The organism is Cycloclasticus sp., from assembly GCA_040743155.1.
Lineage (GTDB): Bacteria > Pseudomonadota > Gammaproteobacteria > Methylococcales > Cycloclasticaceae > Cycloclasticus.
This window is the reverse complement of record JBFLJU010000001.1, coordinates 402,448-460,118: the sequence shown is the minus strand read 5'-3', so window position 1 is coordinate 460,118 and position 57,671 is coordinate 402,448. Positions and strand designations below refer to the sequence as shown.

The 57,671-nt window shown below is 42.8% G+C and carries 50 protein-coding genes (1 of these 50 running past the window's edge); 16 read left to right on the top strand and 34 right to left on the bottom strand.

Features of this window, described 5'->3' with window-relative positions:
- From dmpE to AB1Y31_02220, 14 genes are all read right to left on the bottom strand, one after another.
- Positions 1-159, bottom strand: partial view of a 2-oxopent-4-enoate hydratase gene (dmpE, locus tag AB1Y31_02285; protein ID MEW4981995.1) — the start only. It extends 627 nt beyond the left edge of the window; 159 of the gene's 786 nt are visible here — the first part of the coding sequence; it begins with the start codon at positions 157-159; its stop codon lies beyond the left edge, outside the window.
- A 9-nt stretch (positions 160-168) separates the two neighbouring features.
- A complete protein-coding gene (locus tag AB1Y31_02280) occupies positions 169-1,620 on the bottom strand; it encodes a 2-hydroxymuconic semialdehyde dehydrogenase (protein ID MEW4981994.1) in 1,452 nt (483 codons plus the stop codon).
- 39 nt (positions 1,621-1,659) lie between these two features.
- Complete coding sequence (locus AB1Y31_02275; protein ID MEW4981993.1) at positions 1,660-2,079, bottom strand: heme-binding protein; 420 nt, start codon at positions 2,077-2,079, stop codon at positions 1,660-1,662.
- A 4-nt stretch (positions 2,080-2,083) separates the two neighbouring features.
- The gene (locus AB1Y31_02270; GenBank protein ID MEW4981992.1) at positions 2,084-3,004 is read right to left on the bottom strand and encodes a catechol 2,3-dioxygenase; all 921 of its coding nucleotides are present in this window, start codon (positions 3,002-3,004) and stop codon (positions 2,084-2,086) included.
- Between the two features lie 73 nt (positions 3,005-3,077).
- On the bottom strand, positions 3,078-3,380 hold the full coding sequence (locus tag AB1Y31_02265; GenBank protein ID MEW4981991.1) for a 2Fe-2S iron-sulfur cluster-binding protein: 303 nt from the start codon (positions 3,378-3,380) through the stop codon (positions 3,078-3,080).
- An 8-nt stretch (positions 3,381-3,388) separates the two neighbouring features.
- Positions 3,389-4,456 (bottom strand): 2Fe-2S iron-sulfur cluster binding domain-containing protein, encoded by a 1,068-nt coding sequence (locus AB1Y31_02260; GenBank protein MEW4981990.1) that lies wholly within the window; start codon positions 4,454-4,456, stop codon positions 3,389-3,391.
- Positions 4,457-4,459: 3 nt separating this feature from the next.
- The gene (locus tag AB1Y31_02255) at positions 4,460-4,819 is read right to left on the bottom strand and encodes a phenol hydroxylase subunit P4 (protein MEW4981989.1); all 360 of its coding nucleotides are present in this window, start codon (positions 4,817-4,819) and stop codon (positions 4,460-4,462) included.
- Between the two features lie 41 nt (positions 4,820-4,860).
- Complete coding sequence (locus tag AB1Y31_02250) at positions 4,861-6,378, bottom strand: aromatic/alkene/methane monooxygenase hydroxylase/oxygenase subunit alpha (protein MEW4981988.1); 1,518 nt, start codon at positions 6,376-6,378, stop codon at positions 4,861-4,863.
- A 26-nt stretch (positions 6,379-6,404) separates the two neighbouring features.
- Positions 6,405-6,683: an MmoB/DmpM family protein gene (locus tag AB1Y31_02245; protein ID MEW4981987.1), complete on the bottom strand. Its 279-nt coding sequence runs from the start codon at positions 6,681-6,683 to the stop codon at positions 6,405-6,407.
- 13 nt (positions 6,684-6,696) lie between these two features.
- Positions 6,697-7,695 (bottom strand): aromatic/alkene monooxygenase hydroxylase subunit beta, encoded by a 999-nt coding sequence (locus AB1Y31_02240; GenBank protein MEW4981986.1) that lies wholly within the window; start codon positions 7,693-7,695, stop codon positions 6,697-6,699.
- Between the two features lie 24 nt (positions 7,696-7,719).
- Positions 7,720-7,995 carry a phenol hydroxylase subunit gene (locus AB1Y31_02235; GenBank protein MEW4981985.1) on the bottom strand — a complete coding sequence of 92 codons (276 nt, stop codon included), beginning with the start codon at positions 7,993-7,995 and terminating at the stop codon, positions 7,720-7,722.
- 374 nt (positions 7,996-8,369) lie between these two features.
- Positions 8,370-9,089, bottom strand: a complete 720-nt coding sequence (locus AB1Y31_02230; protein ID MEW4981984.1) for an FAD-binding oxidoreductase — start codon at positions 9,087-9,089, stop codon at positions 8,370-8,372.
- A 70-nt stretch (positions 9,090-9,159) separates the two neighbouring features.
- Positions 9,160-10,329 (bottom strand): hypothetical protein, encoded by a 1,170-nt coding sequence (locus tag AB1Y31_02225; protein MEW4981983.1) that lies wholly within the window; start codon positions 10,327-10,329, stop codon positions 9,160-9,162.
- Positions 10,330-10,387: 58 nt separating this feature from the next.
- Positions 10,388-11,599 (bottom strand): hypothetical protein, encoded by a 1,212-nt coding sequence (locus AB1Y31_02220; GenBank protein ID MEW4981982.1) that lies wholly within the window; start codon positions 11,597-11,599, stop codon positions 10,388-10,390.
- 328 nt (positions 11,600-11,927) lie between these two features.
- On the opposite strand from AB1Y31_02220, the gene AB1Y31_02215 reads away from it, so the two are divergent.
- The gene (locus AB1Y31_02215; protein ID MEW4981981.1) at positions 11,928-12,788 is read left to right on the top strand and encodes an AraC family transcriptional regulator; all 861 of its coding nucleotides are present in this window, start codon (positions 11,928-11,930) and stop codon (positions 12,786-12,788) included.
- Positions 12,789-13,269: 481 nt separating this feature from the next.
- Here the strand turns inward: AB1Y31_02215 and AB1Y31_02210 are convergent, their stop codons facing one another.
- The 6 genes from AB1Y31_02210 to AB1Y31_02185 all read right to left on the bottom strand — a co-directional run bounded on the left by AB1Y31_02210 (position 13,270) and on the right by AB1Y31_02185 (position 22,222).
- Positions 13,270-13,761, bottom strand: a complete 492-nt coding sequence (locus AB1Y31_02210; GenBank protein ID MEW4981980.1) for an aromatic-ring-hydroxylating dioxygenase subunit beta — start codon at positions 13,759-13,761, stop codon at positions 13,270-13,272.
- A gap of 1 nt (position 13,762) precedes the next feature.
- Complete coding sequence (locus AB1Y31_02205; protein ID MEW4981979.1) at positions 13,763-15,124, bottom strand: Rieske 2Fe-2S domain-containing protein; 1,362 nt, start codon at positions 15,122-15,124, stop codon at positions 13,763-13,765.
- 238 nt (positions 15,125-15,362) lie between these two features.
- Positions 15,363-16,664 (bottom strand): DUF1329 domain-containing protein, encoded by a 1,302-nt coding sequence (locus tag AB1Y31_02200; GenBank protein ID MEW4981978.1) that lies wholly within the window; start codon positions 16,662-16,664, stop codon positions 15,363-15,365.
- 99 nt (positions 16,665-16,763) lie between these two features.
- Entirely contained in the window at positions 16,764-18,731 is a 1,968-nt protein-coding gene (locus tag AB1Y31_02195; protein ID MEW4981977.1) for a DUF1302 family protein, read from the bottom strand.
- Positions 18,732-18,887: 156 nt separating this feature from the next.
- Positions 18,888-21,227, bottom strand: a complete 2,340-nt coding sequence (locus AB1Y31_02190) for an MMPL family transporter (GenBank protein MEW4981976.1) — start codon at positions 21,225-21,227, stop codon at positions 18,888-18,890.
- A 2-nt stretch (positions 21,228-21,229) separates the two neighbouring features.
- Positions 21,230-22,222: a YCF48-related protein gene (locus AB1Y31_02185; protein ID MEW4981975.1), complete on the bottom strand. Its 993-nt coding sequence runs from the start codon at positions 22,220-22,222 to the stop codon at positions 21,230-21,232.
- 253 nt (positions 22,223-22,475) lie between these two features.
- On the opposite strand from AB1Y31_02185, the gene AB1Y31_02180 reads away from it, so the two are divergent.
- Positions 22,476-23,537 (top strand): alcohol dehydrogenase, encoded by a 1,062-nt coding sequence (locus AB1Y31_02180; GenBank protein ID MEW4981974.1) that lies wholly within the window; start codon positions 22,476-22,478, stop codon positions 23,535-23,537.
- A 115-nt stretch (positions 23,538-23,652) separates the two neighbouring features.
- Here the strand turns inward: AB1Y31_02180 and AB1Y31_02175 are convergent, their stop codons facing one another.
- Positions 23,653-23,781 (bottom strand): hypothetical protein, encoded by a 129-nt coding sequence (locus AB1Y31_02175; protein ID MEW4981973.1) that lies wholly within the window; start codon positions 23,779-23,781, stop codon positions 23,653-23,655.
- A gap of 198 nt (positions 23,782-23,979) precedes the next feature.
- A complete protein-coding gene (locus AB1Y31_02170; protein MEW4981972.1) occupies positions 23,980-24,909 on the bottom strand; it encodes a fatty acid desaturase in 930 nt (309 codons plus the stop codon).
- 115 nt (positions 24,910-25,024) lie between these two features.
- Between AB1Y31_02170 and AB1Y31_02165 the strand changes: the two genes are divergently transcribed.
- On the top strand, positions 25,025-26,092 hold the full coding sequence (locus tag AB1Y31_02165; GenBank protein MEW4981971.1) for an AraC family transcriptional regulator: 1,068 nt from the start codon (positions 25,025-25,027) through the stop codon (positions 26,090-26,092).
- Positions 26,093-26,115: 23 nt separating this feature from the next.
- On the opposite strand, the gene AB1Y31_02160 is transcribed toward AB1Y31_02165, so the two are convergent.
- Both AB1Y31_02160 and AB1Y31_02155 read right to left on the bottom strand, forming a co-directional pair.
- Positions 26,116-27,804 (bottom strand): sigma-54-dependent Fis family transcriptional regulator, encoded by a 1,689-nt coding sequence (locus tag AB1Y31_02160; protein MEW4981970.1) that lies wholly within the window; start codon positions 27,802-27,804, stop codon positions 26,116-26,118.
- An 86-nt stretch (positions 27,805-27,890) separates the two neighbouring features.
- Complete coding sequence (locus AB1Y31_02155) at positions 27,891-28,124, bottom strand: hypothetical protein (protein MEW4981969.1); 234 nt, start codon at positions 28,122-28,124, stop codon at positions 27,891-27,893.
- A gap of 73 nt (positions 28,125-28,197) precedes the next feature.
- Between AB1Y31_02155 and AB1Y31_02150 the strand changes: the two genes are divergently transcribed.
- From AB1Y31_02150 to AB1Y31_02110, 9 genes are all read left to right on the top strand, one after another.
- Entirely contained in the window at positions 28,198-28,776 is a 579-nt protein-coding gene (locus AB1Y31_02150) for a UbiX family flavin prenyltransferase (protein MEW4981968.1), read from the top strand.
- Positions 28,777-28,814: 38 nt separating this feature from the next.
- On the top strand, positions 28,815-29,399 hold the full coding sequence (locus AB1Y31_02145) for a hypothetical protein (protein MEW4981967.1): 585 nt from the start codon (positions 28,815-28,817) through the stop codon (positions 29,397-29,399).
- 15 nt (positions 29,400-29,414) lie between these two features.
- A complete protein-coding gene (locus tag AB1Y31_02140; protein MEW4981966.1) occupies positions 29,415-30,983 on the top strand; it encodes an FAD-binding oxidoreductase in 1,569 nt (522 codons plus the stop codon).
- Positions 30,980-31,423 carry a cytochrome c gene (locus AB1Y31_02135; GenBank protein ID MEW4981965.1) on the top strand — a complete coding sequence of 148 codons (444 nt, stop codon included), beginning with the start codon at positions 30,980-30,982 and terminating at the stop codon, positions 31,421-31,423. Before AB1Y31_02140 ends, AB1Y31_02135 begins: the two co-directional genes overlap by 4 nt.
- Positions 31,423-32,904 (top strand): non-oxidative hydroxyarylic acid decarboxylases subunit C, encoded by a 1,482-nt coding sequence (locus AB1Y31_02130; GenBank protein MEW4981964.1) that lies wholly within the window; start codon positions 31,423-31,425, stop codon positions 32,902-32,904. The genes AB1Y31_02135 and AB1Y31_02130 overlap by 1 nt, the downstream gene beginning before the upstream one ends.
- Positions 32,901-33,134 carry a non-oxidative hydroxyarylic acid decarboxylases subunit D gene (locus AB1Y31_02125; protein MEW4981963.1) on the top strand — a complete coding sequence of 78 codons (234 nt, stop codon included), beginning with the start codon at positions 32,901-32,903 and terminating at the stop codon, positions 33,132-33,134. Before AB1Y31_02130 ends, AB1Y31_02125 begins: the two co-directional genes overlap by 4 nt.
- An 11-nt stretch (positions 33,135-33,145) precedes the next feature.
- Positions 33,146-34,582, top strand: a complete 1,437-nt coding sequence (locus AB1Y31_02120; GenBank protein ID MEW4981962.1) for an FAD-dependent oxidoreductase — start codon at positions 33,146-33,148, stop codon at positions 34,580-34,582.
- Positions 34,583-34,743: 161 nt separating this feature from the next.
- Positions 34,744-36,189 (top strand): aldehyde dehydrogenase family protein, encoded by a 1,446-nt coding sequence (locus tag AB1Y31_02115; GenBank protein MEW4981961.1) that lies wholly within the window; start codon positions 34,744-34,746, stop codon positions 36,187-36,189.
- Between the two features lie 47 nt (positions 36,190-36,236).
- Positions 36,237-37,685 (top strand): aldehyde dehydrogenase family protein, encoded by a 1,449-nt coding sequence (locus AB1Y31_02110; protein ID MEW4981960.1) that lies wholly within the window; start codon positions 36,237-36,239, stop codon positions 37,683-37,685.
- Between the two features lie 87 nt (positions 37,686-37,772).
- Here AB1Y31_02110 and AB1Y31_02105 read toward each other — a convergent pair whose 3' ends face one another.
- Positions 37,773-38,564, bottom strand: coding sequence for a phytanoyl-CoA dioxygenase family protein (locus AB1Y31_02105; protein ID MEW4981959.1), 792 nt, complete (start codon positions 38,562-38,564; stop codon positions 37,773-37,775).
- A gap of 144 nt (positions 38,565-38,708) precedes the next feature.
- On the opposite strand from AB1Y31_02105, the gene AB1Y31_02100 reads away from it, so the two are divergent.
- A complete protein-coding gene (locus tag AB1Y31_02100) occupies positions 38,709-39,059 on the top strand; it encodes a rhodanese-like domain-containing protein (GenBank protein MEW4981958.1) in 351 nt (116 codons plus the stop codon).
- Between the two features lie 135 nt (positions 39,060-39,194).
- Here the strand turns inward: AB1Y31_02100 and AB1Y31_02095 are convergent, their stop codons facing one another.
- From AB1Y31_02095 to AB1Y31_02060, 8 genes are all read right to left on the bottom strand, one after another.
- Positions 39,195-40,421: an alginate export family protein gene (locus AB1Y31_02095; GenBank protein ID MEW4981957.1), complete on the bottom strand. Its 1,227-nt coding sequence runs from the start codon at positions 40,419-40,421 to the stop codon at positions 39,195-39,197.
- Between the two features lie 32 nt (positions 40,422-40,453).
- On the bottom strand, positions 40,454-41,251 hold the full coding sequence (locus AB1Y31_02090) for a peptidylprolyl isomerase (protein MEW4981956.1): 798 nt from the start codon (positions 41,249-41,251) through the stop codon (positions 40,454-40,456).
- Positions 41,252-41,332: 81 nt separating this feature from the next.
- Positions 41,333-42,010 carry a respiratory nitrate reductase subunit gamma gene (narI, locus tag AB1Y31_02085; GenBank protein ID MEW4981955.1) on the bottom strand — a complete coding sequence of 226 codons (678 nt, stop codon included), beginning with the start codon at positions 42,008-42,010 and terminating at the stop codon, positions 41,333-41,335.
- Positions 42,011-42,029: 19 nt separating this feature from the next.
- On the bottom strand, positions 42,030-42,740 hold the full coding sequence (gene narJ, locus AB1Y31_02080; GenBank protein ID MEW4981954.1) for a nitrate reductase molybdenum cofactor assembly chaperone: 711 nt from the start codon (positions 42,738-42,740) through the stop codon (positions 42,030-42,032).
- Positions 42,741-42,744: 4 nt separating this feature from the next.
- Positions 42,745-44,280, bottom strand: a complete 1,536-nt coding sequence (narH, locus tag AB1Y31_02075) for a nitrate reductase subunit beta (GenBank protein MEW4981953.1) — start codon at positions 44,278-44,280, stop codon at positions 42,745-42,747.
- Between the two features lie 12 nt (positions 44,281-44,292).
- Positions 44,293-48,048, bottom strand: a complete 3,756-nt coding sequence (locus AB1Y31_02070) for a nitrate reductase subunit alpha (protein ID MEW4981952.1) — start codon at positions 48,046-48,048, stop codon at positions 44,293-44,295.
- A gap of 109 nt (positions 48,049-48,157) precedes the next feature.
- Positions 48,158-49,771: an antiporter gene (locus AB1Y31_02065; GenBank protein ID MEW4981951.1), complete on the bottom strand. Its 1,614-nt coding sequence runs from the start codon at positions 49,769-49,771 to the stop codon at positions 48,158-48,160.
- A gap of 87 nt (positions 49,772-49,858) precedes the next feature.
- Positions 49,859-51,112, bottom strand: coding sequence for a nitrate/nitrite transporter (locus AB1Y31_02060; GenBank protein ID MEW4981950.1), 1,254 nt, complete (start codon positions 51,110-51,112; stop codon positions 49,859-49,861).
- A 242-nt stretch (positions 51,113-51,354) separates the two neighbouring features.
- On the opposite strand from AB1Y31_02060, the gene AB1Y31_02055 reads away from it, so the two are divergent.
- From AB1Y31_02055 to AB1Y31_02045, 3 genes are all read left to right on the top strand, one after another.
- Positions 51,355-53,055: a histidine kinase gene (locus AB1Y31_02055; protein MEW4981949.1), complete on the top strand. Its 1,701-nt coding sequence runs from the start codon at positions 51,355-51,357 to the stop codon at positions 53,053-53,055.
- A 4-nt stretch (positions 53,056-53,059) separates the two neighbouring features.
- Complete coding sequence (narL, locus tag AB1Y31_02050) at positions 53,060-53,701, top strand: two-component system response regulator NarL (GenBank protein MEW4981948.1); 642 nt, start codon at positions 53,060-53,062, stop codon at positions 53,699-53,701.
- A 185-nt stretch (positions 53,702-53,886) separates the two neighbouring features.
- Positions 53,887-56,769, top strand: a complete 2,883-nt coding sequence (locus AB1Y31_02045) for a M6 family metalloprotease domain-containing protein (protein MEW4981947.1) — start codon at positions 53,887-53,889, stop codon at positions 56,767-56,769.
- 71 nt (positions 56,770-56,840) lie between these two features.
- Here AB1Y31_02045 and AB1Y31_02040 read toward each other — a convergent pair whose 3' ends face one another.
- Positions 56,841-57,302 (bottom strand): hypothetical protein, encoded by a 462-nt coding sequence (locus AB1Y31_02040; protein ID MEW4981946.1) that lies wholly within the window; start codon positions 57,300-57,302, stop codon positions 56,841-56,843.
- Between the last annotated feature and the right edge of the window lie 369 nt (positions 57,303-57,671).

Genomic DNA, 57,671 nt, shown 5'->3' with positions numbered 1-57,671 from the left:
ACCCGCCTCAATACGACGAGAAATCATTTGGTTTTGGATGGCATAAGCATCTTCAATTGTCACTTCTGGAGAGCGCTCGGTAATTGGCGCAATCGTTTGACGCGTAATTAACGCGTTATAAAGTTCGTCGCCATATTGTATTATTTTATCTTGATCCATTTTTTATCCTTATAGTTTCACACAAACATTGGTTAGCTCTGAATAGAACTCCAATGAATAATGGCCGCCTTCACGACCCGTACCAGATTGTTTTGCGCCACCGAACGGCGTACGCAAATCACGTAAGAACCAACTATTGACCCAACAAACGCCAGTGTCCATTTGAGCCGCTACTCTGTGTCCACGCGACATATTCTCTGTCCACACTGAGGACGCCAAACCGTAAGGCGTATCATTGGCCAATTCTATCGCTTCTTCTTCAGTATCAAATGGGCGAATGTGCGTACAAGGGCCAAAAATTTCTTCTTGAACCACCGTCGCTGTTTCAGATAGTCCCGTCCAAATAGTCGGTTCTATCCAATACCCGCCGGCCAAATCATCAGGCATTTCTGGTATTCCGCCACCCGTCACAACTGTTGCACCTTCATCAACCGCAGCCTTGTAATAGCCTAACACTTTCTCACGGTGGGTTTTGCTAATCAGTGGGCCCATATTCGTTTCAGGATCGTCTGATCGACCCAATTTAAGTGCTTCCGCGCCTTCTTTTAAACGCTGAACAAACTCTTCAAAAATTGGACGTTCGACATAAAGCCTTTCTGTACCCAAACAAACCTGACCACAATTTGCAAAAGCTGATCGCAACGTGCCTTCAATCGCCTTGTCCATATCGCAATCGGCAAACACAATACCTGCATTTTTGCCGCCGAGCTCTAACGATGAATCACGAACGCCAACCGACGCCGCCGCTGCAATACGTTCACCCGTTGCCGTTGATCCCGTGAAGGTTATAGCATCTAGACCTGGGTTCGTAATCAGCGCTTCACCCACTTCACGCCCCTTACCTAAAATAACGTTGTAAACCCCTTTTGGAACTCCCGCGTCATTCATCACCTCGCCTAATAGACTTGATGTTAATTGCGTTTCTTCAGAGGGCTTAACCACCACCGTATTACCACAAGCTAAGGCGGGTGCAATCTTCCAAGTCATTAATAACAACGGTAAATTCCACGGACCAATAACGCCAATAACGCCTTTTGCTTTACGGACCGTATAATTCAACGCACCGGTACCATCAGGTGTGGGCATATGAAACGCTTCATCTGCTGCATTTTTAATCGTGTCTGCAAACACTTTAAAGTTTGCAGCACCACGAGGAATATCAATATGGCTAGCTAAAGAGTAAGGTTTCCCTGTATCCAAACATTCTGCCGCAAGAAACTCATCAAAACGCGCATCAATCCCATCGGCAATTTTGTACAAAATATCAACACGCTGTTGTATTGAATAGCCTGCCCAAGGGCCTTTTAAGGCAACACGAGCCGCGTTTACCGCTTCATCTACTTGTGCTGTCGATGTTTTATGATATTGGCAAACCAACTCTCCTGTTGTTGGCGAATAAATATCACCAAACTCACCTGAGCTAACAAATTCGCCATCAATAAACCCCTTTACTTCTCTCATGATTTTCAAACCTTTTGCTTAAAAAATAATTAACAATACTTAACTGATGGCATCTATACCCGCTTGCGCGCAGAGAATATCTTCCTCTTCAGAGCCACCCGAGACACCAATCGCTCCTATAAGCTCTTCACCATCAATAACAGGCAAACCACCACCAAAAGTTACCACGTGTGGCCTGACCGTGATCCCGGCTTGTAATTGAGTCGTCCCTTGAAGTATTTCCCCCCATTGCATTGTGGGAAAACCAAAACCAGCAGCTGTATAAGCTTTGTCCTTGGCAATACTCATTGAAGGGAGAAATGAGTTATTCATCCGTAAAAATGCAATTTCTATCGCTGAACTGTCTACGACAGAGACATTAATACTGATACCTATCTCTTTAGCCTTTTCGACAGCCGCCAGTACTGCAGTACTGGCGGACTCTGTTGAAATGTTTTTTGTTGCGACGCTAATAGACATACGATTAAGACGTTACGCCCATAAAGCTTTCCACCAATTGACGTGAATGATAGAAAATCGCCTGACCAATATTATCTGCCGTCCAAGTCAATACAGGCGAATCTGGGTAGAAATAACTGTCTTCCGCAAACACTTCGTTACGGTTACCTGATGGATCAAAGAAGTAAATGGTTTGGCCGCGTGTTAAACCATGGCGTGTTGGGCCCGTTTCTAGTGGAATATCTTCCATAGAAATAATATCACCTGCTTTTAAAACACCTTCCCAAGAGCCCAATAAGAATGAAGCATGATGCAATTTACCGGATTCTTCTGAGCGAATAAATGCGATATCGTGTGCCTTAGTACTACATGTTAAGAAGGCAGCTAACTGCATTTCTCCATCAACGATTTGCTCAGTGAGTTGAAATTCTAACGCTTCGGTAAAGAACTTTATGTTTTCATCAAAATTGTCGCCGTACAACAAACAGTGGTCGAAGCGAATAGGTTCCATTCCTTTCAAGCCTCTTGGCCAAGGTGGTGGATTAGTCGTTGGAAGACCATTACCTACTTGTTCTTTTTCAGCAAATAGTTCGAAGGTATGGCCTGCGGGCGCAACGAAACGAACCCTTTCACCACAACCATTTAACTCACCAGAAGCCACCCTAGTTGTTTCAATACCAAACTTTTTAATGTTTGACTCAAAACGCCACAAGTCTTGCTCTGTGGCAACTTTAAATGCCATATGATCCATGCCGGAGCGATCTGAAGGCTCTAACACCACAGAAAACTTATCTTGTTCATCCCAACACTTCAAATACACGCGACCTTCATCATCACGATCAGTTTCAATCAACCCTATATCTTCACAATAGTGCTTCAATGCTTCTTCCATATCCAACACTCTAAGTTGAACATGTCCTGGACGTAAAATACCTGTCATTGCCATGTTAATTCTCCTCTATGTATTTAAACTCTAAAACAAACAGCGATTCGCTTTAAAAGTACGCGAACCGGTTACTCTACCGCGTTATAGCTTTATGTAAATGACCGATGACACTTAAAACCACATCAGACTGAGGAAAAACACGACACGCCAACACAACACCCTGGCTTTCTTCTTCTTCAGTTACGTGGTCTCTACTCATCTTTTTGGATGTGTACTGCCCAGCTAATATCTTAACTTTACAGACACCACAACCACCACTTCTACAGCCAACCGGAATACCTTTTTTACCTAGCTGAAGCATTCCAGCCAATAAATGTTTTTTTTCATTACAGGAGAAGGTTTCCCCTGTGTCTTCAATCGTAATTTGAAACGACACATCTGATCCTAAATATTTTTAAACAGCGGACTCTTTTTACTTTCGGCCTCCGCATCAGCCGCGTTAAAGAATTTTTCCATGAACATATCTTTTTCAAATAAACGAGCACGCATCAACATGGTAATGCACGCGTCAATCATCATCGGAGGTCCACACATATAAGCACGATAGCCTTCAAATTTACCCCCCATATGTTCTTTAGCCACCTCATGGATATAGCCGGTCGGGCCATTCCATTCAGGTTCAATATCTGGCCCTGAGAGGCCGGGGACATAAGTAAAGTTAGCATGCTTAAGCGCTAATTCTTCAAACAAATCCTTATAATACAATTCTTCAAGGTTTCTTGCACCTTGGTACAAAATAATCTCACGTGCATCACCTGACTCCAACAAATCCAGCACCATTGACTTTGGACTCGCTAAACCTGAGCCTCCACCGAAAAACACCATTGGTTTGTCATCAGATGTTCTGAGGAAAAAATGCCCATAAGGCGCAGAGAATTCAAGTGTATCCCCAACTTTTAATTCATTGTGAATCCACGTCGTCCCTTCACCGCCTGGAATGAGTGCTATATCAAACTCAAGCACCATTTTCTCGTTAGGTGACTGCGCCATCGAAAATGGACGAGGCGTGTCTAAGCCAGGAATATGCAGGTTTGCATATTGGCCCGACTGAAACTCCACTTCATCGCCTTCAACTTCAAGAAAAACACCAACTATTCTAGGTGTTAACTTTTCTATTTTAATGACTTTACCAACAAAGTCACGAACCGGAATATTGGCAGCATCCGGTTCTTCTTCAACATCTGCTTCTATTACTAAGTCAGACTCAGGTTTTGTACAACACGTTAAGCACTTACCTTCATCACGTTCAAAGTCCAACAGCGCAAATGGAGACGCTTCCTCACCAATCTCAACATCGCCTTCAAGCACATCTACTTTACAAGTACCGCAAAGTCCGTGACCACAAGCATGCGGCAAGTAAACACCCTGTCTCAGCGCAGCATCAAGAATTGATTGATCATCCTCAACTTCAATGGTTACACCCAATGGTTCAATGGTTACTTCATAGCTCATTATTTATAGCCTTGTGCCATTTATACCCATCAAACCAGGTGTTTTAAATCGAATCAGCGACTTGTGGACAACGCCGTTTTCTTTTAATGAGTTATCTAATGTAGGCGCAAATGATTCCCCATCTAACACCCACTCAACCGCTGCCCAATCAATATTTTTATAATCAGGGTGGTCACTAAATGAAACAGACATGACATCTGAAATAAACGCCTGAAATGGCATCTCGGGCGGCACCGGAAAAGCCCATGCGGCTGAAAACAACAAGTGGTCATCCCAACCAACATACACTAATTGATTACCGTGAAAATTTTCTACCTTATCTCTGACGATATCGACATATCCGTCTTTTGCAATAACTGCCATTTTTATCTCCTAAAAACTAATGCTTCTTTTTCAATAACCCACTACGCTTGTTTTGCCGTTTTATCCGCGCCTTTCCATTCTTCCCAGCGCGCATGATCTTGGGACCCGATGTAATCGCCACTATCTTCAGGCGTGAATTTATACCACTCAAGCACTTCCGGAAGCGTTGGACCACCACAGTTGCCTTGATAAATTTGATGTACCGGTAACCAAGCTTGGGTATATTTTTCTGGCTCGTGTTCAAAGATGTCTTTACAGCCATCTGAACAGAAATTATATTTATCTCCAGCGTGCTCAGTCACTCGGTAACTGATCTGCATTGGGTCTGTTTGCACTTCTGTAAACACCATTGGAATTTGGCATACCTGACAAAGTTGCGGCAAGCCTTTTTGATATTCAAAGGTACCTGCTTTTTTCTGTTCAGCCCAGTATTCAAACCGTGGGCGATAATACTTGTCGAATGTATCGGGATACTTCTCAGATAACCAAGCCATCTTTTCTTCTGTTGGTAAGAAAGTATGAAAGCCAGTCGCATTACCCAGCGAACAAAATACAGACCAAATTTGATGACTGATATGGTCTGCTTCAGCCGTTGCTAACTCATGGTATTTTGGCATTCTTAAACCATAACGCGACAAATCTTCAAATAATGCACCGCCGTTTTCAACGAAGTACACATCCCACGCTTCTTTCCATGACATCGGGCTATTGGTCAACATATAGTCCTGCATAGCTGAAACAAGACTTAATAGGCGGTAAGCACGCCAAAAATGCTTATCCATCCAACGCTGCACGATGGGCAAATTATCTTCATGCTGCTCAAGCATAAATTTAATAATCTCTAAGCCCAAGGTCATATGTCGAGACTCATCCGACTGCGCCGAGAAACCAAATGTTACCGTCGCCATATCACCGTTATAAGCCGCACCTGACATAAAGGGTACAAATAACAAGTTGGTTAAGACGTACTCAAATGCAAATGAAATGGCCGTAATAAATTCAAAGGGCCCTGATGACAATGCGTCTTCAGCAAATGACTTAGGAACCGATAAATACCACACTCGATCAAACTGATAAAAAGGGTCATGCAAGCCATTAAAATGCTTATTATAATGACTAATAGTATGCACTTGAGTTTGCTGGTGGCGCAGCTCATCAATAGCCTGCATTTGACAAGCGACACGCGCACCATCACCACGGAAATGACGGCCCAAATGAGCGAAACCACGGTGCGCGGCGTATTCAATTGGCGTAACACCCGTAATAAATAACTTAATAGCACTTAAGTAGCTCGCATCCGACAAATTTGTTTGGCCATTGTTTTGAGCAAAGCTGTCAATAACGGCGTACAGTTTTTTCTCTTTTTCGGCTTGGAATTTCCAGTACGCGTCCATCGTCAAGCGGAATGGGTCTTCCCACTTATCCCAGTCGGTGATTTTGATTCCTTCAAATGAATCGTAAGGAAACACATCATCCATTTTTTGATGCGTCGTTTCCCAACCCATACCTCGCGTTAATAATTCGTATCGTTTGCGTAAGTTTAACTTTTTTGCTGGCATTATTTCATCCTCTATATTTCTGGCAATCAGTGCCAGCTAAGTTCAAATTTATCTTCGTCTTCATCAACGTTTCCGGCTAATGACACTAAATTTAAGTGCAACTCTTGTACGTCCCATTCACGGCCAATGTTTTCTTCAACTGTTTCGCGCTGAACAATTAATCGCCCTGCTGCTTCCATACGCACCATGCCCGGCTGGTATTGTATGTTGGCTTCTGGATTATCTTGCTCAACGGCTTCAATAATTGGACGCGCATCATCGTTATCTTGCACAATTAAAAACACTGTATTTTTTTTAGCTGACATGCTTTTCTCCTTATTAAACCGTAAGACCTTGCTTAGCCAAACGGGCTAACAATTCTTGTTTCACTTCTGCGAGCTCATTCACCCCTTCAGCCCCAAACGCTTTGGTTGCAATGGGCTCAACCGCTTCGGTTAAGCGATTGATCCACTTAGACAGCCACGATGATAATAAGGCCTTGTTTTCATCGGACTCTTTTGCAGTAACCTTTGCCAAGGCATTCGTCCAACGGACAGTTTCTTTATACCAATCATCCATAAACTCGGTTAACATCGCGACGGTCGCACCACCCTCCGCCGTTAGCTTTTTCTCAAAGCGATCGTATAGGAGCGGAAATATCAACCCATCCAATACAAAATTTTGCGCAATCATTAGCTCAAACCAATCATCAAGAACAAACATATCTTCAATGGCATGCCGAAGCTTCTGCCACTCAGGCGCTTCCATCCAAGCTTGCTTACCTGCATCTAGCGCAGTTTCCTCATTACCATCCAGTAACAAGCCTAAGCGAGTCACATACTGAGCCATGCCCAACCTATCCATCGCATTAAACATTGCCAGCGCACTAAAATTCGCACCATAACATTCGTCTGTTATTTGGCAGTTATTCATATTCGCGGCCCACTCAACATGGCGTAACGGCACCAAAATTTCACGGGTCGCTTGCTTTACCGCCTCTGGCATAGCGTCAAACAAATCACGCTTATCAACAAAGGCAAAGTTATGCTCAGCAACATCTTGCTGTTTAGCACGCGCAATCGTGTATGTGCCGTAGTAGTACTGACGAGGATCGGTAAAGCTATACCAATCTTCCATTACAATAGCGGTTCTACTCTTATCGTAAATCTCATGATTTTTATCCCAGAGGGGACGGTAATGAAAGTTAGCAGTTGGTTGCACATCGTATACCGCCTCTTGATAACGTGATGCCGGCTTTTTGCCACCAAAACGCTCTTCCAAGTTACCGTAGGTCAGCCTTACTGGCTGTATGGATTTTGCCGAAATCTCAATACTCATTCATTGCTCTCCTAAACTTAAAAATTAGTCGTTCTCGGTTTCTTCATCGAAGCCGGGTGCACCAAAACGCCATTTGAGCTTATCGTATTCAACAGCTGCTTCTTGCTCCGGGCTTAAGTGCTTCACATCATTGGTTTTGCAAAACTTCTTAAAATGCTCAAAAGGCAACACTAGCTCAACGTGTATGGTCGGGTCTTCAATAGAAAATTCAAATTCAACGTACTTCTCTTTCACCACCTTGGTGACGCGGACATATCGTTGCCCTTCAATACCAGAATTGTTTTTTTTTGCTGTCATCATTCAACCCATGGAGCAATCTTTATGCCAGCCTAGGGTTTCCCCTATTCATAAGCGATCAGCTGTATAAATAAGGTTTATGTTTATGATATGTTCGACAATGATTTCATCATTTGATGAACTTATTATTGATAGGCCTATCTCTATCAATTAAGCAATTCAGAAGCTAACGTCCGTCGCTAGTATTAAACTGGGCATCGCTAAAGGTGTTTGAACCTGTTTTAGCCGGACAAAGGATAAGTTTCGCTCAAACGAAAGTCGTTTGGCTCAGCTTTACCCACACAGAGGATAAGTTTCGCTCAAACGAAAGTCGTTTGGCTCAGCTTTACCCACACAGAGGATAAGTTTCGCTCAAACGAAAGTCGTTTGGCTCAGCTTTATATTTCGGGGGTATATAAATCGGAGAAAAATTGGGTAGGCTTTAGACTTTTAGTCGAAATCAACAAGTCTGCCACCGCCTTCACCATCGCTGGAGAGCCTGCTGAATACGCCTCCCATTTAGACAGGTCATTCGACAGGACTTTATCAACAACATCCGTAATGAGACCGGTATGCCCGTCCCAGTCGTCTTGATGCGACAAAGCAGGATGAAAATGAAAGCCTTCATACTTTTCTGCTAATGCATGCATGTAGCTCGGTTCCATCAACTCATCTTCTTCACGACAACCTAAAAAGTAATGAATCTCACGGAAAGCCAAATGATTAGATTCATCCAAAAAATGGATCATCGAGCGGATATAGCTGGCCCCAGACGCACCGGCAACAAAAACGATATTCTTATCGCTATCGTCACGTAAAAAAGCATCGCCTAATGGCATGTTTAAAGTGACTTGATCCCCTTCCTTTAAGGAAAATAGATATACCGCTCCAGCGCCCAATTTATCTTCTTTAACGATCAGTTCTATTTCACCTTTCTTATTTGGCGATGAAGCAATTGAATAATATGACGCCTTATCAGAATCAGGCAATAAAACGGCCACGTACTGCCCCGCCTTAAAATCCACTGAGGAAGGCTCATTTAACTTGATGTTAAGAAGAATAATCCCTTTACTAACTTCGGCCGAATGAACAACTTGGCCTGTATGTGTTGCTTGCATTTAACGCTCTCATTTTAACTACGTAAAAAACGCGCCCTTCATACAGAGCGCGGACCTTCTAATTAAGAATTTATAACAATGGGTGCCCTGATAAACCAAACTGCGTTCTACCATAAGCCATCATGTTATCTTCATAAATTTGGCCTAAATGAATGTATACCATAAAAGCATCTCGAGCCGCCGTTTCAAGCGGATCACCACTGCCTGTCGCTGAAGCACCTAGCAAATTCATAGCATGAAAAGCTAAATCCGACGCTTCTTTTCCGATATGTGAGCGCCAAGCACCCATTTTATTTTTCTCTTCATCTGCTACAACGGGCGTTCCGGCTTCAGTCCACTCTTCCAGTTGATCAACATATCGCGCATTCATTGCTTCAATCGCGTCAACTTTTACCATCACTTCAGCAAGGTTTCTTTGTGCAATTGGCGACTCAGATTCCTTCATGTTGTACAAAATACGTTGCCTAGCTTCTATTCTAGTCTTTAAGTCACGTCCGACACGTTGCGCTAAGCCTGTAGAAATCGCAGGAAACCCAACACAGAACATCGCCATAAAAGGCACACGAAAGATCGGCTCATCCGAATAGTGCCCACCCACAGGTACACCCTTATTCTTAACATTGAGCACGGGCAGAATACGGTGCCAAGGCACAAAAACGTCTTCTACTTTCACGCTATGGCTTCCCGTACCTCGAAGGCCAAACGGGTTCCAGTCTTCAATCACCTCCAACTGCGACTTTTCAACATTCACCAAACAAGGTTGCGGATCTTCACCAGGCACTTGCACAATGGCACCTAAACCCATCCAATCATTCCATAAAACACCGCTACCAAATGACCATTGACCCGACATTTTAACGCCACCGTCAACATATTCAATTTGGCCGAGCGGCATAAAAATATCGCCTGTTAATTTATTACTGTCATATACTTCCTGACGGCCTTTTTCATCTAAAAAAGCCACCCATTGCTCGTGTAAAATAACAAAATAGACCAACCACGCTGCCGACCCATTGTAGTTCGCAATCGTTCTAACAATTTCTGAGAAAGTAAATGCACCGATGCCCGAGCCACCATATTGCACAGGTCTCAGTGCCTTATGCATTTCAAGCTCATGAACATAATCTCGCAGTTCTAAAGAAAAACACCCTGTCTCCTCGGCCTCCGCCACCATTGGCTCAGCTTTTTTTCCAATTAATTCAGCCCGTCGCATCCATTCATTGTGTTCAATAATAGCCATAATATACGCCCTCTTAAGTTTGATTTTTAATTCTCATTTTAACTGCCCTTCTTATTATTTACCAAACTGGGTGGGCCGGGCCGCCAAACAAGGCACCACCATACGTTGTCATGGCGTCCTCATAGATATGGCTAGAATGCGCACCTAATACAATCAGGTCTCTCGTAAACAACTCCACTGGATCACCTTTATATAATGCTGTACCACCAAGAGCCTGCGTAGCTTTAATGGCAATATCAACGCCACATTTAGCAATGGCGCCACGTAGGCCAAACATCATCGATTTTTCTTCATCAGTGTTTGTTATTTGACCTTTTTCAAGCCAGTTTTCAAGCTGGTTTTGGTAACGTTCTACAAGGCCTTCCATTTCAAACAAACGTATTTTTAACTCAGCTAAAACTCGAGGTGAGCTTGTCGCTGTAGCTTTGGAATTACCTAAGTAAACTCTAACTCTATTTTCTGTACGTTGTTTAAACTCTTCAACAATTCGCTCAGCACCGCCCAGAGCGACGGTGGGGAAAAAGCCTGCAAAGAATGGCAGGAAGGGCATACGATAAATGGGCTCAGAAGAATCATAATTTCCGCCCACTGGTTTACCGCTGCCAAGTATACGGCCAGCTGGAAGAATCATATGAGAAGGTACCGTTAGATCCTTTACCAGTACACCATTACTACCAGTGCCACGCATGCCCATTACATCCCAGTTCTCAATAATTTCACAGTCAGAAACAGGTAGAACAAAAATACAGTACTCAGGTGCATCACCATCGGGTAATTGAGTGACAGCGCCAAGGCCAATCCAAGTGCTATCAAGAACACCGCTGGCGAAATTCCATTGACCTGATAATTTATAGTCATCACCGACCTTTTCAACTTGGCCAACAGGCGCTAGGACATCGGCAACAAGGCCACCATCATTGAATACTTTTTCACGGCCTTCAGGGTGCATATAGCCTACCCAAACTTCATGAATCGAATAAAAATAAGTTAGCCAGCCTGCAGTTACGTTATAACGAGACACGGTACGAACAATTTCATTATATGATTTTAAATCAACGCCTAAGCCGCCATAAATTTTTGGCTTCCATAAGTCTGCGATTTGCGCAGCTTTTATGGCTTGAATAACACGTGCACTTGCACGGCAATTTTTATCGGCGTCCATTGCATCTTCTTCGCCAAGCTTGCCTATAATTTCAGCACGTCTAAGAAATTCTTTCCTATCAAAAGAAGTGAGTTGTTCAAATGTCACTGGTGCTTGAATATTACCCATTTTTTATCTCCCATTTTTTTGGTTAACGTAAATTCTAATCCAGTAAAGCAACAACTTGTTATCATATTTACGCAAAGCATATCTATTTTGCGCAAGTATATTTACCCCCCTCTTAAGCCATTTACTTAATTACAATTTATTGGTTTTTATCCAAATTTAACGTTAAATTCCAACCTTTGTACAATAGGCAACTTAGTGTGTATTATTTGTAAATAATTTTACTAGTCACGGTGACGCCATAATGGGCTCTATGGACAATATCAGGAAGAAGCTAATATCATCTCGGTCCCCAAATATAATCTGTGATTATATTAACAACGTAAATAATATGGACGAACATACGTTAAAAGCTAAAAAGGCAAACATCGGAGAAACCTTAATCACTTCACAACATATAGCGGGCAGCGACATACATCACGTTTCAATGGGTATGGAAGCCATGATCCAGTCTATACCACTAACAACTTATCATCTATTGTGTCCCATCAAGGGCAAAATCTACAGCAATAACACCGGTGAAACCATACTACCAAATGAATTTCTCATAGTACCTCCTTCTTGCAATGTCAATGTTATTTGGGAGCACCTTAGTCAAGCCATTACAATTACTATTGACCCTGCTTCTCTTAAGGAATACTTCAAAATATGTTCTAAATTTCCTGAGAAAAGTAAAGAAATAAAACTTAGCCCAACTGCAAACGGTGCCATGGCCATTTCTAGCCTAATTAACTATATTGATTCCACCAATAAAGGCAATCCATTACTGATGGAGTCAAATTATATGCAAAGGAATTGTGAAAACTTATTATTTGAAGCTCTCACCCTCTCTATGCCCGAACTAAGACAAGCTAAAAGAGCTCAAATTCTTCCTCACTCTATAAAACAGGCCATTGAATACATTGAAGAAAATATCCATAATAATATTACAATGAATGATTTAGTTAATTGCACCGGCACTAGCAGGCGTTCTCTCGAAATGAATTTCACGAAATTTTTTCATATCAGCCCAATGAAATTCGTCAGCAATAAAAAACTAGAGCTCGTTCGTAATGTTCTTATCAAATCTACGCCTAAAAAAACATCGGTCATAGAAACCGCCGAAAAATTTGGTTTTCAACATGCCAGCCACTTCTCAATGCTCTATCAACGTCTTTATTTTGAAAAACCTTCGGAAACCCTTAAAAATTGAAACTAATTATTGAGAAGTAGGAAACCACAATAATTAAAAACCCACATCTCAAGCAAAATTAAAAGGCCGTGCTAAAAATACACGGCCTTTTAAATATTAATCCAACTAATTTCGTGGCAGCTAAACTAGGTATAGAGCGTTGTAAATGCCTCATTCAACACGCCGGTATGATAGAAAATACCACCACCAATTAGATCTTCTGTCCAAGTAGTAACTGGCCGACCAGTTAACAGGCTTTGCAGATAAATGCTTGAGCGAATATGACATTGATGGCTGGACCGCGCCCGACCTAATCAACCCTAGCTATATCAGTATTTTAAACAACAAACACAATTAATGATGCTTTTAGAGACGCTTTCTACCATACCAATCTCTAAGCTTTAGAAATCGGTCATTTCTTTTTAGTTTAGCTTTTCCACACACAAAAAAAGCCCGCGCAAATTATTACGCGGGCTTTTTATTAAAACAACATCACTCTTAACTAAATATTATAAACATCCAGCACTGTATCAACCATATCGTTATGTAGGGTTATTTTTCTAAAACAAATCTTCAAACCATCGTCGGTTTTACGTAAACGATGCTCTTGCACACCAAATGCAGCACGTGAAACTTTTAAACTATAACAATGCGTCACCCAAGACGAATGAATAACTATTTCACCCGCATCATTTTCAGACACTCTAAAATTTGAATTCATATGGCAAGTGCGTGGAAGTGGCGTCGTCGCAAACGACAACTCTGTACGAATTCTGAAGACCCTGTCTTCCAAGCCCGAACGGTCTCCATAATAAATCAATGAAATTTCTCTTTTAGGGTTACTGACTAAAGTATGCTCATCAATCCAAGCGGGCATCCAATATGTCGCATCTTCTGTATATAAATTAACCCATTCATCCCACTGCCTATGGTCAAGAGCAGCCGATTCATTAATAATTACGTCTATTGCTTGTTCTTTTGTAGAAGCATCCACCTTATTTCTCCTCCGCCTGTGCTTTATTCATCATATCCGCCCAGTTTTTATGCTGCGCTACCATCAGCCCTTCATCTTCAAGGTTTGTACCTGATTCTTCAGGGTTGATCCCAAAAGCTTTTCCATATGGCCCAGGACCTTCAACAACATTTTTCGCACCACGACACATATCACTCCAACGCGCCTTTTCACCCATAAAGCCAAGCTGGCTATTATTGAATGCCGTTAAATCATCTGGCGTTGCCATACCCGTTGCGTTAAAGAAATCCTCATATTGGCGAATACGACGTTCTCGCGCATCATCAGACTCACCCACAGGGGCAATACAATAAGTAGTAATTTCAGTTTTATCGACTGAAACAGGACGGAAATGGCGAATTTGCGTGCTCATTTGATCCATTAAAAACATATTTGGATAGATACAGGTGTTTCGTAAATAGCCGCCCATAAATTCAGCTCTTTGCTCACCAAACTTCTTCTGCAACTCAGGCATCTTTCCACCCACATAAAGCGGCCGATCAGAAGCATTTGGAAATTTTGCCCATAACATCACATGACCATTACCAAAATGATAATACCCACCTGGAAGCTCTTCAGCAGTACCACTAGCCAATGCACCTACGTCAGCAGATTTAACCGCGTCATTTTCGGCTTGCAGTTTCTTACGGTTTGCAATTGTCATCACATAGTTGCCGTGAATTGCTTCTAAATGATAACCATCAACGCCATTCTCGGCTTGTAACTTCCAGTTACCATTGTATGTATAAGTCGTTTTTCCTGGCAGAATCTCAAGACCTTCATCGGCCTGGTCAACCATTAAATCAATTGACTGCGTCGTTTCACCTAAGAACTCTTTTAGAGTGCACGCATTATCATCTAAAACACCGAATACAAAACCTCGGTAACTTTCGATATTACCAATTTTTTGTAGACCTAAGTCATCCTTACTAAAACTATCACTATAACCAACGTTGCCTTTGTGCTCACCACAGTCAAGCAGCTTGCCTTTCATATCAAACGTCCACATATGGAAAGGGCAGACCATTTTTCTTTTGTTGCCGCACCCAGTATTAACAAGCTGCGCGCCACGGTGAGTACAGGCATTAATGAAACCATGAATTTCACCGTCTTTATCACGCGTCACAATAACGGGTTGTTTACCCATATATACAGTGAAAAAATCATTGGGGTTTTTTATTTGACTTTCATGACACAAATACACCCAGTTTTTTTCAAAGATGTATTTCATTTCTAATTCATAAATTTCTGGATCAGTAAATACTTTTCTGTCCGCCCGATAAATGCCGTTCTCTTTATCGTCAATTAAATAACTTGCAAAATCTATATCTTGTTTCTTACCCATTATTCTTCCTCTAATTGTAACCAGTTGTTAATCTAACACTTTTTTTTAACCCATTATTCTGTTTCTCGCGCAAAGGTGATCAATCTCATTTTTTTTATCATGAGTCACTCTATTTTTCCTATAAATATGATCAGCCTCATTTTTATTAGCTGATGAAGCATTATCTCCTCATTAACCTGATTACAAAAAAAACCGGCGTAACCGCCGGCTTTTTTTTGTAATTCCCTACTATAAAAAATTACTTACCAAATGAACGCATATACTGCACGCTAAATTGTTTCTTTTTAACCAATGTTGGATCAACAATACCTTTAAACTGGCCAGTTGTACAATGCATGGCCTGCACATCCATCATGCCAAAGGCATCGTCAATTGCAACACCACTACCCTTGTTCGCAGGTAAGTGAGTATCTGGGTGTGCTTGACCGATCATCCAGGATTTCCAATATTTACCCTGACGATCAAAAGTGACCGTACGTGGCAATGTGAAGGTTTGCGCATCCATATAATGCACACGTTTACCTATTGGATGGTTAGGGTCAATCGGCACAGACTCTACAACATATACTTTCCTTAATGAGTAATTCACGTTTGGGAAACAACCGCCTTTCCCATGATACGTTGTGTAGGTATAGCCATCAGATTCCTTAAACTCATCGGTACGCTTTTGTTTAGATGAATCATACACAGGCAACAACATGTTTTTTGTGCCTTTGAAGGTCCAGTTCATATCAGATATACGGCCATTATAACCTTCAAAGTCTTCAATCATAATGTCAGAACCTAGGAAAGAGTCGGTCACTTGACCCGTTGCTAAACGACGCACACGACGTTGAAAACCTAGGTACAACCAAGCGTTATCACGTTTTAAATCGTTTTTATGACGGTGAATCAACAACTGTGTGTTTTTAACATCGAAAGGCTCTGATACATTCAAATAAATAGCACGGAACAATTTACTTGGGTTCGGCGTAATTTCAGGTTTAGGCTCATGGTTCACGCGGTGCATTAAATTTAGGAAATAAAAATTAAACTTAATTGTCCGTTCAACCTGCGCTGTTTTCATATTTCGGTATTTCCAGTAGAACGGTGAAATAGCCGCGCCATCGCCCCAGTTATAACCGTACTGAAAGTTCCAGGCCATTTTTTCACCTGCACGAGGGTCATCTAGATTGGGCTCTATTGGGAATGGGCGGCCAGCAACATAACCTTCTATTTCGCCAACTTTAGCACCAAGCTTTACATTTTGAGAACCCGCTTTAGTGGCATCAATATAACTTTGATTAAGGATAATATCCTGTGAGTCACCAACCGTGATTTCTACCCAATCATCTTTAATATGCTTAACCATACCAGCGTCTAGGACGCTTGCATATTTATCCACATTAGCCTTATTAATTACCAAACCAGCCACAACACCGTCTGCTACGGGGAAGCCGTTCGTATATGGTTGGAACGAATTATCAATATCTGCATCCGTCACTGCCGACGCACTTGCAGCTACACTTAATAGCGCCGCGCCAAATAAACTTTTTGTCATTTTTCTCATCTTATTTAAATCTCCTTAAATCAATACTTAGTCCTAGAGTTTTTACCTAAGCAGCATTCAACTAAGTGAATGCTGCTTTATTAGCGTCCCTTAGAAGCGGTAACGAATTGTCATTTGAATTTCATCTTCATTTCGTGCCGTACCGATAGGCCCGTCAATGAAACGACCTAATGGCTCATAGCCACCTAAACCAGCATCGCCTGACATACCTGTCGCATGAATAGGGTCAGATGAGACAGTGAATGGTGCAAATGGATTACATTTAGTACAGTCAGAAAAATCTTCAGCACCGTTATCAAACTTGATATTCGCAGCTAACTGGAAACGCCAATGATCATCAATCAACCAGTCAATAGATGGTGAGACCACGTAAGCCTGAGCACCCCAATCGTAAGCCTGAATTATTTGTGCACTAAAACGGTCATTCATCCACCAGCCTTTGGTTAACAAGGTAGAAATATAATTGTCTTTTCTATCAGGCATGCCAGATTCACCAAATTTATGGGTTTCACGTTGATGTTGCAGAATATGCTGCCCAAAAGTTTGGAAAGAAATTAAGAACGCTTTATTTTTATTAATCGAGCGAATAAACAAATTATGATCCGCACCAATTACCCAACGCGCCACTTCAGATTCAGAAAAAAGCCTCTCTTGAGTCGTGTCAGCAAACTCCTCACCTTTCGTCCATGCTGTTTCAACTCTGAATGCCGTTTTTAGTGGGTCTGAATAATAATCCAGCGAACCACCCATTAAAAAGACACGTGGAAAGTGAATATCAAATGATATTAAATGGCTATAAAACTGAGATTCAATCATACTACCATAGGGACCACTCTCTGTTAGAACTGACCCTGTAAATGGATTGTCTGATGGAATACCCCCTCTCAATGAAGGTAGCTGAGATCGTGTATAGAATGCATTTAATGAAAAGCCAATATCGCCATAAACCCCCTCAAATTTCACACCTAACTGTGTGTTATCCAGAGACCAGTCAGGCAGGTGTGCATCACGAACACCAAGAACACCAGGGCCAAAGTTAGTTGCAATACTCGCATCATCCGGTCCCGCACCGGCAAATACAGATGTCGTACAGCCTTCTTCCCAGCATAGGTTTAACGAACGAAACAATTCGCCCGCACCTAGAATTTGATTAGGCGTACCGGATTGACCCAACTTATTAGGCCTAAACTTGTCAAATATCCAAACAAACTGAACATTCATGTCATCCAATAAGTTATTCGCACCAAACTGCCATTCAGCAGTTGCCATCCACAAAGGAATACGCGTATCTTCTAATTCGTCATAAATATTATTCCTAGAATAATCAACCGGGTTGATGACATCTAATACGCGGAATAAATCAGTACGACCCCAAACTTCTTGTTTTTTACCAACACTTAAATTGAAAGTCGTACCACTGTCCATATCAATCACAGCGTTTACATATAACTCACGTATAAAATCCCAACGATCATTGAAATCTGAATAACGTAAATCATTTAATGTGTCATCCATATACCCGCCGATACAACCACGCGAGTCTTTATCACACGGACGCACAGGAACAACCAACTCCACACCATTTCCCGAGGTGCTATGGCGACTTTGACCTAAAATTTCTAGACCAGAATTATCAAGCCCGCGTGCTGTAAGGTTACCTAGCGGAATACCTTCCCCTGGCGCTACATTAAAACCAGCAGGGGTCGCAGGTATTACCGGCGTTAAAAATACTGCACCACCAGCACCATCACCATATTCATCAGAATTCAGGTCATAAACTCCGTCATATGTCGCACGAAAAGTGCCATTAATACTAACTTCATCAAACGCACCGATACCACCCAGTATTTTTGTACCTTCTAATTGCAGTGTATTGCGGAATTTTGACAACCCAACGTGGTCACGAAAGTACGTTGCATTTTCGACGAAACCACTGATCTCCAACGTATCATCACCTGTATTAATGCCCGCAGCCGCTTGTTGCGACAAGGGCAGTACCGCCATCCCTATCAGTGCAATAGTAGCTAATGGCCTAGAATGCCATTTCTTATTCTTCATAGTGTCTCCCTACTCTTTTTTTAATTTCAAAAAAACTTACTACCTATAAGCTTCCCCTAATGCTGCCTTTGATATTGCAACGCAAAAAAACAGCAACAACTTTTTGAGCGCTTTTACCACTTAAATTTTCACCAAATCAATGATTTGAACTTATGATTACTTCTCCACAATAAACTTTGGTTTGAATGTCATAACCCATGCAGGTACTAAGAACATAGCGGCCAAGGCGTTGAGCAGCAACATAACAATTAACAACATAGCTGCATCCGCTTGAAACCTCATGGTTGATAACAGCACCCACATAATGACACCCGCGATGAGTGAAAAAGCAGTGAAACCAATTGCGACACCGGTGGTATTAATCGCTTTTTGAATAGCCGCCTCAAAGTTACCGAGCTTAGCGTACTGCTCTTTAATTTTATCCATAATGTAGATGGAATAATCCACACCAATACCAATGCCCGCAGCCAAGATAGGTACGGTATTCACGTTAATACCCAACCCAACTATGCCCATGTAGGCATACGTTAACGTTGTTGCAAAACCCATCGCGAGCAACATTAGCCAACCCGCATGGATAGACCAGTAAAATGCAGTAACAAATACCAATATAAGCAAAAAAACCAAGGGGATAACTATCACGTTGGTTTGGTAAGACGCTTCATTAACCGCCGCCGTTACACCAATTAAGCCACCCGCTAATTTAAGCGAGAAACCCTCTACTTGTGCCGCTGCACTATTGCTCCATTCTTTAACCATATGGATAGCACGGCGAATCGTTTCACCTTTATGATCTTTATAATAGAAAACAATATTGGCGTTTTGTTCATCTGGATCAATAAACTCTAACAGGGCCCCCGGAATGGGACTCGACATCATATAAGCGAACATTAGGCCACCCGATTCAAACTCATCTTTTGGGTACACCAACCAACGCGGATCATCATTTCGGATAATCCGACTGGCTTGAGAGAGCAAGTCTGGCAACCCTTTGGTGCCGCCTAATTCAGGATCAAGCATCATATAGTTTTGAAAATCAGCCAATGCTTTAATCGCATCGGGGTGTTTCAAACCATGTTCTTTATCGGAGTGCGCCAAAATAAACATTTCTTCCGAACCGGGAAACGCTTGGTTTATCGCCTTAGAAGAAATATTGTAGTCATGATCCGCATACAGCAATGGAGAGCCTGACTCTGCCTCACCAATTTGCACCTTTGAACTTAAATAGGCACCCCCAATCACTAAACCAAACGAAACAAATAACGTTGCTAGTGCACCGTTGGGGGTGCACGATATTTTGGAGACAACTGGAAATAATTTTTGCAAAAGCACATGCTCAGTGTTTTTAGCTTGCTTGTGCGGCAAAATCTCAAGTAGTACAGGCAGTAAAATCAACACCGTAACAATCACACTACCCGCCCAAAGTGACGCATATATCGCCAATTTATCGTTAATTGGCACAGAGCCTAATGAAATAAGCAACAAACCAATAGCGTCTGAAATAACCCCTAAAGAGCCTGGCCTAAACAAACCCTCAAAGGTATTACGTGCGGCTGTTTGTTTATCCCCACTTTCACCCAGTTCGGTATAAAAGCGTTCCACTATTTGAACACCGTGCGACATAGCCCTTGCAGATACAAGGAATGGTACAACTAGCATCAATGGATCTAGGTTATAGCCCAACAACGACAACATTCCCAAGCCCCAAGTCGTCGTCAAGGCGATACCAATAAGGGGTAACAGTAAACCATAGAACTTTCTAAAATACGCTACCAACAAAATCAATAAAATGGCTAAGGTATAGCCAAAAATTTGAATGACCTCACTAACATAACTTGTTACCCAGCCTACTAATACTGGTTGGCCACTGGCATAGATTGTTAACCCATCAGTTTTTTCTTCATTCCTAAGTTTTGCCAACGCATTAAAGACTTCTTCATAGTCTAAGTCACCCTCATTTAGCGTACCTTTTATGAGTGCAGATTTAAGATCTGGCGAAACTAATAGGCCATACACGCGCGGATTCGCCACAACCTGATTTTGCATCGCCTGCAACTCTTCTTCAGAATAATGCTCTTTAAGTGGGTCATAATACGGCGCAGACTTCATGGTTCCATATTCGTTTAACCACACTCGACGAGTATTTCTATGCGTTAAGCTATTAACTAAATTATGATTCACAGCAGGCAACGCATCGACTTTGTCGGTTAAGCGTTTAATTCTGCTCAACACGTCGTTAGTAAAAATAGTCCCTTCGTCTACTTTTAGCGACACAATCACCGTATTCGCGCCACCGAACGTTTCGGTAAGCGTGTTATGTGTTTGAATATAGGGGTGTTCTTGCGGTAATAAATCGGCAAAGTTAGATACCATCTTAACCCCTGGAATTTGCATCGCAAAGAATGTACTAATCGCCAAAATGATCAATGCAGTCACTTTAGGAAATGCAAACACCAGACGGTCAATTTTTTTAAGTTGCTTTGTTATAGCACCCATGATTATTCTCCGCCCTTAATGTTGGCAATTGACATATACCCCAAACCACCATTAATCAATGCCTGTAATGTACCTGCCCCCCCACCTAAAATGAGCGCCTTATCACCTAAGGGTGTAAGAGCACGCAAATAAGACCTTGTCTCAACCGTTGTTGAGTCTTGCCAAATAGCCACTTCATTCGGCCCCTGTTTTCTTTCCAGAAATGTTCCAAAACCACCTACCGCAAACACACCAAGTTTACTGGCCGACAAACCATAAATAGGTGCATCTGTACCGGTTGCCTCTCTTCTCCAAGTGCTCCCACCATCGCTAGTCTGGAAAACTACCCCACTAGAACCACCCACCCAACCATGTAAACTGTCAGCGAAAGTAACCGATAATGGGAAAAAGTCGTTTGGAATTGGTTCGTCTTTTTGAACCCAGTTCTCGCCACTGTCCACAGTACTAAAAACACTACCAAACTCACCCACGGCTATACCGTTTTGCGCATCAAAGAAATTTATATACGTAAGAATGAGATCTTCATCAAATGTCGTTTGCTGCCAAGTTCGTCCTTGATCAGTACTATTTAAGATCGTGCTAAAACTCGCAGCAACCCATAACCTATTGTCAGCTGAACAACTAAGAAACTGTGGTGCCTCTTCAGTTGCTAAATCATTTGCTTGCCATGTTTTACCGCTATCGGTTGATACCCACGCTTGCTTCTCAGCTGATACAACCACTTGATCTTTGTTAGGGCAAATCGTTGCGCTAATAAAGGCCGGTAACCCCACGGGTTGGGTACGACTCCATGTTTCTCCTGAATCACTAGAATTCAAAATAAAGCCAATACCAGCAACAACAATGTCATTGCCTGATGAGGCTACCGCCTGAATACGGTCTGTACGATGGATGGCTTCTGTTTTTGATTGCTCAACGCCATCTAGCACCAAAGGTGCTTCACAAGCTCCGAGCATTACACAAGTAAACGGTATTAATAATGTGTGAAATTTCATTTTCCCTCTCGATAAAATCACTTAGTTCTAACCAAAAAAAACAGGAGGCATTTAACGTGCCGAGCACACCAAACCACCCACCTTGCTACAACTTAAATACCTAACGTTAGTCCGTTTAAAGCGTTTAAGTAGATCCCTGTATTTGCCTTTTCTTCTGTACTATATTTTCATAAGATGATCTATGTCATTAAATGACTAAATGTTTAATGATTTAAGTCACTACAATTAAATAAACAATTAAGAGGGGTTAACTATGAAAACTGCCATTTATTATGGTCCTGAAGATATTCGCTGCGGCGAAAAACCCGAGCCTAGCATTGAAGAGCCCCATCAAATTCTTGTTGAGGTCAACGCTACATCCATCTGTGGGTCTGACTTACATTTGTACCGTGGCGCAATGGACCCTATTTTGGAACGCGGACATTCACAAATTGGCCACGAGCTCATCGGTCGCGTCACCGAAGTAGGTAATGGCGTAGGAAAATTCAAAAAAGGTGACCGTGTTTCTATGGCTTACTCATGCTCTTGTGGTGATTGCTATATGTGCGAAGTGGGGCAAACAGCACATTGCGAAACCACACAAAAAGCTGTGTATGGTTTTGGTATGCCTTTTGGTGATTTAAACGGCACCCATACAGAAGCGTTGATTTTACCGTATGCCGACGGACATGCTATTAAAGTACCCGACGCCATCGATGATGCATCGGCAATTTCACTCTCTTGCAGCTTACCGTCTGCGATAATCGCCAACAATCTTGCTGATATTCAACCCGGCGAAAACGTCGCAATTATTGGTTGTGGCCCTACCGGTTTGTTGGCAATGGATATTGCCTTGGGCAAGTCTGCGGGGCAAGTTATCTGCATTGATCAGCTTGATTACCGCCTAGCTATTGCTGCTAAAAAAGGTGCGACTACCTTCAATTCAACTAAAGAAGGTTGGAAAGAAAAAGCACTCGCATTAACCAGCAACCGAGGTTTTGATAAAGTCATTGAGGTAGTCGGTTACCCAGAAACCTTACAAATGTGTATAGACATCATACGCCCTGGCGGCACCATTGCCGCGATCGGTGTTTTTTGTGACCAAGAATTTAATTTAGTGCTAGCCGACGTTTTTTTACGCGATATCAGCTTACACATGAACGGTTTTGCCAACGTGCAGCCTTTTATGTGGGAAGGCATACGACTCATGGAACGCGGCGTTATCAACCCTGCTGAATATTTTTCTCATGAGTTTAGCCTCGATAACATTGATCAAGCTTTTGAAACCTTTTATAAAAAGTCTGATAATGCCTTAAAGGTGTTGATACGACCATAACATCCCTAACCCAAACACAATAAAAAGGCTCCAAATAGGAGCCTTTTTATTGTGCCTTTCCTAAAACTTAACTCTATGCTCGCGCTTTAAATGTTGAATGTTCAACATTCATATGTTAGTCAATATTCGCCGATTCAATGCCAAATGCTGTTTGACTTGCTAATGACAAAACGACTGATATCAAAAAAAATGAAATACGCGAAGGAATAAACCACTGCATAAATATTTCATCGCCATAATCCATGTAAAGCGCAGCTACCACTACTGCCTACGATATGTAATAAATATCAATACTTAGCACATGCAGCTTCAGGACTATGTGTCATACAAAAAAGAAAACTAACGTCGATTACTAGTTAATTTCCTTAGCTATGAGTTCCGACCAAGCAATAAAAAAGCGCTTATAAAAGCGCTTTTTTATTGGACCATTATGTAGAGCTATTTAAGCTGGTACCACTGGGTGCTTTGAATGATCAAAATTAATATGAGATTCAATATTGGCCGGTGTTACACCAAAAGCAGTTTGCACACTGATATTCTCAGCATTGATTTCGTCATACTTTAAATACCAAGCCCTATGCATTTTATAAAACGGTATTTCTGGCCAGAGATGATGAATCAAGTGATAGTTTTGATACACCAATACTGGTGTTAATAGCCACTCCCAACCCATACGCATTGTTGTTGCCATGTATTTATCTTGTTCTTGGCCCACTGTACCTGGCGCATGAGGCAAAATAACAAACACAACACAAATCAAAAATACGGTGATGCGTGACGGTATAAACCACAACATAAATAACTCGTAACCATACCCAAAGTACAATGCCGTAACAAACAAAGCCACTAGAGCTGAGTAGTACATGATAAGGCTCACCAAATGCCTTTTTACAACTTTCATTCCGTACTTAAAGAAGTAATAAATATAATATCCGTCAAAGAAAGACCATTTGAATGGTGCTTGCCACCATGTTGCATCATGTTCAAAACGGTCAGGATCCATAGGGCCATTTGCATGGATATGGTGTTTGTTATGCACCCATCTAAGCGCAACCATCGGCGCATAGGGAAATAAGAAAAACAGGCCTATGGCACCTAGTGTTTCATTAATCGGTTTAATACTAGACAATGAATGGTGTGACGCATCATGAATAACGCTAAACAACCAATACGTTAAGAGACCATTCATAAGCGCGCCTTGCCACAAGGGAAGCGCTCCCGCTAATGCGTAATACCAGACTGTTGCAAGACCGGCCATAACGCCAATGAAAATCAAAACAGTTGGGATCGCTAGTGTTGGTGCTTTAAGGTAAGACTGAAACAACGCCTCACTCGGCGATTCTTTCGGCAATTCTTGTTCTATTGTCGCCATTACATACTCCTCATATTTTAGAATAAACGAACATTATTTTTCGTTCGAACAGTAATTATATGTCCAATCAGCACTGCCAGACCAGTGTCATTATTTGACACATGGGTGTCAATAAGTGACAATCAAGTTAAGCGAACTTCCTGAGTTACCAATTGAAACCCATCATCATCTCAGCATGTCAACAATAAAAACATTGCCCGTTAGCTATATCCAAATAGCCATACGGACATTGGAAAACGAGGGTATATCAACGGAAAAAATCCTCCATGAAGTTGGGCTAACCTCCGAAACATTGCATAACAGTGATTATGTTTCACTAGATCAGTTTGTATCCGTTATTTTGAATACTCAGAAAATGTCCGGCAACCCCGCCATAGGATTACTATTAGGCTCTTTGCTTCACCCTTCTACTCATGGCCCGGTTGGTTGGGCTGCCATCAATAGCCCCACATTATCTGACGCTATCGAAATTTTCCAAAAATACAGTCATATACGCACTCCATTTATCCTGTACAACCCCATGATCCGTGATGATAAATATATTATTCGCTTAACACTGACGCAGAACCTAAAAACTGCCCATATGATTTTTGTTGAGGCAATGCTTATGTTGCTACAGCACGTTATTGAGTTTATTTTAGGCCGAGAAATGGATGAAGCAATACTGTGCATTAATAGCTCAAAGCCTGATTATGCCAAAAGTTATCACCATTATTTTCATTGCCCTGTTTATTTTGATGCTGAACACCTTGAAATTCAGTTACCGTTGGCATTAAAAAACATCGAGAACCCCAATGCTGATAGTCAAATGTATCATTTGGCACTTGAACAATGCCAAGAATCTTCACGCCAGTTACAGCGAACCATTAATATAAGCAGCGATGTTCATGATTATATTTCAAGCCATTTGGGCCATAACATTACTTTAGAACACGTTGCCCAAGTATTGAATGTCTCGTCAAGAACGCTCATCCGTCAACTCAATAAACAACATACCTCCTACCAAGCCATCAAAGACAGTGTCTATGCATTTCAATCTGCAAACTACCTGCGTCGTAGTAGCCTTTCGGTGAACACTCTTTCAATCATTTTTGGTTACCAAGACCCGGCTAACTTCCGGCGTAGTTTTAAACGTTGGTTCGGGCTCACTCCTCAACAATATAGGAAACAACAAAAACACTAGAATAGCGTTGAGCAATAGAAACCCTATTTATCCTCTTCTATTTTCCCGAGCCTATAAGCCAATTGCGGCCTACTCATACCCAACTTCCTAGCGGCACCCGACAAGTTACCACTAGACCTTTTTACCGCTTCTTTAAGAATAGTTTCCTCAATTTCGAAAAGGTTATTTTGAGCCTCAAAAAACATTTCCACGAATTGCTTATAAACACCCTTTTTAAGTGATTTTAACTGACCATTCTCATCCACTACTTCTTCTGGCGCTTCTTCCACTTTCATCATGGCAAATAGATGCTCAAGCTCAATGTAACCGCCATTTTCGCAAAGCAAAACACCGCGTTCAATGACGTTCTCAAGTTCGCGGATATTCCCCGGCCATTGATACATATCTAATTGAGCCATGGCATGCCCAGTAATACCTTTAACCTCTTTTTGGTACTTAGCTTTGTACTGATCAACAAAATTGCTAGCCAATAAGGAAATATCTCCTTGCCTCTCCCTAAGCGGTGGAATAATAATCGGATAAACATTTAGCCGGTAAAACAAATCGCGCCTAAACTCACCTCGTTCAACCTTATCCAGTAAATCCGCGTGCGTTGCGGCAACAACTCTTACATCAACTGAAATGACTTTAGTCCCGCCGACCCGCTCTAACTCACCTTCTTGCAACACACGCAATAATTTAGCTTGTGCAGAATAAGATAAATCACCCACTTCATCTAAAAACAGTGTGCCACCACTTGCCCGTTCGAAACGCCCTTTTCGTGACTCATGAGCGCCCGTGTACGCACCTTTTTCTACGCCAAACAACTCTGCCTCTAACAAGTCATCAGGTATGGCCGCACAGTTCACTGCAATAAATTCTTTATTCACTCTACAGCTTCTGCGATGCAAAGATCGCGCAAATAGTTCTTTACCAACCCCCGTTTCGCCCAACAGTAAAACAGTTACTGGCCCTTGAATGGCTTTTTGCAACAATGCCAATGAATTTTTAAACGCCTTAGAATCACCAATGATATGTTGTTCTTCTTTTGCAAGATCCGTCATTGTGGATCGTAAGCTATCGACTTCTTCGCGCAAATCAAGAATCTGGTCAACAATACTTTCTGATTTATAGTATTTAGTCAGCTCTTCAGGGTTATCCCATTCAGCAACCGGTTTGCCAATAACTAAGCAGCCCGCACTACCGCAAGCGCTACATGTTTCCTCAACAAATATAATGGATTGGCCGGTAAACTCAGAACTATAACCACTGGCGTAACCCACCTCCATCCAACAAACCGGTTTATCGGAAGCACCATACTCCTTTTTATGCACTTCACTTTCGTATGAGTTCTCCCAAACCAGTTCCATGTGAAACTTTTTTTTCTTTACATCAATTTCCATTTCAAGCACTTTCACACGCACAAGCCCTTCCAATTGATGAAGTTGCGGGCCAACAAGAAACTGATCTAATTCAGATGCATCTGGGCGCATCTTTTTTGCCAGCTTTGCATCGGCTTGGCCAGCTTGAAAGCCTGTCCGCATCATCACGCCTTTAGCATGTTCAATACCGACCGTTTCAACCAATTCCTTACGTATTGAACCTGCTGCTGCGCTATGCAGTAACAGCATTCGTTGTTCACCTAACCAAATATGCCCTGTTTCATAAGAAAAACGAATACGGTCTTTTAAGTCATCACTCGGTGGTAATTTATAATCAGTTTTATTTGCCATGCTTAAAGTCAACGTGTCATAGGAGTAAAATCATCATAGAACATATATTTGACCATTTCATTAAATTTGATGATTTCATAAAATAGTTAAATCAACCAGTCGTCTAACTCTCTGCCATTAAGTTCTCTAATGGCGTAATCATTAAAGTCTTTGTAAACAGTCCAGTCGTGTATCTTTTGGTCCGCCGACTCATTCAGCTGCTCGTCCAATAACTGTTTTTTATATTTATCAAGCATCGACTCGCTGTAGTTATTACACTGCATAAGAAAGTCAATAATGATGGTTTTTTTATCTTCTAGTGAAATGGTGCTTTCTGTCATTTTATCCTCACTTAGTATTGACGCTACTTTTGTTTGACGATAGTGTCATAAAATCTAACAATAATAAGGTCGCATGAAAAAGAAAATTATTATCGCTATAACCGGTGCCACCGGCTCCATTTACGGTACTCGTTTGCTTGAAATTCTGCAAACGGTTGACGATGTTGAGACTCACTTGATCCTGTCTAGTGCTGGTGCGCTAACCGCTCAATATGAGCTTAATATGGATAAGAAAACAATCACTGCATTGGCAGATGTGACACATAGCCCAAAAGACATTGGTGCCACATTATCTAGCGGCTCTTTCATTACTCATGGAATGGTCATTGCACCGTGCTCAATGAAAACACTCGGCTGTATTGCCAATGGCATTGCCGATAACCTCGTTTCAAGAGCCGCCGATGTGGTGTTAAAAGAACGCCGGAAACTTATTTTAATGACTAGGGAGACTCCCTTGAACCTCGTTCATTTAAGAAACATGACAACACTATCTGAAATGGGTGCCATCATCGCGCCACCTGTACCTGCATTTTATACGCAACCCAAGACTATTGACGATATTGTTAACCACACAGTTGGAAGAATACTAGACACATTAGATATTTCTAATGTAGATTATGTCAAACGTTGGAAAGGCCTTACAAACCCATAAAGGCTAAATCCCTTAAATTAAAATGTAAAGAGGAGCTTATGTTAAGCAGACGCACATTCATTAAATCCGCATTGGCTAGCAACATAGCCTTATTAGCAACCCCGTCACTGGCGCTTCAGCAAGTATTAGCAAGTTCACAAGATATTCCTTTGCTCGTCTTTGCTGATGACCATGCCTTAAATTCAAAGCACTTTATTTCTAACGTGGAGGACAAAAACTCCAACCTTGATTTAGATATTGGCCAGCACTTTGACTTACTCAGAAAATTTTGCAAAGAATCCCCTAATGGCCAAATCACAGGCCTCACCCGAGACTCTGATTTTTTTGTACTCGAACAAGTAGCTAAAGATTTTGGTTTTTACACCCAATATTCTGCGACACATCGATACGCCAACGACACCTTAGTACACGAAGTTTCAACGTCTAAAGATTCGGCTGAGCTTATTGCGTCCTCACTCAAAAATGCAAAAGCGCAGTGGCCTCAGTGGCTCGCTAATAATATGCGTATTTTGCCGCGTGGAAATTCAGAGTTTATCACCAGCAAAACCCAACTATCTCTACCCGATACTGATCAACATGACTTTTTAGTGTCTTGGTCGCTTAGCTCCCCTAAACATATTTAACCGCTTGGAATAAACATGACTAAACCACTCCCACAGGGCATCACATTAAATCAGCTGAATGCTGCTATCGCTGAGATTGAAAAAGTTGTCGGTAAGGACTTTGTCTTTTTAGATGATATAAAAGAACTAAGAAGTTACCGCGACCCATACAACACCACTAATGATGCCGACTTTGCGCCATCCGCCGCTGTCGCACCTAAAAACGTTGAGCAAATTCAAAAAATTCTCTCTATCGTTAATAACTACAAAATACCCATTTGGACTATTTCAACGGGGAAGAATTTTGCATACGGCGGCCCTGCGCCCCGTAAACCGGGCTATATCGTTCTCGATTTAAAGCTCATGAATAAAATTCTTGAGGTCAACGAAAAACATGGTTATGCCATTGTTGAGCCCGGTGTTAGTTACTATGACTTATACAATTACCTACAAGAAAAAGGTATAAAACTGTGGATTGACTGCGCTGCGCCTGCTTGGGGCGGCTTTGTTGGCAACACTTCTGACCATGGTGCGGGCTATACCCCGTATGGCGATCACTTATTAATGCAATGCGGCATGCAAGTTGTTTTAGCCGATGGCACCGTTGTCGAAACCGGCATGGACACCACCGCTAACAGTAAATCTGGCGCACTGTATAAGTACGGCCAAGGCCCTGCCATTGATGGCTTGTTCACCCAATCAAACTTTGGCGTTATTACCCGCATGGGCATTTGGCTTATGCCAGAACCTCCGGGCTACACACCCTTTATGATTACGCTTGAAAACGAGCAAGACCTTGAAATAGTCACCGACCTAACGCTTCCGTTAAGACTAAATCAGGTTATTCACAATGCACCGATGACCGTTGACCTTATCTGGGAATCAGCCATGTCGGTGAGTAAACGCCAGTACTACACCGGAAAAGGCCCGATGCCAGAGAGCAACCGGAAAAAAATGGCCAAAGATTTAGACCTCGGTATCTGGAACTACTACGCTGCTGTCTACGGGCCAGAACCGATGATGAAAAACAACATGGAAATCATTCGCGATACCTTTAGCGGTATTCCCGGCGCTAAATTTCACTTTGATGATACCCGCAAAGGTGATCCCGGCTGGGACTACCGTGTAAAGCTCATGAAAGGTGAGCCCAATATGACCGAATTCAGTTTATTAAACTGGATAGGCGGTGGTGGTCATATCAATTTCTCACCCATTTCAGCTGCCGACGGAAAAGACTCGATGAATCAATATCAAATGATTCGCCAACGCTCTCATGAATATGGTTTTGACTACATCGGTGAGTTTCTAATTGGCTGGAGAGACCAGCATCACATCTTTATGCTGATGTTTGACCGCATGAACGAAGAAGAGAAGAAACGCGCACACGAGTTATTCGCCGTGCTAGTAGACGATGCCGCCGCCTTGGGCTACGGTGAATACCGCACCCATTTATCCTTCATGGATCAAATTGCGGGCACCTATGGTTGGAATAACAACGCGCTTTGGGATACCCATCACGCTTTAAAAGATGAACTGGATCCTAACGGCATTCTGTCACCTGGGAAAATGGGAATTTGGCCAAAAAATCTAAGAGCTACATCATGAAAAAACACATAATTATTGCGTTAAGCGCTCTAACGCTGATGGCCTGCGAGCAACAAACTAACGCGCCCGCTGTTGTACAACAGCAAGAAACTCCTGCAGCTGCCGTTATAGCTGAACCTGTAACGCCCGAACCAACCGTTGAAGGCACGATCAGCAACCGCTCAGGTAAGGTTCTTTTTGATCTCCATTGCGCCGGCTGTCACAACCCCGGTACTGCCCACGCAGCGACTAAACAGCTCGCCTTGGTTCGTGGAAAAGACTTGGCCGTTATCATGCAACGTAAGGATTTAACCCCCGCTTACATCAAGTATGTTGTTAGAGATGGTCTGCTCGAAATGCCTCCATTTCGCCCAACCGACCTCAACAATTCTGAATTAGATAATTTATCAAACTATATCGTCGACAACGCCAAGGCCTATGTGCCAAAGGAAGGTAAATAATGAGTACTGTAAAGAAGCCTCTATCCGCTAAAGCAAAAGAAGTTGGTGAACGTATTGGCTGCCTAAGGGACTTCCTAGAATTTCTAGAAGAAAACGGTCAATGCATTACTTGGAGCGACGAAGTTTACCCAGAGCCTGACATCCGCAATATTGCTGTCGCCGCGGGTAGGGATTCGATGAATGGCCCCGCCGTGGTCTTTAGTAATATTGCCGGCTACCCCGGCAAAAAACTTGTTCTTGGTGTGCACGGTAGCTTCACTAACCTTGCCTTATTATTAGGCCACCCCAAGGGAACAACCATTAAAGAGTTGTTCTATGACATTATTTCACGCTGGGGAGACGATAAACCACTGCTCGACTTTATCGAACCTGAAGCCGCACCGGTTAACGAAAACCGCATCACCGAAAATTTCAACTTATACGACTTGCTACCTCTATATCGAATTAATGAGTACGACGGTGGTTTTTATATTGGCAAGGCCAACGTCGTTAGTCGCGACCCTACTGACCCTGATAACTTTGGCAAACAAAATGTCGGCATCTATCGCATTCAAGTCCAAGCACCTGGCGAGTTCACTCTGCTCTCTATTCCGGCTCACGACATGGGCCGTCACATCATGGCCGCCGAGCAGCTAAACGTACCACTAAAAATTTCTGTGATGTTAGGCAACCACCCTGCCATGTGCATGTTTGCTGCAACTCCAGTGGGTTACGACGAATCTGAATTTGCGTATGCGTCGCAAATGATGGGCAGCCCTCTTCGCTTAACAAAATCTGGCAACGGCATGGATATTCTTGCTGATTCAGAAATGATTATTGAAGCAGAGCTGATGAATGGCGTTCGTACCTTGGAAGGCCCTTTTGGTGAATTCCCGGGTAGTTACAGTGGCGTTAGAAAAATACCTCGTTTTAAAGTCACCGCCATTTCTCACCGTACTGACCCGATCTTTGAAAATATATACATTGGCCGAGGTTGGACAGAACACGACACCTTAATTGGACTTAACACCTCCGCCCCTATTTACGCGCAATTAGTCAAAGACTTCCCGGAAGTTGTTGCCGTTAACGCACTATACCAACATGGCCTTACAGGGATTATTTCGGTTAAGAATAGATTTGCTGGGTTTGCAAAATCCGTCGCCATGCGCGCGCTAGGTACGCCTCATGGCACCATGTATCTTAAAAACCTTATTATGGTGGATGATGACGTTGATCCATTCGATCTTAACGAGGTGATGTGGGCATTATCTACTCGCACCCGAGCTGATGACACCATCGTTATCCCAAATATGCCGTTAATTCCTATTGACCCAGCCGCCGAAATTGCTGGTAAAGGACATCGTTTAATTATTGATGCGACTAGCTTTATGCCACCGGATAAACTCGGTTCTGACTCAAAAATAGTTACCCCACCCGCAGGCCCTGAAATTGATGCCATAGCGAAACTTATTCAGGTCTTACAAAATGGAGAGAGCTCATGAGCACATGCCCACGTTGTCAAGCAGCAAAAGAAAAAATACGCACGGAACATAAGGGGCTTAACGCTCAAGGTGAATTAGTCTGGAGCATTTTTCACTGCGTCAGTTGTGAATTCACTTGGCGCGACAGCGAACCCGCTACTACTATCGATTACGACAAACGCGAGGCATTTTTTAGAGTCGACCCTGAAAAGTCTTACCCCGTTATTATGCCGCCGGCTCAATATAAATAGACCAACTGATTATGAAAACCATTATTGAAACTCTAAGCACTATATTTAGTGCCGATAACATTAGCGCTCTGACTGAAGAGCATGCTGAATACCAGTTTTTAGCGGATAGAATTAACAACTCAGCACGTGAAGTGGCTGCCGTAGTTACCCCAAGCAATTTAGATGAATTAAAGGACTTACTGGTTATCTCAACGGATAAAGACTTTTCGTTATTTAACCTACTAAGCCCAGGCGAAATCAACACCGCGCCTATTCCTGCTGAAGGTGCGATTGTGGTGATTGACCTCAAAAAGCTCAATAAAATTATTGAGGTCAACGACAAAGCGGCCTACGCGCTTGTCGAACCTGGCGTTAGCTACGCCCAGTTAAATACGTACTTGGAAACCAATAACATTCCTTTTGTGGTCGATTTTGACAAAAATTCAACACAGTCTGTATCCGGCGGCATTTCCAATAGAAGCTATGGCTACACGCCTTATGGTGACCACCTGATGATGCAGTGTGGTATGGAAATCATGCTCGCCAGTGGCCGCCTCATCAGGACAGGAATGGGTGCGATGCCTAAAAGTAATTCATGGCAATTATTTAAATATGGCTTTGGCCCTTATCTTGACGGTACTTTCACCCAATCGAGTCTAGGCATTGTGACTAAAGTAGGTATTTGGCTGATGCCTAAAGCACCAGCCTACAAACCTTTTGCCCTTCAATTACCGAATGAAGCAGCCCTCAATCAAGCGATTGAGATTATGCGTGGCATGAAAATCAACATGTTGGTACCTAACACCGTGACCGTGGCATCAGCACAGTCAGATGCCTTACAGTTTGCTGACGAAGCAGTCGATCAAATTGGTAGCAATAATGAAATGGCTGAAAAACATCAGTTAGGCCAGTGGAACATGTACGGCGCACTCTACAACATTCCCGCCAACGTTGATTTTTTATGGCAAGCCATTAGCGGTGCTTTTGGTCAAATTGAAGGCGGCAAATTTATACTGCAAGAGGCCACCAGCAGCAACCCGGTGTGGGCACAACGTGAAATGAAAATGAACGGCAAGTTCAACGCTATTAATAAAAACTTAGCGGCGTACTCATCAATCAATGTTCATTTTTCCAGCCCAATCGACGGCGATGATGCGAATAAAATGGAAGCCTTACTGCAAAATTTAAATAACCCTGAAAAACTTAAAATCATTAGTCAATATGCGCTAACTTGGCGAACAATGATGAGCCAGCTACAAATCTTGTACCCAACGGGAGATGCAGAAAAGCTAACGCAAGCTAGAAGTTTAGCGCAGCAACTCATTAACGATTTTTCAGCCCAAGGCTACCCTGCTTGTTTGGTGGATGCCGATCTGCAAGAAGCCGTCGATGCCGTTAGCCTTCCCGGTCTCCAAACGCTAAAAAAACGCGTTAAAAATGCGCTCGACCCAAAATCTGTCTTTGGTTAAGGACAGCATTCAATATCAAGTATTCAGTTGTCGGATAGTTAAGCTTTGCAATAAGCATATCGCTTAATTATCCGACACACTTTAAACCTCCAGCCACCACTTTTTGTCTACGTAATAAGCAATATTGACTTTCACTAACACTCAAATATCAGGAAATACTTATGATTAAGACTTACGATTTATGGATCAATGGGCAAGACACCAAGCCCACTTCAGGAAAATACTTTAATGTTTTAAACCCATTAGATGATAGCGTGTTTTGTACAGCTGCCGAATCCAATCAAGCCGATATAAATAAAGCCGTTGACGCCGCACATGCCTGCTTCCAAACGTTCCGCAAGAGCCTAGCAAAAGACCGTGAAGCGATGCTATGCAAAGCCGCTGACTTACTAGAACGTGACCGTGAAGAGTTTCTTGAGATATTGATCGATGAAGTGGGCTCACCGATGAACAAGGCGCAATTTGAAGTTAGCCAAACTATTGGGCAACTACGCGCTGCCGCTGGTGCAGCTCGCCGCGTCACTGGGCAAACCATGCCATCTGACACACCAGGTAGGATCAGCATGAGTGTGCGTAAACCCTTGGGCGTTGTAGCCGCCATTACACCGTTTAACGTGCCCTTACTGAAAGCGGCCAAGTTGGTTGCATCGCCTCTGGCTACCGGCAATACCGTTGTACTATTAACATCCGAAGAAGCCCCCGCCGTATCCTTCCGCTTTGCACGGCTTATGGAAGAAGCAGGTTTTCCGGCAGGTAGCTTAAATGTAGTGTCTGGTTTTGGTGTTGATGTTGGTGATTTCTTAACTGGCCATTCATTGGTGAAAGCGGTCATGTTCACCGGCTCTAGCGTTGTTGGTAAACACATTAGCGAGCTATGTGGTAAAAACATGAAGCCTTGCGTTTTAGAGCTCGGTGGCAAAAGCCCTTATATCGTCTTGGCCGATGCAGATATTGGTCTTGCGGTGCAAAATGCCATTATTGGTATGTTCTTCTACCAAGGTCAGGCTTGCATTGCATCTAGCCGTATTATTGTTGAAGAAGCTATTTATGAACAATTTGTTGAAATGTATAGCGCCGCTGCCAAACAGCTTTCAATGGGTGAGTTACGCGACATAGCAACCATTCTTGGCCCTATTATCTCACCTCGACAACGTAACCGAGTTCGCACGCATATTGAAGACGCCGTCGCAAAAGGTGCCACACTCGTAACCGGTGGCGAATGGGAAGGCAATCGATGCCAACCGACTATTTTGACCGGTGTCACCGACGAAATGACCGTTTGTCGTCAAGAAACCTTTGGCCCAGTTACTTCAATTTATTCTGTTAAAGATGCTGATGAGGCGTTAGCACTCGCAAACGATACGCATTATGGGCTTAGTGGTGCTATTCACACCAATGACCTTAATAAGGCGCTTATGCTGGCTCATGAAGTTAAAACCGGCATGATTCATATTAATGCTCCAAGTGTTTACGATGAGCCAAATGTTCCATTTGGTGGCGTTGGTGATAGTGGCTTTGGACGTGAAGGGGTTGATGTTGATATCGATGCTCTGACGCAGTGGAAGTGGATTACCATTCAATTACCGGGGTACGATCAGGCACATTAATTCTGCCTATCCACGCTAACAATTTAAATAATTTCTAAGGATAACTCATGACTGTAAAACACGAACTATGGATCAATGGCGAACACACAAAGCCTGAAAGTAACAAGTATTTTGAGGTACTCAACCCACTTGATGACTCGGTTTATTGCCAAGCAGCCGAATCAAATGATGCCGATATTAACAAGGCTGTGGACGCTGCTCACGCTTGTTTCCAAACGTACAGCAAAACATTGGCTAAAGACATCGAACGTATGCTCTGTAAAGCTGCTGATTTGATAGAAAGAGATCGCGCTGAATTTACCGATATTTTAATTGATGAAATCGGCTCACCTATCAACAAAGCCAATTTTGAAATTCAGTATGCTATCGGCCACCTACGTGCAGCAGCAGGCATCGCTCGTCGCGTTACCGGCCAAACCATGCCGTCTGACACAGCCGGTAAAATTAGTATGAGTGTACGTAAACCATTAGGAGTTGTAGCGGCTATCACACCGTTTAATGTGCCGTTAATTAAAGCTGCAAAATTAGTGGCGTCGCCACTAGCAACGGGAAATACGGTTGTACTTCTGCCTTCAGAAGAAGCACCGACACTTTCCTACCGTTTTGCACAACTCTTACATGAAGCGGGCTTCCCTGCAGGTTCCATCAACGTTGTTTCAGGCTTTGGTGTTGATGTTGGCGACACATTAAACAGTCACCCGTTAGTTAAAACAGTCATGTTCACCGGTTCAAGCCGTGTCGGCAAACACATTGGCGAAATCTGTGGCCGAGGTATGAAACACGCAGTATTGGAATTGGGCGGCAAAAGCCCGTTAGTCATTCTTAACGATGCCGACCTTGAGCTGGCCGTTAAAACCGCTGTTTTCGGCATGTTCTTGTATCAAGGGCAAGCCTGTATGGCCTCAAGCCGTATCATTGTTGAAGAAGGCATTTACGACTCATTCCTAGCCGCCTACAAAGCAGCCGCCAGCCAACTTTCTATGGGCGATTTACGTGAGATGTCTACCATCCTTGGGCCCATTATTTCACAACGCCAACGCGATCGCGTACGTGGTCATATTGACAATGCTGTTGAAAAAGGCGCAACCCTAGTCACGGGTGGAGAATGGGAAGGTAACCGTTGCCAACCTACAATCTTAACCAATGTCACCGAAGATATGACCGTCTGCTATGAAGAAACCTTTGGCCCTGTCACCTCTGTCTACTCCGTAACAGATTATGATGCTGCACTCAACATGGCTAATGACACACCATACGGCCTAAGCTCATCTATCATCACTAATAATCTCAATAAAGCCTTAGACTTTGCAGAGAATATTGATTCTGGCATGGTACATATCAACGCACCTACCTTATACGACGAACCACATGTTCCGTTCGGCGGCACAGGTGATAGCGGCTTTGGCCGTGAAGGCATTGAAGTGGATGTAGAAGCACTTACCGAGTGGAAATGGATTACCATTCAAACACCGACTGACGAGGCAGCCGCACACTAAGCGCTGGTATTAAGCTTATTGAATTGAACGAACCGCCTTAGCTCATTCTCATAATGGCTAGGGTGGTTTGCCTCACTCAATAAACGCTTAATCTATTACGATACTATCCAAGCGAGTTGAGCGTGTACCCTCAATAGCTAGGTTATCCGCCGCATGATAGCTCAGCACCACCGAATATTTAGGCTTATCAGTCTTATTTGCGCCCGCCGCATGAAAGGTACGGCAATGAAAGAACAACACGTCTCCTGCCTGTAATTCCAGTTCTACCACTGTCGCCAGTATCGTTTGATTTTCAGGCAAATCTTGTCGAAGAAATAAATTTTCATCCAACCGATCACGCTCAAAATTCATCGCATGGCTACCAGGAATAAACTTCATGCCGCCATTCTCACGATGCTCATCACCCAACGCCAACCAGACATTAACCAGCTCTGGGCGTGAAAAATTCCAATAACGAATATCTTGATGCCATTCTGTTTTACTACTAAATTTAGGCATCTTAGTCATCACGCAGTTATGGTGATTTTGCGTTAACAGCACATCATCCGAACCGAGTAATTGTTTAACTGTTTGCACTATCTCCGTTGTATGCGCCCATTCTCGAAAAACGTCATCACGTGCATACGCGTTTAATAAGCGCCGCGGCGTATCACCACCCACTGAAATTCGACTTTCAGGTGCGCCAGGGTAATGCACATCAGCTTCATACTCCAAAGGGGAAACGGCCGGCGCAAGGGATGATTGAATGCTACTAAGCATTCTTATCTGTAATTCTTTAGCCGCTAGACCACTAACCTTTAAATAACCATCTCGCTGGAAATCTTGGTACTGGCTATCGGTTAAATTAGTTTCTGGGCTTATTGTTTTAACACCTATCATGGCGCTATTATACGCATTATAAAGTTACCCTTTATTCATTTAGTAACGACAAAGAATGACATGAATCAAACAAGCTCTATGCATTTAACGCTCATTTCAAAGTAAGGTTAACGTTCACCTCACGAAACCAACAGGAGTCCAAACATGATAAAGCCAGCCAGTGAATTTATCGCCGAGGCACAACAAAATTGTAATTGTTTAAATATAGCCGATGCAAAAACGCTGTTTGATACCACTACTTCTGCCGTACTACTTGACGTGCGTGAACCTCAAGAAGCGGCCAAATCTAAGATAGATGGTTCAATCAACATTCCTCGTGGCTTATTAGAAATGAAAATTCAACAGCATTGTGGCGAGGCCGACAGCCTGATTTTAATACATTGTGCCGCCGGTGGTCGCGCCTCACTAGCCGCCGTAAGGTTACAAGAAATGGGCTACAGCAATGTACACGCCATAACTGCAAAATTTGATGATATAAAAGCCACCTTTGACTAAAGCTACAACTTTCTGAACGAATATAGCCACAATAGTTCACCCTTACTTATGCCACTCCTTTCTATTATGAAGCGTTAGTAGGTTTCAAAAAAAGGCCCTGATTTGATCAGGGCCTTTTTTACATACGATCCAATTCTAAAACGATACTTCGCCTTGAATCCATAATTTGTCGCTGTCTTCTTTACCACTGGTTGAATCACCACGGTCATAAGCAGCATATTTAACAAGAACTTTATAGTTTTTACCGAATTTTTTAACCGCTAATAAATCAAGTTCATTGCCGTAATCCATGCCGCTATCTTCAGCTTCAAAGTCATGGTAAACAGCCATTAATTTAACACCCGCTACTTTGGTGCTAAGAGTTAAGTAAGTATCTTCTAAGCCATCATCAGGTGTTCCTAAGAACTGATCAGCCCAACCATTGAATTTATGGTTAGTTCCTAAAGGTGTTTTAAAAGATGCGTCCGTTTCGCCCTTATGCCCTTCTTGTACTTCACGAGAGATTTTCGCAGTAATACCCGCAAACTTCACACCACCTTCTAACAGATAATAATCAGCATCTTCACTACTTGAAGCTGCTCGATCAATATCTTGTTGTGCATATTCAGCGGTATAAAGTACCGATAACACATCTGACACCTTAGTTGAACCATTAAAGCGTAGACCCAACGTGTCGCGGTCAGTTGCACCAGAAGCAGCCACATCAACAAAGTAACCATAAGCCGTTAAATCACCAAAAGGTAAGCCTGAGTACTTAATATTAAAAACGGGAACATCCGCTTCAAAGTGTGTGCCTAGAATCGTTTGAACATTATTAACATAGCTCACGATAATTTGAGTGTCTGTTAGTGAGGTATTCACAATGGTTAGTGCATCATAAGTTTGTTCATTTTGACGCCAACCAACATTACCTACAAAACGGGAATTATCAAGAATAATACGCTGACGACCTAACTTAATTAAGGTATCGTCAAAACCTGAATATGCAATCCATGCACGGTTGAGTTCGCTGCTATTGTCAGGGTCAGCGATAACTGAGTACTGGCTTCGATCTGATCCTACGTTAAGACGCTTATCGTTATAATCACGACTACCCAATGGTGTTGTGGATTCAACTTCGGCATACGCTTTAAAGCCATTAAAATCCGGTGTTAAATAACCCAAACGAATGCTTGCTGTTAATGCATCGGCATCTTTTTTAGCTGAATTATCATCAACATCTTCATAACGAAGACGCGCATCAAAATTAATTTTTCCCATTTCAGGCGCGATCAAGAGTGAGTCAGACGCTTGTGTCAGCGACGATGCAAGGGCTAGTGGAGCAGCAATAGATATAGCTGCGGCTAGTTTACTTAGTTTCATTTTCATGTCCTTTTGTTTATAAAAATACTGTGTTAAATAATGATATTCGTATCACTAAAAGCAATTTGAAGCCCTTCAATTTCAGCCTTTTCCACCAGTGATTGAATGTAGCCTTGAATAGAAAGCTGAGACGCTTTCTGAGTAAGGTAGTGTTTTATTTTTTCAGCAACCATTGGGTATTCAAGCTGTTTACCGTCTACTTTTCTATTAACCCTTACAACGTGAAAACCGTAACGGCTTTCAATAGCTATTTTTGCCAAACCCTCAGGTAGCCTAACCAGTTGCTTTTCAAATTCAGGGACTGTTTGTCCTTTACCGATCTGCCCAAGTGAACCACCCATTTTCTTAGACGGGCAAATTGAATACTGTTCCGCTAATGTTGGAAACAGTGAAATATCCTCTTTCAGCTGCTCGATAATGGATTCAGCCTTCAATTTTTCCGCACTTCTCTCTTCAACATCATCTTTCGGTGCGGCCAACAAAATATGGTCAACTTCCATTAACACTTCTGTTTTAAAGCGCTCACTATTATTTTCAAAATAACGGCTACAATCACTCTCCGAAGGCTCAACGAATGAGCTGTTTTTCTCGACAAGTAACTGAATTGCAGCCTCTTCATCATTAGCTGCATCGTTCCCAGCTTCATTCATTAAAAGCTGCCGAATAACGAGTGCCTGCCCCGCCTTTTGAAGTGCAGAATCCAGTGTTTCGGCCTGATGATATTGCAATTCCTGTGCATAAAGCGCTTCATCTAACAAAACACCATTAACTCGTATTTCGGGCAAAGACAGGTTAGCAGCCTCATTTGAATGTAGTGTGCAATGGCTCATTTTTTCTCTCTTCAATTTGGTTTGATAAATGACCTTGAATCAAGAACGTTCAACACGCTCCCAATTCAAGCAAATAAACTCTTAACGCTGCCTAACAATTTGGTAACGACGACCCAAATACCAGATTGGCGCACTGATCATGTGTACTAAACGGGTAAATGGGAACACTAGAATCATCGTCAGACCGACAAAAACATGTAGTTTATAAATGATTCCAACAGACTCAATCGCTTGCGCAGCTTGCACAGCTTGGAAAGTAACAATACTTTGTGCCCAAGTGGCGAGTAGCACCATCACCGAACCATCCATATGACTTGCTGACGCGATGATAGTCAAAAGCCCCAACACCAGTTGCACCAACAATAAGCCCAAAATAAAAATATCAGAGTTACTCGACGTGGCGCGAACGCGTGGATCAGTTAAGCGACGCTTAAGTAGCATGACCAAACCAACCAGGCAAATAAGTCCAAAAAAACCACCACTCACCATAGCCAGCAACTGTTTGTTTTCCGTACTAATAAAAACATGATAAATCGCCTCTGGCGTTAATAGGCCAACAAAGTGCCCCATTAAGACAAAGATAACGCCAACATGGAAAAGGTTACTGGCAACGCGCATTCCTTTCGAGTTGAGCATTTGGCTTGAACCGGCTTTCCAGGTATAGGCTTCACGATCAAACCGGATCCATGAGCCCAGTAGGCAAACAAAAATTGCGATGTAGGGATAAATCCCAAAAAGTAAATTATTTAAATAAGACATTATATTCTCCTTTATCTAGCTATCTTGCAGCAGTGCTTTCCGCTGCTTTATGCCATGTAACAGGTGCTTCTGTTGCTGCTGAGTAACCACCGCTGCAGGATGACTCACAACCCGATTCGATAGGGTCATCAAAACGAATTTCCTTATCTTCCCAGGCTTTATCAATCGCCTCCATGGTGTCATCTGGCTGCTCTTTTTTAACAGCTTCAGCAATTTTTTCACGCTCAACGGTTGCACCGGATAATTCAATAAGCGATTCAAACAGAATTCGATAATCACATTCACGGTCAAGCAGTCGTTCACTCAAGACCGTCAGAATATGGCTAACATCACCCAACCATTCATGCACATACGATTCATCCTGTTCACTAAGGAATTCGAGGTACAGTGGAATATAATCTGGCATCTGCTCTGAATGAACGTCAAAACCATGCTCTGCATATTCCGCCATCAAATCAACCATCGCCTGACCACGGTCTCTCGATTCCCCGTGAACGTGTTCAAACAACAACAGCGACAGTGAACGGCCTCGTTCAAACAGCAAATCATAACGCTCTTGTGAGTCGTACAGATCTGTCGCCGCTAAGGTGTTAATAAAAGCGACCAACTGCTGTTTATTGTCTGCCGATAAGTTACTGTCATTAACGACAGTAACAAGTTCATCAGAATGCTCGTTCAATGATTGAGACGGGTAGTCCAATAAGCGTGAAATAACTTTTAAAATATACATTGGCTTACTCCCTATTCATTTTAAAGACGACCGGTTGGCTAGTGGTTTTTTTAGCACCGAACATATTCAAGTCATTGTTGCCTGAACTACAGCCATTACCAAAAGTAAAGCCACAGCCGCCTTTTTCATCAAACGCTTCTGGAATATTCAACTCGCGGTGTCCAGAAGGAACAACAAAACGATCTTCGTAGTTAGCAATGGCTAAGTAACGATACATTTCATCAACCTGCTTCTTATTCAAGCCAACTTGCTCAAGCACTTCTAAATCTTCAATGCCTTCAACATTCTCAGCTCGTTTGTAAGCACGCATCGCTAGCAACCTTTTAAGTGCTAATGAAACCGGTTTCTCATCGCCTGCGGTTAATAAATTAGCCAAGTATTTTAGTGGAATACGTAATGAGTCAATATCTGGGATCACGCCTGCTTTACCCAGTTGCCCAGCATCTACCGCGCTCTGAATTGGGCTTAGAGGGGGTACATACCAAACCATTGGCAGCGTTCTATATTCTGGGTGAAGTGGCAATGCCAACTTCCAGTCAACCGCCATTTTATAAACCGGTGATTTCTGAGCGGCTTCGATAATTGAATCGGCGATACCATCTTTTTTCGCTTGTTCAATAACTTTTGGATCATTCGGATCAAGGAAAATTTCTAGCTGTTTTTCATACAGATCAACATCTGAAGTGGTTGAAGCAACCTCTTTAACCTTGTCTGCATCATAAAGCAGCACACCCAAATAACGGATTCGACCGACACATGTTTCCGAGCAAACGGTTGGTTGTCCCGCTTCAATTCTTGGGTAACAGAAAATACATTTTTCAGATTTTCCTGATTTCCAGTTAAAGTAAATCTTTTTGTAAGGGCAACCACTGACGCACATACGCCAGCCACGGCATTTGTCCTGATCAATCAACACAATACCATCTTCTTCACGCTTATAAATCGCGCCAGAAGGACAGGCGGCAACACACGTAGGATTCAGACAATGCTCGCACAGGCGCGGCAAATACATCATGAATGTATTTTCAAATTCGCCGTACATCTCCTTCTGCATATTGTCGAAGTTTTTATCTTTGCTGCGTTTTTCAAACTCAGTACCAAGAATTTCTTCCCAGTTAGGGCCCCAAACGATTTTTTCCATCCGCTTGCCGGTGATCAAAGATCTTGGGCGAGCAGTCGGCTGGTGAGCCGATTCTGGTGCGGTATGCAAATGCTGGTAATCAAAATCAAATGGTTCATAGTAGTCATCGATTTCAGGCAGGTCTGGATTGGCAAAAATATTCGCTAACACACGAAATTTACCGCCAATTTTTGGCTCAATGGAGCCGTCTGCTTTCTTAATCCAACCACCTTTCCATTTATCTTGATTTTCCCATTCTTTCGGGTAACCAATACCCGGTTTGGTTTCAACGTTGTTAAACCATGCGTATTCAACCCCTTCGCGAGAGGTCCAAACGTTTTTACATGTAATAGAGCAGGTATGACAACCGATACATTTATCGAGATTCAATACCATGCCAACTTGTGAACGTATTTTCATTGTATTGTCTCCTTATACGGTTTGTGGAAGTGGTTGAGGAAGCTCGTCACTGTCTGAACCTTCCAGCCAGTCAACTTTACCCATTTTTCTAACCACAACCATTTCGTCACGATTACAACCCACTGTTCCGTAATAGTTAAAGCCCCATGATTGCTGAGCATAACCACCAATCATATGCGTTGGTTTCATAATCACTCGTGTGACCGAGTTATGATGCCCACCGCGAGTGCCTGTCATTTCACTGCCCGGAATATTAACGATACGTTCTTGAGCGTGATACATCATCACCATGCCTTGGTTAACTCGTTGCGAAACAACGGCACGACAAGTCAGCGCACCATTGGCATTAAAAACTTCAACCCAGTCGTTATCTTCAATATCCGCCTCTTTAGCATCAACCTCACTCAGCCAAATAATTGGGCCACCACGTGATAGCGTCAACATCAGTAAGTTATCAGTATAGGTACTGTGAATACCCCATTTTTGATGCGGTGTAATCCAGTTCAGCAAGATCTCTTTATTACCGTTATCTTTGGTGCCTTTAACGACGTCAATGGTTTTGGTATCGACGGGTGGTCGGTAAGACATCATTTGCTCACCAAAAGCTTGCATCCACTTGTGGTCTTGGTAGAACTGCTGACGACCTGTTATTGTTCTCCAAGGGATCAGCTCATGCACATTGGTGTAACCCGCGTTGTAGCTAACATGCTCATCTTCCAAACCTGACCAGGTCGGCGATGAAATAATCTTCCGAGGTTGCGCCTGAATATCGCGGAAACGAATCTTCTCATCTTGCTTAGGTTTCGCAAGATGAGTGTGATCAATACCGGTAAACTCACCCATCGCTTCCCATGCTTTAACCGCTACATTGCCGTTGGTTTCTGGCGCTAAGGTCAAAATAGTTTCACAAGCATCAATGGCTGATTCGATTTTTGGACGACCTTCGCTAACGCCTTCATCTGTGTTGCGATAATTCAGCTCACCCAACAACTTAACTTCTTCTTCGGTATTCCAGCCGATACCTTTACCACCGTTGCCCAACTTTTCAAGCAGCGGCCCTAGTGAGGTAAATTTCTTATAAATATTAGGGTAGTCCCGTTCAACCACTACCATATTGGGCGCGGTAACGCCTGGAATCAGGTCACATTCGCCCTTTTTCCAGTCTTTAACATCAAACGGCTGCGCCAATTCTCCTGCTGTATCGTGAAGCAACGGAACAGTCACTAAATCTTTCTCTACACCGAGCACACCCACAGAAACCTCTGCAAATTTCTTGGCAATGCCTTTATAAATATCCCAATCTGACTTAGATTCCCACGCAGGGTCAACAGCGGTCGACAGCGGATGAATAAAGGGGTGCATATCGGAGGTATTCAAATCATCTTTTTCATACCACGTGGCCGTAGGTAAAACGATATCTGAATACATACAGGTCGATGACATTCTGAAATCCAGTGTTGTCACTAAATCCAGTTTGCCTGTTGCGCCCTCGTCAACCCATTCAGCCTCGCCGGGTTTAAAACCACCTTGCTGACCTAAGTCATCATTCATAACGCCGTTTTTAGCACCCAATAAATACTTGAGCATATATTCATGCCCTTTACCCGAAGAACCGAGTAAATTTGAACGCCAAATAAACATATTACGTGGGAAATTTTCCGGAGCATCTGGTGCTTCTGCGGCAAATTTTAACCCGCCACTTTTAAGCTGCTCAACAACGTAATCTTTTGGCTCCATACCGGCTGCTGCTGCATCTTTAGTAATTTGCAGTGGATTACGGTTTAGCTGTGGCGCGGATGGCAACCAGCCCAAACGCTCTGCCTTAATGTTGTAATCGAGCATATGCTCAGGGAACTCACTTTTATCCGCCAATGGCGATAAAACTTCATGCACGTTCACTTTCTCATGACGCCACTGTGAAGAGTGGTTATAGAAGAAAGACGTGCCATTCATTTGGCGCGGTGGACGCGACCAATCGAGACCAAAGGCTAACGGTAACCAGCCTGTTTGTGGACGTAATTTTTCCTGCCCAACATAATGCGCCCAGCCACCACCTGATTGACCAATACAACCACACATCATCAACATATTAATAACGCCACGGTAGTTCATGTCCATGTGGTACCAGTGATTCATCGCGGCACCAATGATGATCATCGATTTGCCGCGGGTTTTATTCGCAGTATCCGCAAATTCACGTGCAATTTTTATGACTTTGTCTGGCGCAACGCCGGTGATTTTTTCCTGCCAAGCCGGTGAGCCTGGAACATCAATATCAAAACTGGCGGCAACATTGTCACCACCCAGCCCACGATCAAGGCCGTAATTAGCCATCATCAGGTCATAAACGGTTGTAATAACTAACTCTTCGCCATTAGCCCCTGTGATCTTTTTGGTCGGTACATTTTTGACTAAAATCTCGTCATGACCACCTGCCTGCCAGTGCTTATTAGAACTGTCGGCTCCAAAGTTAGGGAAAGAAACGGCAGAAACATCACCTCCAATCAACGATAGTTTAAGTTTTGTCTCTTTTCCTTCTAGCCCTTCACGCTCATCAATATTCCATTTGCCTTTTTGACCCCAACGATAACCAATAGAACCTTGCGGAGAAACCAATTGGTCAGTCGTTTCATCTAAGCCAATCGTCTTCCATTCAGGGTTATTTTCCTGATTAAGGTTATCCACTAGATCAGAAGCTCGTAAGAAACGAGCCGATTTCAACGATGTTTCATCGTGTTTATCCAACACAACCAACATCGGCATATCCGTGTACTGACGGACATAATCCGTAAAGTATTCACTGGGGTTATCTAGGTGGAACTCTCTTAAAATGACATGACCGAAAGCCATTGCCAACGCGGCATCTGTTCCCTGCTTAGGGTTTAACCATTCATCAGTCAATTTCGCAACTTCTGAATAATCGGGGGTGATTGATACCGTTTTAGCTCCTTTATATCGAACTTCTGTCATAAAGTGAGCGTCGGGTGTTCTTGTTTGAGGAACGTTAGAACCCCAAGCGATAATGTAGTTAGAGTTGTACCAATCAGCTGATTCAGGCACGTCCGTTTGCTCGCCCCAAGTCATTGGTGAGGCAGGCGGTAAATCGCAATACCAATCATAGAAGCTAAGGCAAACACCACCAATCAGTGACAAATAACGAGAACCAGCAGCATAAGAAACCATCGACATCGCAGGAATTGGAGAGAAGCCAATAATTCTATCTGGGCCAAACTCCTTAGCCGTGTAAACATTCGCTGCCGCGATTATTTCATTCGTCTCATCCCAACTAGAACGAACAAAACCACCCAATCCACGTTTAGATTTATAAGAGTCAGCTTTTTCTTTATCTTCAACAATTGAAGCCCAAGCGGCTACAGGCTCCATCGTACGCCTCGCCTCACGCCAGAGTTTTAATAAAGGTTTGCGAACTTTTGGGTATTTCAGGCGATTTGCACTATAGAGATACCACGAATAACTTGCTCCACGTGGGCAACCTCTAGGCTCATGGTTAGGTAAATCTGGGCGCGTTCTAGGATAATCAGTCTGCTGTGTCTCCCAAGTAACCAACCCATTTTTAACGTAAATTTTCCATGAGCAAGAGCCCGTACAGTTTACACCGTGGGTGGAACGAACAACCTTGTCATGCTGCCAACGCTGGCGATAACTATCTTCCCATTCGCGGCTTTCATTGGTCGTTTCACCGTGACCATCTGAAAACTCACCTACTTTTTTCTTAAAAAACTGTAACCGATCAAGAAATTGACTCATTCTTCTCTCCATTGATTCTGACTAAACTGCAATGCAAACCACTTTTTTTAAAATATGACAACAACCAACCCAAAGCTCAGCTGTTGTCATTTAACCTATATATGCTCTATTAAGGATTATGAAACTCAGCACCCTTCCTTAAGTAAAACCACCAATTAAGCGCTAAACAAACTGCGTAGAAAATAGCAAAACCATATAACGCATTTTCGGGTGTTGTTAACTTAATCTGCTCACCCAATACTTTAGGAATATAGAAAGCACCGTAGGCAGCTACCGCTGATGTCCAACCCAGCACTGGGCCCGCTTGTTCTTTATTGAAAACCATCGCAATGGTGCGGAATGTTGAGCCATTACCAATCCCTGTTGCTGCAAAAAGAATCAGGAATAAGATTAAAAATTCGACAAAGTATTCTTCAGGTGTTGCTGAGCTGTAAGCTGCTTTCATATAGTAAGCAACACCTAAGGCACTACCAACCATTGCTAACCCACAGATTTGCGTCACTTTAGCGCCGCCCATTTTGTCAGCTATCCAACCACCCACTGGCCGAATTAACGCACCAATAAACGGCCCCATCCAAGCGTACATCAATGCACTTGGGCCATTTGTGTTGATCAGGTCATGGTTCATCACACCATCAACCATCACATGTTGATAACCAAAAATAACTTTAATTGATAATGCGAAGGCAGCAGAGAAACCAATAAAAGAACCAAATGTCATGGTGTAAATTGTGCTCATCACCCAAGTATGAATATTGTTAAAAATCTTATATTGACGCTTAAGGCTTGAACCAATTTCACCTGGAATGAGTTTCAAAAGCAAAACCGTTAAGTTAATAACTATAACTAGTACGATTTCTTTTGGAACACCCCAACCTGAACCATTTGTAGCCTCTGGTAATAGCAACCATAAACCAAAAATAGCCACTGCAAAGGCAATCGACAGCATCATGATTATTTTTGAAATTGAACCTAATGGACTGCCTAAACCCGGTGATACGTGTTCAGCGCGAATATTGTTCATACCAAACCAGCCAACCGCTGCTAGTGGCACTAAAAATAATAGCCAAACAAAACCGGCATTTTGAATCCAGGTTTCTGTACCGGCTGGAATTTTGCCAATCAATGTACCGCTACCGCTTTGTAGCACCATTGAATCACCGCCAAATGAACCAAATAAACCCAGTGTCATCACTAATGGCACCAGAATTTGCATGGTGGTTACACCAAAGTTACCCAAGCCTGCATTCAAACCTAGCGCTAAACCCTGCTGCTTTTTAGGGAAGAAGAAGCTGATGTTTGACATAGATGAAGCAAAGTTACCACCACCAAAACCTGATAATAAAGCTAGGATCTGGAAAACCCATAAAGGTGTGGTTGGGTCTGATAACGCAATACCTGCACCAACCGCTGGCAACATTAATAACGCCGTTGTAAAAACAATAGTATTCCTACCACCGCAAATACGAATAAAGAAGCTGCTTGGAATTCGTAGTGTTGCACCTGTGAGGCCAGCAATCGCCATCAAGGTGAATAATTCCGACTTCTCAAAAGGAAAGCCAATGTTTAGCATTTGTACGGTGATAATCCCCCAGTACAGCCAAACCGCAAAACCGCAAAGTAAGCTTGGAATCGAAATCCACAGATTTCTATTCGCAATCGCTTTGCCCTCTTCCTCCCAAAATTTAGGATCTTCTACATCCCACTTTTTAATATCTGACACAATTCACTCCTGTTGTGAAAAAAAACAATCAAACCTTTAAATTAAAATCAAACCTGGCTATTGAATATTCAATAGCCAGGCCTATAACTACTGCCCTAGTAATTCACTCTCTTTTTTCAATTGCAAAATAGAGTAGTTCATCCAAATCATGCATACCGCTACCAAACCGAACAGCAACATAAAGCAAGACGTACGAATATTGGTGTAGTCTGAAAGCAAGCCGAAGAGGATTGGTAACGTAAAGCCGCCTAAACCACCTAGCACACCTACCATACCGCCGACAGAACCCATGTTTTCAGGGTAGTAATCATGCAAAATTCGATAAACACTGGCTTTACCAAAGCCCATCGCAATACCCACTACAAAAATAAGTGCAGTAAATGGCCATACGGCTAGATTGATATCGAAGGCCATATCACCTTCCATACCATGGATAATGAAACTCGTGTTTGGATAAGAAAGAAAGAACAGGCATGCTGCAGAAACCCAAAAAACCCACCAGTTCACTACCCGCGCACCCGCTTTATCCGAAACATAGCCACCTAATGCTCGAACCAAGCCCGACGGTAGCGTAAACAGAATTGTGATAAATGAAGCCGTTTTAAGGTCCATTCCATACTCGCCGACGTAATACTTTGGCAACCAAAGTGCCAGCGCGACAAAACCACCGAAGACAAAGTAATAATAAAGACCAAAACGCCACACTCTAAGCTCTTTTAAAGGGGCTAACTGCTCCGATAACTTCTTATGTGTACCGGTCCGTTTACGCTCCTCCTGCATGGGGTCGTCATAAGTAAGAAACCAGAAAGCAATCGCCATAACTAACATCGCAACTGAATAAACCTTTGGCACCATTTGCCAGCCAGCAGCTACCACAATCAAGGGCGCAACCAAGTTTGTAATCGCCGCACCAGCATTACCTGCACCAAAAATACCCAGTGCAGTACCCTGCCGGTTTTTATCAAACCAAGCAGATGTATAGGCAATACCAATCGCAAATGACCCACCGGCTAGGCCAACAAATAGCCCCGCCAACAAATACTGCCAATATTCAGTAGCCAGAGCCAAGCCATAAGTTGCTGCCGCAACCAAAACCATTTGAATGAAAAAGACAATACGACCACCAAAGCGGTCGGTAAGAATGCCTAACGGCAAACGAGTAATAGAGCCTGTCAGAATTGGCGTTGCCACCAACACACCAAACTGGGTATCGCTTAGACCCAACTCATCCTTGATTTTTAGCCCAATGATCGAAAACATTGTCCACACCGCAAAGTTACATGCGAATGCGACGGTGTTCATCGTCAATACTGACCACTGCTTTTGTGTATGTGTTGCCATAATATTTTCCGTAATACCCTCTTAATTTTTTTGCATTATAGAAGTAATTTATAAGCTTTAAAGATCAGAAAATCGCTGGAAACACCACAAACTACCACTAAAGTTGTACTCGCCAAACAAAGCTATCTAATTGATATTTAAGATGTTTTAATATTATTAAACAAAACCCTTCGCTACTATTCAGATCTCAAGGTATAAAGTAGTAGTAAACTCCCTAAGACCTTAAAAATACTTATTACAATATGCAGACCCACTCACCCACGCGCCATACATCTCTGGTCACCCGCGTAAGCCAAGTATTAGTTTTACTCATTACCCTTGCTTTAGCGGGCATGGTGTCTTCTATTATTGTTTCCGAAAGAGTCAATGAGAATGCTGCACAAATAAACACCGCCGGCTCGTTAAGAATGTTAGCCGTACGGATGTCAGTAGCTCACTTCTCAAGCGATACAGCTCTTTTAAAAAAAGAACTGAACGACTTTCAAAAGCGTCTCGACGGTGTAAGGAGTAGAAGTCAACGTGACTTCAAATCTGATCAAGTTCTAGCGACTCTATTTACCCGCATTGAAACAAGGTGGCAAAAAATACAAACTGCTGCTTATTCAAATGCTGAATCTGACCTATTTATTAGCGAGCTTGATAGTTTAGTCAGCTACTTTCAGCGTGAAACTGAGAAACATGTTCAGTTATTAAGAATCATCCAGTACCTTGGACTTTTTTTGATGGTGGCGGTCAGCAGTACCGCTCTTTATCGTTCTCACGATAGACTCATCACCCCTTTCAAGCAGCTCTTATTAGTGGCTAAAGAAGCCGGTCGAGGGAATTTCAGCCCCCAAGCAGATGAACGCGCAAGCGGCGAAATAGGCCTCCTCGGAATAAGCCTTAACAACATGAGCAAACAACTGTCACTTAGCCATCAAGAGCTTGAAAAGAAGGTCGCCTCTAAAACAGCGGAACTCGAACAAACTAACCGCTCCCTCAGCATACTTTATCGTTCAGCCCATAGCCTTTCAGCAATTGAGCAGTCTGGCAACTTAAGCCCTTTGCTTTTTGAACTTGAAAAAACATTAAGTGCCGGCTCAATTTCACTCAGCTTAGCTGGCCAAGATGTAGTCAACCCCATTACTTCACCAAATGCCCATTTGGCGGCACGGCATATCTACCCCATCAAGAAAAATGGCCATAAATATGGGCAGCTTATTTGGGAAACGGAATCTAAACTACGGCTGGAGCCTTGGCAAAACAAACTACTCGATGCCATGAGTAACTTAATAGCGACGTCTCATGAATTATCCAATAGAAGGCGCGCAATAACTCGTTTAGAAATTATGGAAGAACGAGCCGTTATCGCTAGGGAACTTCACGACTCACTTGCTCAGTCGCTCTCTTACCTAAAACTTCAAATAAGCCTGCTAAATAAACAATACCAAAAAGGGCTTACTCAAGAACAGATCTCCCCAACTATTAAAGAAATCAGCAAAGGAACTAACTTAGCTTATAAGCAGTTACGAGAAATCTTAACAACGTTCAGGCTAAAATTAGATAATGATTCAATTCAAAATTCACTTCAAGATGCGGTGAATGAATTCAGTGAAAAATGTAATTACATTATTAAGTTTCATTATGGATTGGGGGAGAATGCGATGAACCCACATCAAGAGATTCATTTACTTCAGATTATTAGAGAAGCATTATCAAATATACACAAGCATGCCCAAGCCTCAGCAGCGACAGTCAATGTGCTTACCGAAGGTTCGCAAGTGTACGTTGAAATAAGCGATGACGGCTGCGGTCTACCCGAAAACGCCTCTCAAGAAGGGCACTTTGGCCTGAAAATCATGCAAGAAAGAGCTAAATCTCTTAATGGGAACTTACAAATCACACAGAACACGCCCCATGGCACCCTCATTTCTTTGCACTTCAAAATAAACACGAATAGCTAAACATATGCATATATCAACAATCATGCTGGTCGATGACCATCCCTTATTAAGAAAAGGCCTTGCGCAACTAATTTCACTGGAAGATAAACTCGAAGTGAAATGCGAAGCCTCTTCAGGTGAAGAAGCCATTGCTCTCGCAACCACTTGCTCCCCTGATCTTATTTTGCTCGATTTAGATATGAAAGGCATGAATGGGCTTGATACTCTGCACCAACTACGACAAGCAAAAATAACCAGTAAAATTGTCATGTTCACCGTCTCAGACAATGAAACGGACGTTCTACAAGCACTTAAGTTTGGTGCCGATGGGTATCTGCTAAAAGATTCAGAGCCAGAAGAGGTTATTGATAAAATCAGCAAGGCAATCGAAGGGGAATTGGTTCTTAGCGCCCCTCTCACTCAAATCGTCGCACGCTCCATACAGCAATCATCAAGCACCCCATCAATATTCGAAAAACTAACAAAGAGAGAAGTTGAAATTCTTAGGCATATTACACGGGGCGACAGCAATAAAGTGATCGGAAAGGTGCTCGGCATAACGGAAGCAACCGTTAAAGTCCATATTAAGAACCTCCTAAAGAAACTCTCTCTTAGAACTCGAGTTGAAGCAGCCGTTTGGGCCGTTAGAAACAAAATCACCTTGTGATTGCTTAACGACGTAATTTTCACTCACCTAGTTGAGTCACTTTAGGCGTTCATTTTAAATGAGTACAAGCATTTTGGGCAAAAATGCTATCTGTAGTACATCAATACAGTGGTAAAACCATGTATTCAATTCAAAGTGTATACTGTGCAAACGAAGATAGCGCTAACAACCAAAGGATTTGAGAAATGTCTGCACTTACACTTAAAAAATCATCTACAAAAGCCACCTTTCATACAAAATATTTCCTTATTACCTTAATCGCTTTCATTTCCCTCAGTTACATTACTGAGGTATTTGCAATTAATGCCAGTCCACATCCAATCAACGCCACACAGCCAGATGGCACCAAAATCGTCTTAAAAATCAAAGGCGATGAACACTTTCACTGGCAGGAAGACAACAATGGTTACACTGTTCTCAAAGAAAAAGGTCGCTATGTTTATGCTCAAAAAGGGCCTAGTGGGCATTTAATTCCAACCGAACTTGAAGTTGGCCAATCGAACCCTAAAGCGAATGGCTTACAAAAAAGAATCCTCCCTTCTCAATCAATTATAAATCAACAAAAAGCTTCTGCTCCTGGATCAACCAGCGAAAGCAGCGCCAGCACACCCGAACAAGTTCCACCATCAGGTACTATCAAGAACCTCGTTGTGATGATTCGGTTTTCTGACCACGAATTTCGCACACTCCCGAGCGCCACTGATATAGATGTGTTATTTAATGCCGACACTCCTGACCCTGCTCTAGCACCGACGGGTAGTGTGAAAGCCGTATACCTCGAAAATTCATATGGTCAGATGACCCTTAACTCAACCATTTCAGGTTGGATTGATGTTTCTGGCACAGAGGCTTATTACGCTGATGGCCAATCCGGCAGCTCGACATTATGGGGAGCCTTACAAGAGGCCCTTAATAAGCTCGAAACGGAACACGGTTTAAATTTTAACGAATACGACCAAGATAATGATGGTTATATCGATTCAATTTCATTCATTCATTCTGGATATGGCGCCGAATGGGGCGGTACAGACACTGATGGAGCTAACACTGCAGACCGCATTTGGTCACATCGCTGGGCCATTCAACCTTCTTGGGTTTCAACATCCGGTATTAAAGTATTTGATTATCATATAAGCCCTAGTTTATGGGGCATCTCCGGCTCGGCTATTGGCCGAATCGGCGTCATCGCCCACGAAACTGGCCACTTTTTTGGTCTGCCTGATCTGTATGACACAAACGGCGGAGGCCAAGGCATCGGCTCTTATGGCTTAATGGCAAATTCGTGGGGGTTTGATAACAGCCAGCACTATCCGCCTCATTTCTCTCCTTGGAGTAAAATCAATCTTGGTTGGGTCAGTCCAACCGTTATTAGTGCCCCTGGCACATATAGCTTACAACAAGCAGAAGATACTGCTGCTGTCTACCGCATTGATCATGGCTACCCCAATGGCGAATACTTATTAATTGAAAACCGTCAACCCATCGGGTTTGATGCAGCAATGACTCAAGGTGGCCTAACTATTTGGCATATTGATGACAATGCTGGTTACAACACGCAAGGCTTTCCAGGGCAAGTTCCACCTTGGCCTACTAATGGTGCTCATTACCGCGTCGCTTTGTTACAGGCTGATGGCGAATATGACCTTGAGTGGGGTCGCAACCGTGGGGACGCTGATGACGTATGGCACGCCGCTGGTGTAGATGAAATTAATGGAACGACTTTGCCCAGTACAGACACTTACCAGGGCGGAACAATAAACCCAACCGGAAACCGCCTATACAATATAAGCACCGCTAGCAGCTCCATGTCTTTTGACTATGACAATGGATTAAGCCCTATTGACCCACCCACAGCGCCAACTCTAACGTCTGCTACGTATGATGGCGTCAGTGATGTTACTTTACAGTGGAGCGACAATTCGGATAACGAAGACGGTTTCAACATTTTCCGTAACGGCAGTGAAATTGCGAATGTTTCTGCCAATAATGTCACTTATACCGACACTGGCGTTGCCGATGGCGTGCACGAATACTATGTACAAGCATTCAACGCTGGTGGGCTTGCAAATTCCAATGCAATCAACGTAGATGTGGTGCTCCCTCCTATTCGTTATGCTTCGGGTGAAGCAACTACATTCGGCAGCATGACGGGGTCATATCTCAATACATTTAGCATCAACGATTCAGAAACCCTTACTGAAGTGGAGTCAGGTGGTAAGCCATCAAAACGAACCAGCCGGCTAGAGCATATCTGGCAATTTGATAATATTGGTTCTGGCATAGTCACCACGCTTTCCGTTAATGCTGCTGCGCCAGCCAATAGCGAAGGCGATAATTTTGCCTTTAGTTATTCGGTTGATGGTGGGCAGAGCTACATCCCTATATTTGAATTGGCAGCAAGCGCCGATCAAATTCTATTAGGTGAACTTTCCTCTGTTGTTGATAGCGTTCTCGTCAAGGTTGAAGATACAGACCCCACGCGAGGAAACCGCAATCTTGATAGCATCAGCATCCGTCAAATATCCATAGACTGGACGGATGACGTTACCTTTACCGCACCCACTACCTTAAGCGCGACAGCTATATCAGACACGCAAATTGATTTAAGCTGGACAGATGGCTCAGGAGAGAGCGGCTACACTGTTCTTGATGCTAGCGGGACAACTATAAACTCGGGCATCGCAAGCAATTCAACCTCAACCTCAATAACTGGGCTGTTAGCAGAAACCAAGTATAGCTATGAAGTCTGTGGCATTGATCCATCCAGCGCCCTTATTTGTAGTAATCAGGACTCCGCTACAACATTAGCAACACCAATTGCAGGGGCTCCAACATTGGATTCGGCTAGCGGTTCTAAAGTAAAAGGCAGGCAGCAAGTAGATCTAACTTGGAGCTACGATGGAGCGGTTGATATTTATCGCACAGGCACGTCATCGGAAGCTTTTGATAATCAGACGGATAGCTACCTTGACCTCATTGGTACTAAGGGTGGCGCAACGTACATTTATCAAGTATGCCCCGCTGGTAGCCTAACGGGTTGTTCTAATACGCTGACCGTCGTCTTCTAAGCGGTTAATACCTAGTTAGGCTGTAAAGGCGGCAAGTAATATCCTTTCCCTGGCTATTACTTGCCGTAAAGTTAACTTTGTCGGCTTTCAAAATAAATCAGTGAATCAAGGCGTTTCTGGTCATTATCGATAAATTTAGGGTTCGAATTACTACTTGTTTGTACATCAAGTAGTTCTTCAAATCTGGCTATCATGTCTATTGGTTGGTTAGGATCATTTTTCATGTTGTGTAATCCTTCCATATTATTGCTAGGTCTTACCATCATTAAATATTCATGATCACTCATAAGCCCTGAATTACGAAGCTCATCACTCATTTTTTCAAATGTATTATGAGATATATTTCTAAGGTCATACTTAGCCATTATTTCAGTCGTTCGTTCCAATTTATTTTTTGTATCATTACTGATCGTTACCGTATCTGCTGTAGTACTCTTTAATGTATTATCAACAGGCTCTTTGTGTGCGATCGGTATCGAGTTGCGGGTAAGCTGAGAAACTCTTTGGTATTGAGACGATATGTCAATATTCATGGTTACCTCATAAATTAGTTATATGAATAATCAAGCAATATTAATACCAAAAAAAAAGAGTGACACTTTGCGCGCCACTCAATTTTTATTGAATATAGAGATTATTGTTCATGCTGCGTCATAAAGTCACCATACAAGTCGTTCAAGCGTGATCTCCGCTTCGCTGCAGCCACAAAACTCGAACGTTAACCAATTAGTCACATTACAGCCCCTACTACGCCTGCTCTTTCACCGCTAAGCTGTGGCTACTATGTGCCCACTCACCTATTTAGCTCAGCAAAAGATTAGTTTAAACCACGCATAAAAAAACCAGCGGCCATTGGCCGCTGGTTTTTTTAGTTAAGGCTTCAAAGCCCCAATATATTCCTA

What these genes read in the sequence shown, in the direction of transcription:
- AB1Y31_02140 (MEW4981966.1), top strand. Translation starts at nt 29,415, where the DNA reads ATGACTAAACCACTCCCACAGGGCATCACATTAAATCAGCTGAATGCT.
- AB1Y31_02095 (MEW4981957.1), bottom strand. Translation starts at nt 40,421, where the DNA reads ATGAAACTAAGTAAACTAGCCGCAGCTATATCTATTGCTGCTCCACTA.
- AB1Y31_02170 (MEW4981972.1), bottom strand. Translation starts at nt 24,909, where the DNA reads ATGGCGACAATAGAACAAGAATTGCCGAAAGAATCGCCGAGTGAGGCG.
- AB1Y31_02055 (MEW4981949.1), top strand. Translation starts at nt 51,355, where the DNA reads ATGCAGACCCACTCACCCACGCGCCATACATCTCTGGTCACCCGCGTA.
- AB1Y31_02260 (MEW4981990.1), bottom strand. Translation starts at nt 4,456, where the DNA reads ATGAGCTATGAAGTAACCATTGAACCATTGGGTGTAACCATTGAAGTT.
- AB1Y31_02185 (MEW4981975.1), bottom strand. Translation starts at nt 22,222, where the DNA reads ATGAAATTTCACACATTATTAATACCGTTTACTTGTGTAATGCTCGGA.
- AB1Y31_02280 (MEW4981994.1), bottom strand. Translation starts at nt 1,620, where the DNA reads ATGAGAGAAGTAAAGGGGTTTATTGATGGCGAATTTGTTAGCTCAGGT.
- AB1Y31_02220 (MEW4981982.1), bottom strand. Translation starts at nt 11,599, where the DNA reads ATGGGTAATATTCAAGCACCAGTGACATTTGAACAACTCACTTCTTTT.
- narL (MEW4981948.1), top strand. Translation starts at nt 53,060, where the DNA reads ATGCATATATCAACAATCATGCTGGTCGATGACCATCCCTTATTAAGA.
- narI (MEW4981955.1), bottom strand. Translation starts at nt 42,010, where the DNA reads ATGTCTTATTTAAATAATTTACTTTTTGGGATTTATCCCTACATCGCA.
- AB1Y31_02255 (MEW4981989.1), bottom strand. Translation starts at nt 4,819, where the DNA reads ATGGCAGTTATTGCAAAAGACGGATATGTCGATATCGTCAGAGATAAG.
- AB1Y31_02175 (MEW4981973.1), bottom strand. Translation starts at nt 23,781, where the DNA reads ATGGATTATGGCGATGAAATATTTATGCAGTGGTTTATTCCTTCGCGT.
- AB1Y31_02120 (MEW4981962.1), top strand. Translation starts at nt 33,146, where the DNA reads ATGAAAACCATTATTGAAACTCTAAGCACTATATTTAGTGCCGATAAC.
- AB1Y31_02275 (MEW4981993.1), bottom strand. Translation starts at nt 2,079, where the DNA reads ATGTCTATTAGCGTCGCAACAAAAAACATTTCAACAGAGTCCGCCAGT.
- AB1Y31_02090 (MEW4981956.1), bottom strand. Translation starts at nt 41,251, where the DNA reads ATGAGCCATTGCACACTACATTCAAATGAGGCTGCTAACCTGTCTTTG.
- AB1Y31_02040 (MEW4981946.1), bottom strand. Translation starts at nt 57,302, where the DNA reads ATGAATATTGACATATCGTCTCAATACCAAAGAGTTTCTCAGCTTACC.
- AB1Y31_02110 (MEW4981960.1), top strand. Translation starts at nt 36,237, where the DNA reads ATGACTGTAAAACACGAACTATGGATCAATGGCGAACACACAAAGCCT.
- AB1Y31_02145 (MEW4981967.1), top strand. Translation starts at nt 28,815, where the DNA reads ATGTTAAGCAGACGCACATTCATTAAATCCGCATTGGCTAGCAACATA.
- AB1Y31_02215 (MEW4981981.1), top strand. Translation starts at nt 11,928, where the DNA reads ATGGACGAACATACGTTAAAAGCTAAAAAGGCAAACATCGGAGAAACC.
- AB1Y31_02155 (MEW4981969.1), bottom strand. Translation starts at nt 28,124, where the DNA reads ATGACAGAAAGCACCATTTCACTAGAAGATAAAAAAACCATCATTATT.
- AB1Y31_02045 (MEW4981947.1), top strand. Translation starts at nt 53,887, where the DNA reads ATGTCTGCACTTACACTTAAAAAATCATCTACAAAAGCCACCTTTCAT.
- AB1Y31_02240 (MEW4981986.1), bottom strand. Translation starts at nt 7,695, where the DNA reads ATGAGTATTGAGATTTCGGCAAAATCCATACAGCCAGTAAGGCTGACC.
- AB1Y31_02195 (MEW4981977.1), bottom strand. Translation starts at nt 18,731, where the DNA reads ATGAAGAATAAGAAATGGCATTCTAGGCCATTAGCTACTATTGCACTG.
- AB1Y31_02150 (MEW4981968.1), top strand. Translation starts at nt 28,198, where the DNA reads ATGAAAAAGAAAATTATTATCGCTATAACCGGTGCCACCGGCTCCATT.
- AB1Y31_02070 (MEW4981952.1), bottom strand. Translation starts at nt 48,048, where the DNA reads ATGAGTCAATTTCTTGATCGGTTACAGTTTTTTAAGAAAAAAGTAGGT.
- AB1Y31_02205 (MEW4981979.1), bottom strand. Translation starts at nt 15,124, where the DNA reads ATGGGTAAGAAACAAGATATAGATTTTGCAAGTTATTTAATTGACGAT.
- AB1Y31_02060 (MEW4981950.1), bottom strand. Translation starts at nt 51,112, where the DNA reads ATGGCAACACATACACAAAAGCAGTGGTCAGTATTGACGATGAACACC.
- AB1Y31_02125 (MEW4981963.1), top strand. Translation starts at nt 32,901, where the DNA reads ATGAGCACATGCCCACGTTGTCAAGCAGCAAAAGAAAAAATACGCACG.
- AB1Y31_02100 (MEW4981958.1), top strand. Translation starts at nt 38,709, where the DNA reads ATGATAAAGCCAGCCAGTGAATTTATCGCCGAGGCACAACAAAATTGT.
- AB1Y31_02180 (MEW4981974.1), top strand. Translation starts at nt 22,476, where the DNA reads ATGAAAACTGCCATTTATTATGGTCCTGAAGATATTCGCTGCGGCGAA.
- narH (MEW4981953.1), bottom strand. Translation starts at nt 44,280, where the DNA reads ATGAAAATACGTTCACAAGTTGGCATGGTATTGAATCTCGATAAATGT.
- AB1Y31_02135 (MEW4981965.1), top strand. Translation starts at nt 30,980, where the DNA reads ATGAAAAAACACATAATTATTGCGTTAAGCGCTCTAACGCTGATGGCC.
- AB1Y31_02160 (MEW4981970.1), bottom strand. Translation starts at nt 27,804, where the DNA reads ATGGCAAATAAAACTGATTATAAATTACCACCGAGTGATGACTTAAAA.
- AB1Y31_02115 (MEW4981961.1), top strand. Translation starts at nt 34,744, where the DNA reads ATGATTAAGACTTACGATTTATGGATCAATGGGCAAGACACCAAGCCC.
- AB1Y31_02250 (MEW4981988.1), bottom strand. Translation starts at nt 6,378, where the DNA reads ATGCCAGCAAAAAAGTTAAACTTACGCAAACGATACGAATTATTAACG.
- AB1Y31_02190 (MEW4981976.1), bottom strand. Translation starts at nt 21,227, where the DNA reads ATGGGTGCTATAACAAAGCAACTTAAAAAAATTGACCGTCTGGTGTTT.
- AB1Y31_02230 (MEW4981984.1), bottom strand. Translation starts at nt 9,089, where the DNA reads ATGCAAGCAACACATACAGGCCAAGTTGTTCATTCGGCCGAAGTTAGT.
- AB1Y31_02225 (MEW4981983.1), bottom strand. Translation starts at nt 10,329, where the DNA reads ATGGCTATTATTGAACACAATGAATGGATGCGACGGGCTGAATTAATT.
- AB1Y31_02130 (MEW4981964.1), top strand. Translation starts at nt 31,423, where the DNA reads ATGAGTACTGTAAAGAAGCCTCTATCCGCTAAAGCAAAAGAAGTTGGT.
- AB1Y31_02105 (MEW4981959.1), bottom strand. Translation starts at nt 38,564, where the DNA reads ATGATAGGTGTTAAAACAATAAGCCCAGAAACTAATTTAACCGATAGC.
- narJ (MEW4981954.1), bottom strand. Translation starts at nt 42,740, where the DNA reads ATGTATATTTTAAAAGTTATTTCACGCTTATTGGACTACCCGTCTCAA.
- AB1Y31_02270 (MEW4981992.1), bottom strand. Translation starts at nt 3,004, where the DNA reads ATGGCAATGACAGGTATTTTACGTCCAGGACATGTTCAACTTAGAGTG.
- AB1Y31_02200 (MEW4981978.1), bottom strand. Translation starts at nt 16,664, where the DNA reads ATGACAAAAAGTTTATTTGGCGCGGCGCTATTAAGTGTAGCTGCAAGT.
- AB1Y31_02235 (MEW4981985.1), bottom strand. Translation starts at nt 7,995, where the DNA reads ATGATGACAGCAAAAAAAAACAATTCTGGTATTGAAGGGCAACGATAT.
- AB1Y31_02245 (MEW4981987.1), bottom strand. Translation starts at nt 6,683, where the DNA reads ATGTCAGCTAAAAAAAATACAGTGTTTTTAATTGTGCAAGATAACGAT.